The following is a 57,671-nucleotide window of genomic DNA, read 5'->3' as shown; positions in this document are numbered from 1 at the left end:
ACAGTCTTCGCGATGGGCGGCTTATCCAGCCCGGCAGGCGCGACCCAGAGCGGAACCTTCAACGACGTGAAAATCGACATTCACGGAGGCAACGCCGCCGCTTTCAGCGGCTGCGTCACGTACGCGAAGGTGAGCGCGAAAAGGAACAAGATACCTCAGTCCAACGCATGCAAGAACTTCGCGCGTGCCACCGCAGGCTCGGTCGAGCTGATGAATGTCTCATTGTTCGTCGACCAGGAGGGCCATGGACGCAGAACGCACAACAATGTCAAGATCACGATTTCCGGCGGTGACGCCACCGCTGTCGCCGGCTGTGTGAACTACCTGCAGGGCACCGCCTCGCCCGGACAAGTCAACGCCTGCAAGAACGCCGCGGACGCGCAAGGGGGAAGCGTCAAGCTGGATCACGTCGACATCGTCATCATCCAGCTTGGCGGCTAGGACAGGAGGCAGGGCCAGGCGGGGCGCATTGACTGTCTGTCCAGCCCTTGATCCGCTCTGCTCTTGTCCACTGTGGCCTGCGAGCATGCGTGGCGGGCTCGCAGGCCACACCGAACGAAAGGTGAGGCATGCCAGCACCATTGACACAACTCTTGGCCGTCGTTGTCGCCTCATCGGGCTTGTTCCCGGTGACCGCCGAGCCGTCGAACCCGCTGGAGTGCACGATTCTGGGCACACCAGGCGCCGACTACTTGCGCGGAACACCAGGCGACGACGTCATATGTGGTCTCGAGGGCAACGACGTGCAGCTCGGCCGCGACGGAAACGACGTTCTCATCGGCGGACCTGGCCGGGACATCCTGGTGGGCGGGCCGGGCAACGACGAACTTTTCGGCGACGACGGCAACGACGTGCTCCTGGACACCGAAGGCATCGGGTTCGAAAACGGAGGCGACGGAACCGACCACTGCATCGGAATAGGCGGGACAGCGTTCGTCCGTTGCGAACGCGTGATCACGCTCCCATACCAGGAGTGGGAACGAGCGGCCGGATGAATCCGCAAGCCATCTGGAACGAAGAAGGGAGGGAAAGACAGTGCCCATGACGCGGACCATGACACGGTTGCGGCGGCTGGCCGCGGTTCCGGTTGTGTTCGCCGTGGCCGTGACGACCGGCGGCCGGGCCGATGCTTCGGCAGGCTTTGTCGAAGCCGAAGCCAGCTGGCGAGACGATGTCCTCACCGTGAGCTTCCGGGAGGCTGGACTTGAGCCTGGTGCGACAACGACGATCTCGGTGATGGCGAGGGGCACGGTCAACGCGGTGTGCAAACGGGCCGGCAACGTCGTGATGTCTGTCCACGCCACTGGGACGGTGAAAGACGTTTCCGATTACACAGCGGCGGACAACGGATCGGTGGACGGTGTCCGTGCCGTCAACCTGACGGTGGATCTCCCAGCAGCACAAGGCTTGGACTGCACCCTGGCGGCCGTCCGGTCGTTCTCGGTCGCCCTGCGGGACCTCACTACCGGCGCCGCGACAGACATCCACGGCCAAGACCCGCCCGGCCGGACACCCAGCCAAGGAGCCGAACAGCCGTGAGCAATCACAGATCTCGTCCCACCCGCATGGTGCTCGTCGTGTTCGCGGTTTCCGCCATGCTCGGCGCCGGGTTATCCACGGCCGCACCCGCTGCGGCCGGCGACGCGGATATCCGGATCGTCGGCGGCACCGCCTCGAGCGCCGTGGTCTGCGGCAACGTTGCCGCGGCACAGGACCTGGCGCGTCAACGCGGCATCGCGATACAGCGCACCAGATGCACCGCCAGAGCCATCGGTGGGAACGTGGCCCTGGAGAACGTTGACATCTATGTCCGCAGGACCGCTCCGGTGAGCGGCGACGCGGTGCTCGCCGCGGTCACTACGAACCAAACTCCTGGTGTCGCACAGGCGAATTGCAACAATCATCGACCTGGTGCACCTGTCGGGGAACAACAGCTCAACAAATGCTGGGCGATCGCTCACGGTGGACGGCTGTTCCTCCAGAACGTCAAGCTTGTCAACCACCACAGCGACGGCAGCATCAGCTCGCGATCGGTGACCGGCGTGGCGGCCTTGCCTGCTGGTGACGGGAGCGCGGATGCGTTCTGTGCCAACATCGTCTCGGATCCGCTGAACCAACGGGACGACTGCGGCGGCGTAGGAGCGGGTGCGACCTGGAGCATGCGCGGCGTGGATGTCGTCATACACAACCCGGACGGCACTTCTTCGACCCGGCGCGGCATCACGGTCGAAGTCCGGGGTGGCAACGCGAACGCGACCATCCACTGTTTCAACGTCACGGATGGCAAGGGCCGGGTCATCCAAATCAACATCTGTAATGCCGACGTGCAGGGCGGCGGGGCGACACTCCGCAATGTCACGATCCACAGCACCGCCTGACCCGGGAAGCCGGGGGAGGACCCGGGCAGCTCTCGCGGGCGGTGTTCGTGGCGGCTGCCGGAGGTGGCGTTGTCCCAAGAGCACCGCCCCCTTCACGTCACCTTCGGCAGTTCGTCAGTCTCGTTTGTCCGATGACCCAGGACGCGAGTTGGGTACGGTTGGTGAAGCCGAGTTTGGCGAGGATGCGTCCGACGTGGCCTTCGGCGGTGCGCTTGGCGATGACGAGTGAGGTGGCGATCTCCTTGTCGGACAGGCCTTCGGCGACCAAATCGGCGACCTGTCGTTCCCGGCGAGTGAGCGGTGCGGGCGACGGCATGGGTGCGGGCGCGGAGGCTGAGATGCGCTCGTCGAGGGCGTAGGCGATGGCTTCGTCGAAGGTGAACGCCATGCCACGGCCGAAAGCGACATCGAACTCGACGTCACCGAGCGCTCGGCGGGTGACAGCCTCACAGTGCTGGTGTGGGGCGCCGAAGTACTTGGAACCGAACAAAGGGTAGCCGACTGATGGCCAGATCCTGGCGGCGGCGCCGAGCAGGACACCAGCGCGGTCCGGCATGCCCTGTGCGGCGGCGTTCCACGCGAGGACCTCGATGGCCAGGGTGACGCCCAGCAGATCGTTGAAGGTCCGCAAGGTTCGCAGGCAGTGGCGTCCGTGGGCCGTTGCCTGAGCGTGCTCCCCGCGGCTCAACGCGATCACGGCCTGTGTGTAGATCACGTAGGCGTGGGCCCACTGCTCACCATGTTCCTCCACGATCGCACGGGCCTCCTGGCAAATGGCGGCGGCCCGGTCGAGGTCTTCGCGGAAAACGGCGGTGACTGCCAGTTCGGCCCACGCCATCATCACGTTGCTGTTCATCTCGCCGAGACGCAGATACCGCTGCTGTGCTTCCTCGAACAGTTCCTGCGCCACGGGCAGGTCATCGCCGACCAGTGCGTTGCAGCCCAGCCGATGGGTGGCATAGGCCAACGCGACTTCATCACCCACCTGCAGTGCGTAATCGCGGCACTCCTCCAACGTTTTCACGGCGGACGTGACATCACCCTGCAATGTGGAAACGTGTCCGTTGACCCACAACGCCTTGGCCCGTTCCCGGCTCGGGCTTGTGTCCGCGCCCAGTGCCCGGTCGAGCCAATGCCGCCCCTCACCCAGCACTCCACATCCGGCCCAGTAGAACCACAACGTCCCCGCCAGGCGCAAACCGACCCGCGTCTGGCCCGGACAACTCAGACAGAACTCCAACGCGGCCCGAAGATTCGCATGCTCGATCCGAGTCCGCTCGAAAATGTCCGCCTGTCCAGGACCGAACCACTCCTGCTCGTTCCGCTCGGCCAGCCTCAAGTAATAGTCCCGATGCCGCCGGCACACCTCCGCCTCCCCCAGTTCATGTAGCTTGTGCCTGCCGTACTCGCGGAGCGTGTCCAGCATCCGGAATCGCGGTCTGGTGCCGTGCGGCTCCTGGGTCAGCACCGACTTGTCCACCAACCCGTCGACCAGGTCGATCACCTGATCCGGCCCGATACCGTCACCAGCACACACCGTGTGCGCCGCCTCGAGATCAAATCCACCTGCGAACACCGACACCCGCGCCCATAAAACCTGCTCATCCGGACTGCACAACGCGTAACTCCACTCGATCACAGCCCGCAAGGTCTGATGGCGCGGCAACACCGAACGACTACCCACCACCAAAAGCTGAAAACGATCGTCCAACCGCCGCAAGATCTGCTCCGGCGTCAACACCCGGACCCGAACCGCCGCCATCTCGATCGCCAGTGGAAGACCGTCCAGCCGATGACAAATCCGCGCGATGGCCGCACGACTGCCGGCATCGACTCGCAACGTCGGCGCCACGGCCCGCGCCCGCTGCACAAACAAACTCATCGCCTCATTGCGCTCCAACTCGCCGTCAACGAGCCCATAACGCAAATCCGGCAAAGGCAACGGAGACACCGGAAAAATATGTTCACCCTCACAACGCAACGCATGACGACTGGTGGCCAGAACCCGCACCCCAGGGGCCGCGGCCAACGACGCCGCCACCAACTCAGCACACCCTTCAAGCACATGCTCGCAGTTGTCCAGCACCAACAACAACTGCTTGCCCGACAAACTCTCTGCCAGCGCCGCCAGCGGTAACCGGGCAGAGTGATCACATATCCCCAACGCGTCGGCCACCGTGCGCGCCAGCAAGGCCGAGTCCTGCAGCGCCGCCAACTCGACAAACCACACCCCATCCACGAACGCCCGCCGGACCTGCTCAGCCACCCGTACCGCCAAGCGCGTCTTGCCGACCCCGCCCACACCCGTCAACGTGACCAATCGAGCAGCGGATAGCAGCCGTCTGACCTCGACCACCTCACGATGGCGCCCGACAAGGCTGCTCACTTCAGCTGGCAGGTTGCCCTGACGCCCCTTTGCCACCACTGCCTCCTGTCACCCCGAGCCGACTGACGATCGAGTTCCCCTCACTGCAACTGTCGGCGTCTCCGTTCGCCGTACTTGCACAGCAGCGGTACAGCCCGTTCGGCCAGACGTGGGACCAGGGCGCTGGTTCGCAGCAGCACACCCCGCCACGCGGGCAACGTGCGCACGGCACGGGGAGAATCGAGCATTCCCACAGCGGCGTCAGCCACATCCCCGGCGCGTAGCAAACGCGTACCGGTGAACAACATCGCCGACGAAGGGCTTCCGGCCACCTGCCGCACCATGGCGGTGTCAGTTGCGTCCGGACATAGTGCCCGCACCCGAACGCCCCTGCCGGCGGCCCGCATCTCTACGTTGACACTGTGGCAGAAGCTCAGCACGGCCGCCTTGGTCGCCGCGTAGACCGCGAGGCCAGGCACCGGGCCATGCGCGGCCAACGATGCCAGGCACAACAACTCTCCGTCCCGCATGACCTCCAAGGCCGTGCGGCAGCCGTAGATCACGCCGAGCAGGTTCACCTCGACCTGGCGTCGCACCTCCTCGTCGGTGATCTCGTCGACGCCGCCAGTGAACAGCACGCCGGCGTTGCAGACCCACACCCGCAAGGAGCCAATCCCCACCGCATGCCGCGCGACCACCCGATTCGCTTCAGGGTCGGTGACCTCCAGCCGGAACGCCGTGCCCTGTCCGGGCAGATTGTCCACAGTAGACCGAGCGGCCACCTCGTCCTTGTCGGTGACCACGACGTGCATTCCCCGCCGCGCCAGCCGATCGGCGATCGCGGCGCCCAAGCCCCGGCCCGCGCCGGTGACGACCGCGACATCCACCATGCCGTGTTCACCGATCCCGGTCGCGGGTGTGATCAGTCATCCGCATTGCACAAGAATGCCGCCTCATCGGCCACCCGGACCAACGCATACCCGCCAATGACCACTCTTGGCCACATGACGTTCGTCATGTCACCAGCCCGGCTTCGCGAAGCCTGGCAAGCAAGTTGTGCACGTCCCTGGTCACCGTGTCCCGATCCACCAAGTAGCGATCGAGCACCGCGGTGATCGCCTCGTCGATGTCGCCACCGTCGAACAACACACGCAATGCCAGCGCACCCGTCGAGTTGACAAGCCAGTACAGCCCACTCAGCTCATCGAACAGGGCCGTCCCGTAGTCCGTCTCGGCGAAGTCGACACGCTCGCGCAGCCTGATCATCGTGACTCCAAGTCAGGCGCGTGGCGGTGATCGGGCCGCACACCGTCACCGCCACGCGCGATTTCCCCGCCTCGGTCACGCGAATTCCGCCACCGACCTACGGGAAGCCGAACAGTTTTGCCGACCATTTCCAGTCTGCCCGATTACGGTTCATTGCCGGTGCATGGAAGGTATAGGCCTGCTCCGATGTCCTCAGCGGATCTGACGCAGGTCTCGACGGAACGGCTCGGTCACCTCATCACCGGCCAACATCTGCTGGTGCAGTTGCCGCAGTTCGGCACCCGGCTCGATGCCGAGCTCGTTGACAAGGAAGCGATATGCAGTTTGGTAGGCGGCCAGCGCCTCGGCCCGCCGCCCGGAATGACACAGGGCGACCAGCAATCTGCACCACAGGTGTTCTCGCGTGGGATACTCTATCGTCAACGCGCGGAGCGTCGGAATGACGACGTGATGCTGGCCGAGCGCGACGTGGGCGTCCAGCAGGTCCTCACGCACGGCCCAGCGCTGTTCCTCCAACTTGGAGGTCTCGGCCTGTCTGACGTCCACGGGCAGTTCCTCGAAGGGGTCGCCGCGCCACAGTTCGAGCGCCGCGTTGAGGTGTTCGACGGCCCTGCCAGGATCGCCGTCGTGCAGCGCGTCCCGCCCGCGCCGCGCCGCCTCCTCGAACAGGCACACGTCGAGTTCCCGCCGATCGGCGAACACCCGGTATCCACCGGCACGACTTTCGATCCGATTTTCCGGATCATTGGCGTCAGCCAGTTTTCGGCGGAGTTGCGACACATATGTCTTCATACTCCCGAACGCGTTCCGTGGCGAGTTACCCACCCATAGCGTCGAATGGATGAGATCAGTGCTCACCCAGTTCCCCGGGGTGAGCAGCAACAGCGAGAGCAACGCCCGTTGCTTGTGTTGAGTTATCCGCAACGGCGCGCCGTCCGGACCGTAAACCTCCAATGACCCAAGAAGGCGGAACATCATAATTTACCCCTTTAGTTCCGCGTACGCCTGCGACGACAAGCGCTGCGGCTTTCGCATATTCTCCGACGCCCAACTCCGCAGCCACAAGGCACACGACCAAGATAAGGCGTACATACTTACCGTATCAGGAGATCACAGCGAAGGCAGTGGCCATAGAAAAGGCCCACGGAGCAGGTCAGATCCGCTTCGCAGCACGAAATCCTTTGGAGAAACGGCCGCCTCCATCAAGAAGTGAGGCGCCACCGAAATCGCCGAACGTAGGACCGTCTGCCGCCGACCGGCTCGAAATGAACCGATGATGATGGCCACTGTCCATCCCGAGATAAATACCAGCGAAGTCGATCTGGCGACCTCCCTCCTGGTCGAGATCGAAGAATACGAGGTCACCAGGCTGCAGCAGGTTGTACGCTTGCGCGCGTCCGCCGCCGTCGGGGATGATCGGCACACCGGAGCCGAGTTCGTACATCGCATGGGCACTGCGTGGCAATCCCGTGCCGCGCGTGTTCGAGCCGAGCAGCGGATAGCCGAGCCGGTAGCCATACACCAGCCGCAGGAAGCCCGAGCAGTCGACCGCGCCGTAGGTTCCCTCGGCGGGTTTTCTGTGCACCCCGTCCGGAAACGTCCACCGCAGGCCGAGGTACTCGTAGAAGTCGGCGGCCGCCGACGCCGTCCGGTCGTCCGCTTCGGACGGACCGGAGGACGCGTCGCCACGGAAGCGCACGTTCTTCTCGTTCGTCCCGCTCGGCGCGCCATCGAGGTATTCCATGGTGACACCGAGAACGTCTGGGCTTCGGTCGCTCAGAGCCGAATCCAGCCACGGCCGGAACCATGCTGTGGCCTCCTCGCCCTCCCGCCACTCGTGCGGGATGAGCCGCACCCAGGCATTGGAGGTGACGGTGGCCCGAGTCGTCCGCGGCTCTTGAAATGTCCGGCTGTGCCCAGTGAGGACGACCGTGCGAGCTCCATCGGTGAAGGTGGCCACCACCGCGCCCGCCTCGTCTCGCACCACCGTCCGGGCGGGACGAGCCAGCCGCTCGTAACGGTACTCCGACGCGACCGGAACAGCGGCGTCGTGAATCTCGAAGGCATTGATCGACGCCGAGGTTCCCGCACCGGACGGATTGTGTCCGAAGTGGAGCGTCGCGGTCACGGACAAGCCGACCACGACCAGCAGCGCGGTGACGCGAGTCGCCCGGCTCCACTGTTTCCGGAGTTCAATCCTGGCCAATGACATCAGCGAATCCACCTGTTTCTTCTCTAGATCGTTGGCACGAGTCCGACCAGCACACCGCTGACGAGCACGCCACAGGTGGTCAGGCTGACCGCCGACGTCACCAGCAGCGTCGCGACAGGGGGCTGCCGCACAAGTTGATAGGCGATCAATCCCGGTACGACGAAACCCAATGTCTGATGGGCGAACAGGAGCGGATAGTCGTGCTGGATCACCAAGAACAGCGAACTTTGAAGCAACACGGCCAGCAGGACGATCGCCGCGAACAAGCGCTTGCCGTACAGGATGGCGAAGCGTCGCATCACCTTGGTGCCCCCATACGTGAGTGCGGTCATCAGCGCGATGATCGCGGCGCGGCGGTAGTCCTCGACCAAGGTCAGCGCGAGCCAGCCGGGACTGATCATCCCGCCTGGAGACAGATTCGTGATCAGTACACAGATCAGGGCCATCAACAGGCCGATGGCGAGCCCGATCGTCGCGACCTCCGCCGCGAGAAAGCGTGCGGTCACCGGCTGCTCCCGACACGTTGCAAGGTCTCGAGTTGCTCCAGCAACCGCTCACCTTGGCCGTGGATGCTGCCGACTGCGACGATAGAGCCGTAGTGATCGATACCCGCCAGGATCCCGTCGAGCAGTTCGGCCGGGTGGCGGTCGCCACCGAGGTCGACTGTCCGGTCCTGCCATCCAGCCGGGATGGCCACCCTGGCACTGCGGGTCGGCTCACCGATCAGCACCACTCGCTCGGGGTCGATCTCGCCGACCAGGGAGCCGATCTGGCCGTTGCGTTCGATTCGGTCGGGACGGCATCCGATGACCATGTGCAGCGGCCGGCAGATCAGCTGTGCGGCCAGTAGTCCTTCGATGTTCATGAGGGTCGATTCCGGGTCGTTGGCGGCGAACAAGTTGGCGAACCACAGGTGCTTTCCGGCCATCCGGTATTTCTCGACGCGAAGCGCGCCCGGATCCGGTGCGGCCGACCACATGCCGAGCAAGGCTGATCTTCGATCCACGCCGAGCTGTTCGGCGACGGTGAGCGCAATCGCCACGTTCTCCTTGAAGGTGACGCAGCGGAAGCCACTCATCTCCTCGTCCGTGATGGACATCGGATCGACGACGATGAGCTCACAGTTTCTCCGCTCGGCCTCCTTGGCGAGCACAGCGAGGCGTTCCCGCTCGGCGGTGACACAGACACCGCCCACCGGCATGGAGCGACTCAGTGAGCGGGCGATGTCGTCCGCGGTCGGCCCCATCTCGGTGATGTGGTCCATCCGGACGTTGGAGATAACGCCGATCTTGGACTGGATGAGTTTGGTCTGGCTGATCTCCTGCAAGTCGGGCATCACAGCCATGCACTCGACGACCAACGCCTCAGGCCGGTAAGCCGCGGCCCGGCGTACAACGCCCACCTGCTCGATGACGTTCGCGATGTCGAACTTCCGGTAGACCGGTTCTTCGCTGCCGTCCGGATGAATGAACCGCGCGGCGGTCCCGGTCGTCTTGGCGACGGTGACCACGCCACCGCCGCGTAGCGCCCCAGCACACAACCTGGTGATCGTGCTCTTTCCCCGCGTGCCGTTGACGAGAATCCGGACGGGGATGTCGTGCAGATTGGCGTAGTGGCGGCGTTGCTCGACCACGCCGGCTGCCATGGTCAGCAAGCAACCGATGAGGTACACGACGTAACAGAAAAACATTTCAGCTCTCTCGTCGGATGAGGGCGTGTTTCGGGGAGCCGGCCGCGGATCGCCGGGGCCGGATCTCGGCCGGCTTGCCCCGCGGGCGGCGGACATCACCCAGACGGTGCGTGCCATCGGCGAGTGCCTGCCGGCAGATCTCCAGACAGGACGTGATCGTTCCGACATGGTCCTGGCGGACCGGGTAGATCACGGACTTGATGTCTCCGTCCACCAGCCGCTCGCCAGCGGCGGCGGTCCGTCGTAGCGGCCGGACGAACATGAGCTCTTGCCATACACAGTGGAGCAACGCGATGACCGCGCCGAGCAGCGCCACCACAAGGGCTCGCCGCCGCAGTTCGTTCTCGGGCAGGTTTAGCTCAGCGACGGGCTGCTCCGCGACCACGACCCAGCCGAGCGCCGTCGCCGCGCTGGAACCGCCGATCGCCACCGAGGCGACAACGGAAGGACCCGCGGAACTGTCCATGACACTCGCGCCGGAAATTCTTGTGCGTGCCTCACCCACACTCCGTCGCAAGGAGTCATCGGACAATTCCTGGAAGGCCAGGTATCCCTGCGTGTCGGCGATCGTGCGCAGTCCTGAGTCGACGATCCGGGTCCGGCCCGCGGACTGTCTGAGCAGCCCGGAAATGTGCTCAACGTCGAACTCGGCCACGACGGCACGCTGGCCGTCCGCCAGCGAGCGGTACGCGAAGATCACGGGCAGCCGGCCACTGGTGTTGGCCTGGCGCAGGCCTTCCTCGTCAACGGGCAGCCGCTCTTCGGCACGCAATGGCTGACGTCCAAAATGGACGATAAACCGTCCCTCCTGGTCGACGAGGTAGACACTGCGGTACCTGATCTCCCGCCCGGCCAGTCGCTCCATCGATGTTCGCAACTCCGGTTCCTGGTTGCGCGCACTGAACCGGCCGAGCACCTTCAGGTCGGACATGCCCTCGTCGAGGCTGCGGCGCACCGAGTCGGCGATCCACGAGACCTCCACAGCTCGTTGCCGAACGGCCGCTTCGGGTACCGCGGGCAAGGAAAGACCCACGGTCGTGGCGAGGAGTGCCGACCACGCGAACAGCGCAACTGTGCTGAGGATGACGGCATGCCGGATGGACAATCCCAGTGCTGAGCGCCTATTCGGTCGGGCTGCCTCGCCCCGCAACCGGGCTCGGCAGTGCTCGATCGCCGCTGCGATCCGCCGGACCTCGACGACCCTCGAGGTCCGGATGGTCCGGTCGAGAACCCCGGACGCGACCGCGATGGTGTCGGCTCGTAGCCGGCGGACCGGCTTGACCAGTGCCGCTCGGACCAGGACGAATCCGAGAACGGCCACAACGATCAGCGCCCCGGACGGCACAAGCGGATACCACTGCGACTCTTCGCGATCGATCGACGCACGGCTCACCGAAACCACACTGAGCCCGAGGGTCCCGGACATCTCGGTAACCGCCAGTGGCGCATAGGCAACCACGGGCACCACAGTGGCGCCATGTGCCGCGCCGTCCGCGTACGGCGAACCCACTTCGCTGCCAGTCCTGCCCGCCGCCGCCTCAGCGGCTGCCGCACGGATGAGCGGGGAAAGCGCTTGGTCGCCGGTTTCGGGAGCAGGGCCGTAGGTGTCGACGGCCGCGCCGGTCGCCGTCACCAGCAGCACGCTCTGGCCCAGCCGTTCATCGAGGGGAATCTCCGAACTGGACAGGTCGATGCAGGCCACCAGGTGCCGTCCTTCGTGGTCAGCGCCCAGCGGGATGGTCGCCACCAGCAGCACTCCGTGTCCGGCAAGCGAAAGCGGCCGGACGGTCGCCGTGTGCGACGATGTGCGATCCAGTTCGTCCAGTGGTACAGGTTCGCCCCGTGCGGCGATTATCCGTTCGCCCGCCCCTTCGACCAGCGCCATCCCCCGCCACCGCGGGTAGATCGCGCCGAGCTCACCGAGCAGATCATCGGGGTTCTGTGCGAGACCCGCGGCGGGCGGCGTCACCGCCGCGCGCAGGTTCGTCACCTCTTTGGCCACCGACGCGGCGAGGGTGCGCGCCATCGACGCGGTGAATCGTTCCTGTGGCTCGACAACGGCTTCAGCAACAGCGGGCGTGGCCGGTTGCTGGAGGTAGAACGCACAGAAGACGGCCAGTAACAACGACAGTGCCAACCCGACACTGGAAGGCACCCCTACACCTCCGGGAAATCGTGTCTCGACAAGTTGTTTCTCCAGCCGCGTCTGGCGTCGGCCGATCCACATCGTCGTCATCGCCTGCCCACCACGAGCCTGATGTGCGTCCGCGTGGGACTCAACCACCGCAATGAATTTCGAGCCTTCGTTCGTTCGAACTGGACAAGGGCGTGCCCCGGTGGGATCTCGTACGCGATGGCCGGGTCACGCCCCAGAGCCGGATAACGGCTTGCGGGACGTGGACATCTTGGCTTCGCGTGATCTTGGCGGACCAGAGGCCACTCAACTGGCCCCTAGCCAAACCGGGCAACGCCAGGCTGATCCCACTAGAGTTGGCCGAAGTGGACGACAGATCGGCAATCCGCAGGCTCCGCGCTCTCGTGGCCGCCACCGCGCTGGCAGCCATTGTGATCATCGCGATCGGTGAGGGGCCTGAACAGAATGGCGAGCCCCCCGTTGCCGGGACGGCCGAGCGCCTTGCGGAATTCGTCGGCGGGCTTCGACCGGATGGGCCCTACCGGACTCCGACAAGCGAAGAACGTGACACGGCTGCGCGCGGCTTCGAGGCGCTGCTGACAGGTCTGCGGGTCTGGGTTGCCACCAGTCATCTGAGCCCGCTCGGATTCTCGGTCGATCAACAGGTCGACGACGCCACCGAACGCCCGTACCTGTTGATCTTGAACCAACGTGATTCGGAACGCGCATGGGGGATGTACATGATGGACCTGTCAGCCCCCGTGCGGCTGGCGATCGAGGTGCCGCACCCGAACTCGGACCTCAAGACCGAACAGATGGGACTAGACCTGTTCCGGCGTGTCCCCGGCTCGATACTGATGGTCGCCGGAGCGCACCGCGACGCCGCCGACAAGGCCGCGGATGTCGCCCATCGCAAGGATTCCATCTTCCACGTCATGGCGGCCCACTTCGCCGACCGTGGCCTGCCGCAGGTACAGCTGCACGGCTTCAGCGACGCGACCCTGCCGGCACGGGATCTGGTGCTCTCCACCGGCATCGGCCAGCCCGGTGAAGTCGCCGAACACACCGCTCTGCGACTCGAGCGAGCAGGACTCGCCATCTGCCTCGCATGGCGGGAGAAATGCGGACGGCTGGGCGCAACCCGGAACGCTCAGGGCCGGGCGGCCGCAGCATTCGACAGCCCGTACCTCCATGTCGAGGCCAGCCGATCCGTCCGCGAGGACACCGAACGACGAAGGGCCGTGATCGATGCGATCACCGCTGCGCTTTCACGTCGATAGCTCGTCATGTACCCGTCCCTGACGGAACGGGCTTGTTGCCCGAGCCTCCGGTTGCGGGGTGCCGATAGGCTTGCTGCTGCCGCCTGTGCGGGCGTCGGCAGCAACCGCACCTGTACCACCTGCTTCACGATGATCACCATGGCGGTGGTTTGTGCCACCCCGGTGACACCCCGTCGTTAGGTCTCCGGCCAGCATTGCTGACACCGTCGGAGCTCGCCGGATCGTGCGGCGGCGTACCCCTGTTGGTCATCACGGACTACGTCGAGCAGCAGACGCGCCTCACCTACCAGCCCGCATGTGGGCCGGACCTGACGGATCGGCTCTTCCTGGCCGTGAACGACCAGGCCTCCACCGATCAGAATCCCGGTGACCCACGGCCATCGAGCATGCGAACGCGCACGCTCGATGGCCGTCGAACACGCGATAGTGTCTACTTTGGACAAGCCGTGGTCACTGGCGCGTCAGGCGACCCGGCCAGCAGCGGCGCTTGGCCTCGTTGAGCAGTTTCAGGTGGCGCATGACGACCGGAACGGCCGCGGTCGCCAGCGCCTTTACCTCCGGCGAGCGACCGTGCCGCAGTTGCTGCTTGCCCAGTTTGATCGCTTCGCGAAGTCCGGCAGCCCGCATTCGCAGCCAGACGATATCGAACTCGCGTCCGGACAGTGCCGCCAGTTCGGCAAGTAGCTTTTGCGCTTCGGCATCTGGGGCATTCGGCAGTCCTACATCGAACTTGTCCGCCAGCGACTGGACATCGTTGTCTATCCGGGAGTGGTCGTTGATGAACACCCGGGCGATCCGCTTTACCGCCTCGCAGCGGCCATTCTGCACTGCCAGCCGTCCCGCCTCGATCTCTGCGAGGTTGTCCTGATGCACCGTGATGAGGAACATCCGATCCTGTTTCGATATGGCAGCCACCGCGTCGGTGTCGGAGCCTGCGTATGACAGTGCGAACGACGAATGGGCTGGTATCGCCCGCGTCGGAGAGGCTGCGTGGGCGGTGGCGGATGTCGGCACCATGATCGCACCGACCAAGCCGACGATAGCCAGACGAGGCGTAAGTTTCATCGTCCTGCTTCCTACTTGTTGATCAGTGTTGATCGTTCGGATGTTTCGCTCTCCGCCCACAAGGTGGGCTGGAGTCCGGGATCGGCAGTCTGATCCGGTTGGCGATCGGCCCGTTCCCGCACGATGCGTTTCACCCGCTGGTAGGGGGTATGCGGGGTGATGTCGGGGTCACCCACTCGGTGCAGGGCGTTGATCGCTGCCGCGTGGTCTGCCTGCCACACCACCCTGCACCGTGTGCGGTGAAGCCGGTCCCCGCTGCGTTGCCCGAGGGCTTGGCAGCATGGAAAGACTTGTGAGGTGTAGGCCGCGTTGACCAGCGTGAGCACAGAACCTCTGCGCTCCGACACGCTCGCGAGCGCCTCGGCGGTGATTCCTTTGGTCCACGCTGCGAGACGCCGGTTGACGTTGCGGCCACGCCGAGCAAGGCCGGTGAACGTCTTGGTGAGATCTTCGGCCGCGATCAGCGCGGCTTTGTCGACGACAGCGTGGACCGCACGGAACGTGGTCGTCCGCACTGTCTGCTGCCAGCGGGATGAACGCCGGTCCCGTTTCCTGGTGCCGAGGTTGTTGCGGGTGATCCGGTCGGCTTTGGCGTGCTGGCCCGCATCACGGGCTTTCTCCGCAACCGAGCGGATCTTCACCCGGCGGGCGTTCTTGATCTTGCGGTGGTCCGACTCCGAGGTGAGCAGCTCGCTCAGCTCGGTACCGTGACGCTGCCCGTCGGAGTCGGTGAGGACTTCGGTGTATCCCTTGTCGACCCCGATCTCGCGGTCACCAGCGGGGCGCGCGGAAGAGGTCATGGAGCGCGCGTCGATCTGGTAGTGCACCTCAACCCGCTGGTCACGCAGGACGAGCCGCAGCGTCCCCGAAGGAGCCACGGTCGTGTTCAGAGGAATCCGCATCAACTGGCGCCGTTCCAGGCCGGGAACGGCGAGCCAGATGTTTTGCCACCGTCGGTGAGAGTGAACGTGCGGTACTGGTCCGAGCGGACCACGATCTGGTTGTGGGTCCGGTTCCGGCCGCGTTTCCAGTGCTTGCGCATCCGCCGGGACAGCAACGGGTCCTCGGCCCAGGTGTCGGTCTTCAGCGCGGCGAACAGGCGCTTGCGCTCGGCCGTGTCCGCGACGCGCCGGTTCACCGCTTTGCGGGCCTGTGTCTTGGCCGCGGCGCGGTTCGCGGTGATGTCCGCGACCGCGTCCCGCACCGTCTCCTTCCACGCGTTGGCCAATACCCCGAACTGGGTGGCAATGCCCACGGCCATCCACCGGTCGCGAATCTGCCGGTCCGAGAGCCGGGCACCGGACACAGACCCGTATCGCTGCCACACCTCGCTGCGAACACGACCAAGCCTGCGAGCCTGCTCGAGGAGCCGCGCGTACTTTCCCGTGTTGAGGTTCCTGCTGTAGGCGACCCTGGTGACCTTCACTCGGTCGCCTCGCCGGACAGCTCTTCCTTCAACGTCTTCTCGTAGCGCCGCAACCCATCCAGCCGGCACGAGAAGGTATGGACGATCGCCAGTAGGTCCTCGACCATCTCCTGCTGCGGAGACAGGGACTCCTGGTTGACGACGAGGATTTCGCAGCCGTTCTTGGTCGCGACGTGGTTGAGGTAGTCGAACCCGAACCGGGCAAGCCGGTCTTTGTGCGCGATCACCAGGATGGCGACGTCGCCGCGTTCGACCGCGTCCATCAGGTTCAGGAACTTGCCTCGGACGAGGTTCATGCCGCCACCGACCTCGGTGACCCACTCGTCCACGGCGAGTCCACGAGCAAGACAGAACTGCTCCATCGCCGCGACTTGCGAAGCAAGGTCGTCCCTCTGGCCAGGGGATGACACCCGGCAGTAGACGACGGTCTTGCGTTTCGCCTCGTCGAAGCCTGGTTGCAGAACTTTCCGCACGTCCACAAACGCGCACTAGATCACATCTCCTTGTTCGTAACGCCGGGTGCCCAGACTGGCGAGCGGCCGCCCAGCGGCAAAAGGGGCCGTTTACCTGGCCTTCGAAAGGTGGGACGAGACCTTGAAATCAGATGGTTTCTTGGTGCCTCACCTGACGGACGGCCAGAGCGAGGTCGACGGCCTGCCGAGGGCTACTGGCGACCGTCACGGATTCCGGCAGCGGGTTGCCGTCGCGGTCGAGAATGATCCAGCTGCCAAGGGTGATGACTGGGACGTCGCCGCGTCGTTTCGCCAAGGCGATCTCCGACAGGGTGCCCCAGGAACCACCGATCGCGATCACGGCGTCGGCGGACCACACGATGATGGCGTTGCGAGCCTCGCCGAGGTTGGTGACGATCACCGCCGAGAGATCGGGACTGGCATCCGCGGCGGTGTTGCCAGGGCGGACACCGATGACGAGGCCATTGCCCGCACGCACTCCAGCGGCGACAGCGGCCATGACGCCGGTGCCGCCACCGCAGATCACGATCGCTCCCGCCTGCGCGAGCAGAATGCCGACCTCGTAGGCATGGCTCTTGTCGTCCTCGGTGCAGTGGCGGGGCCCGCAGACAGCAACCTGTAAAGGCACTCCAGGTCCCCCTTCCGTGTGTTGATCAGCCGGCCTGGCCGGCCTCGAGTTCGACCGGACCGACAGCTGGATGGGCGCAGAAGTCAGCGAGATCATCCCTCAGGGAGACCACTGTGTGGGAGTCCTGATCGGATCGTTTCTCGAGCAGCGTGCTCAGCGAGCGGGCGCGGCTCATCACGGGCACGGTGCGGTGTTCGGCGACAGTGGAACGCAACACCGGACTGAGGTGTTCCCCGACGGCGTCGAGGTCGCCACGAGCCAGGTGAGCGCGAGCGAGGTCGATGCGCGCGGCCGCGACGAACTGGGCGTTCGGTTGGGACTCGGCCGTGAACTGATCCACAGCACTGGCAGCCCAGGCGACTGCGGCGCCCATATGCTCGGTGCCGCCGAGTTCGCGGTGGGCCTCGCTGGCGTAGTAGGCGGCCTTGCCGGGAGCGAAGGCCAGAACTCCGGGCTCGTCGACACCCGCGTCGGAGGGTGCGGACTCGGCGATCCTCAGCGCTCGTTTGACGTCGCCAGGCCGACGGCGGGCGGCGTTGACGCGGGCCTGTTGGCTGGCCAGCCGCAGCCGCGCGGTGCCGCTGGAGGCGTCCGGCAGTGCGGCCTCGACCAACTGGGCGGCCTCGTGGAAGCGACCGTCCCAGTACGCCACGTTGGACTGCACCCAGCGGATGTAGACCCGCAGCTGGGTGTAGCCGGACTGCTCGGCACAATGCAGCGCGGTGCGGGCATGGGTGTGCGCGGCGTGGCCGTGCCCCAGATCGGCTGTGGCATGGGCGAGCAACGCACATATCTGCCCGGCGACTTTGTACAGCTCCATCGTGTGCTTGGGCTGCTGCCGCCCGGCGATCAGCGCGAACACGTCGTCACGGGCACACAGCAACCTGGTGAACAGGGCGGCCGGCGGGTCGATCAGGTAGCGCCTCGCGATATCGGCGACGTCAGCGCCCATCTGTTCCAGCACGTCGTCGTCGACGTTGGTGGTGGCGCTCCAGCGTCGGAACTGGGCGGACTCATCGGCTGCCATGACAACCTCCTCACGGTTGGGCAGACCACGCGCGTCGCAGCGCACAACGCGACGGGGCCCCCGAAGGGGAAAAGGGGCGACATCCAGGTGCGTCGGCGCAAGATCGAAGTGGACGCTGTTACTTCGCATGCCGTACAGGGAGGAGGTGGGAGTTACGGCTGTGGCCGGCGACGCACGCAGGTTTCCGTTCAGGGATGAGGTGAACAGGATGCGATCGGCGGGGTCGAAGTGTGCCAGGTCGTCGGCGTCGACGAGCTGGGACGGCGTGCATCCGCAGCCGAACAGGGCGGCGAGGTTGGCCAGGTAGCGCACGCTCGGCTGAGCACCGCCATGCGGCCAGCTCTCATACTCACTGACACGATTGTCCGACAGCTTCGCGCCTGAGTGTGCAGTGTTGTACTCCTGTGCCAGCTTCCACTGCGTCCATCCCAGGGCATGCCGCCAAGCTACGCGGGGCCGCAGGTTGAATCGGCGAGCCATCTCGGCGGTGATCTGAGCGACCGAACACCCCAGGCCGCGCATGCGGTCGCGGAGTTGATCACGCTCGGCCTTGTGGGAGACCCCGGACTTCCTTGGCATGTCCTATCCCTCGGATGCGAGTGGAGTACTGAACCTGCGCGGGTGGAGTAACGGACTTGCTACGGATGGTAGCTCGGAGATTGATCGCACTGCGAGTTCGACGGGACGCACACGCCGGAAGTTCTCACCCCGGCGTCCACGTGTTCGCCCAGCTCAGAAAAGCGCGGACCGGCGAGGAAAAGTTCCCGCTCGCACCGGAACCGAAACGCCCGTGACAGGCACCAGGCTGATGGGCGGACGCAGGCACCACGCCCAGGACCCACTTTGTGTGGGTCGTCCCGACGAGGAGGTCGGCTTAGTGACCACCGCGATCAAACGCGAGAGTCATTCATCCCCACCCAACGACACGGCTTGCAGGCACCCGCATGCGGTGCTACGCGGGGCCGGCGCGCCGCATGCAACGGGGCGGGCGGCGCCGAGATGACCGCACCGGACGACACACAAGGCATCATTGCTGTCGTCGTCGCCGTGGACAGCCCATTGGGGCGCGCTGTCGAGGCGGTCGACAAACTGACCGCACACTTACCATCACCGCGAGAGCCACAAGAGTGTCCGCTGTGCCTGGAACAGTCCTGGCCGTGCCACGGGTTCTACGCGGCAGCCCTTCACATCCACGCGGCCCGGCTGTGGATCGCGGAGCTGGTACCGCCCCACCTGCATCCCCGGTTATGGCCTGTGTCGCCTCGACTGCCGACTCAGACCAGCCCCGCTGGAAACGACCACACTCAACCCCTCTGGCCACAGGAGGAAAAACCTGATGAACGAGGTCCTGGCCTCGACCCTGCGTAAGGCGGTCTACGAGCGACTGGACTATTTGGACAGACTGGTCAACGAGGCTGACGTGCCTTCCCGTGCCTCGCTGGCCGATTCCGAGATCGCCCGCATGACGGCCGCATGGCGGAGCCTGCTGGCCGACCACGAACCCGACGAGCGCGGCCGCTGCCGGGCATGTGGCGGATGGCGCCGTCGCCGGCCGCACCCGTGCTCGGTATGGACAACCGCGCACAAGAACCTGATCGTCGTCGACACTCGCAGCACGCCCACGACCGGCCGGCACACCGCTGCCTCCTACCTGCCTACGGCGGGGTGACCGGCCAGGGGAGCGCGCAGCTCTCCCTCCACCCTGTGCGCTCCCCGTAACGTCCTACCCAAGTGCCGCCCGGCTCCCGCCTGGGCGGCACGGACATCAGTGAAACGTAGCGAGAGGACTATCGGCTTTAGCCGGTGAGGGAATCGGATCATGTCCGGGCTATGCTCAGCAGGCGACGTTGCGTCGTCTGGACAAGGCGATGCAGGGGTTCTTCCGCCGGGTGAAGGCCGGACAGAAGACTGGATATCCCCGGTTTCGTGGCGTGGCCTGGTTCGACACCGTGGAGTTTCCGAAGGACGGGGACGGCTGCCGGTGGGATTCCACCCCGCACGACCCGGTGAGGCGGGTCCGCCTGCAGGGCACCGGGCACGTCCGGGTGCATCAGCACCGGTCCGTGAAGGGCCGGGTCAAGACCGTCAGGGTCAAGCGCGAGGGCAGACGGTGGTACGTCATCCTCGCCTGTGACGTGCCCGCCGAACCACTGCCCGCTACTGGGGCGGTGACCAGCATCGACGTGGGCGTCACCCACTTCCTCACCACCTCCGAGGGCGTCCACATGGCCAATCCGAGGCACGGCAGGCGCAACACCGACGCGCTGGCCGACGCGCAGCGCGCACTCAAGGCGTTCCCGCGCAACCAGCGCAGCGCCAAGTACCGCCGGGCGGTGGAGAAGGTCGCGACGCTGCGCCGCAAGGTGCGCGGCCAGCGCACCGACCACGCACACAAGACCGCCCTGGCGACGGTCCGCGCCTACGACGTGATCGCGCACGAGCGCCTGTCGATCGCGAACATGGTCCGCGCCCCCAAACCGAAGCCCGACGCCGCCACGCCCGGCGGTTTCCTGCCCAACGGCGCCGCCGCCAAGGCCGGGCTGAACCGAAGCATTCTCGACGCAGGTTGGGGGTGTTCCTGGGCATCCTCGCGCACAAGGCTGAAAGCGCCGGTCGTCTGCTGATACCTGTGGACCCCCGCGACACCTCCCGCACCTGCCCCGAATGCGGGTACGTGGACGGCGGGAACCGCGACGGCGAAAAGTTCCAGTGCCTCGGGTGCGGGCACACCGACCACGCCGACCGCGTTGGCGCCTGGAACGTCGCACTCAGGGCCGGGCTGGTCCTTCCCAACGTGGCCTAGCCACCGACAGGAGAAGCCCCGGAATCATCCGAGGGAAGAGTCGCCGCTTGCGGTTGCGCTGCGCTTGCGGCTGCCGCAAGTACACCGCAATCGGCAGACGCTCCAGTGGTCGCCGGAACAAGTCCTGTACGCCAAGGCCGCCAGTGGCTCCTCCCTCAGCGCGCTGCCGCTCGTAATGTGGGGATCATCCGCCCGCTGAGAAGGGCCGCCTGGCGCGGGGTGCTGGCGCGTCCCGCTGTGGCCGCGCACGGCCACTCCCGGCGAACCGCTCAAAGGAGGCGCGAGATGTTGGTGGACCGCGGAACCCTCGACGGCGCCGACGCGACGGGCATCGAGCGGGCCCTCGCCGAGACGCTGACGGACGTCCTGCGCGTTGAACAGGTCTCGGCCGACAGCCACTTCTTCGATGACCTCGGCGCCGACTCGATGGTGATGGCCCAATTCTGCGCCAGGATAAGGAAACGACCGAACCTGCCATCAGTGTCCATAAAGGACACATATGAGCACCCCACGGTCAGAAGCCTCGCCACCGCACTCACGCCGCGGAGCAATGCCCCAGCAAAGCAGGCCCCAGCGCCGGTTGAGGTGGCCGCGCCGACCGGCATGCGGCAGTACGTCCTCTGTGGAACGCTGCAGGTCCTTATCCTCCTCGGGTACGCCAGCCTCGCGGCGCTCGCCTTCGAACAAGGCATCGAGTGGATCTCCGCCGGGGAGACGCTGCTCGACGCCTACCTGCGAGCAGCACTGGCCGGCGGCGCGGGCTTCCTCGGCGTGTGCACCCTCCCGATCCTGGCGAAGTGGGTGCTCATCGGCCGGTGGCGGCCCCAGCGGATCCGCATCTGGAGTCTGGCCTATGTCCGCTTCTGGACAGTCAAGACGCTCGTCACGCTGAGCCCGCTGGTCCTGTTCGCCGGTTCGCCGCTCTACGTGCTCTATCTCAGGGCACTGGGGGCGAGAATCGGGCGCGGCGTCGTGGTCTTCTCCCGGCACGCACCCGTGTGCACAGATCTGCTCACCATCGGCGATGGCACGGTTATCCGCAAGGACACGTACCTCACCTGCTATCGAGCCTCCGGCGGCTGGATCCAGACCGGCGCGGTCACCCTCGGCCGGGACGTGTTCGTCGGCGAGAAGGCGGTGCTTGACATCGAGACCTCGCTCGGCGACGGGGCCCAGCTCGGCCATGCCTCCTCGCTGCACGCGGGTCAGACCGTGCCCGGCCGCGAGCGCTGGCACGGGTCCCCGGCGCAGCCGACCGCGGCGGACTACCGAGGGGTCGAGGCCGGTTGCGGCACTGTGACAACCCTGAGAAGGGCCACCTACACCGTCCTGCAACTGGCGAGCCTGCTGCTCTTCTACGTTCCGCTGGCATACGGCGGCGTGGACTGGTTGTTCGCCGAGGTCCCGCAGTTCACCGCGCTGCTCGGCCCGGAGACCCTCGCCTTCACGAGTTGGACGTTCTACGGCGTCGCACTGGTGACCTCCCTCGTGCTCTTCTTCGGCTCCGTGCTCGTCGGCATGCTCGTCGTGGTCACCGTCCCGCGCGTGCTCAACCGCGCCATCAAGCCGGACAAGGTTTATCCCCTATACGGGATCCACTACGCCGTCCATCGGGCGATCGCGCGGCTGACCAACAGGAAGTTCCTCGTCGAATTCCTCGGTGACAGCTCCTACATCGTCGGCTACCTGCGCGGCATCGGGTATCGCCTGGCCCCAGTCGTGCAGACCGGGGCGAACTTCGGCAAACAGGTGAAGCACGAGACCCCGTATCTGGTCTCCGTGGGCAGCGGCACGGTGATCGCCGACGGGCTGTCGATCGTCAACGCCGACTTCTCCAGCACGTCCTTCCGGGTGGCGCGGACCTCGATCGGGCCACGCAGTTTCCTCGGCAACGACGTCGTCTACCCCTCGCAGGGCAGGACCGGCGACAACTGCCTGCTCGCGACGAAGGTCCTTGTCCCGATCGACGGAGAGGTCCGGGAGGGTGTCGGACTGCTGGGCTCGCCCAGCTTCGAGATCCCGCGCACGGTCGAGCGGGACAGCAAGTTCCACCACATGGCGACCGGGGACGAGCAACCTCGCCGTCTGGCGGCCAAGAACAAGCACAATGCCCTCACCATCGGGTGGTTCCTGCTGTCACGGTGGTGCTACGCCTTCGTGCTCACCATGCTCGGTTTCTGGGCGGCGAACCTCTACGACTCGTGGGGGGCGATGGCGATCACGTTGTTCGCCGCCCTGTCCTTGTTGTTCGGAGTGGTCTACTTCGCGCTCGTCGAACGTGCTTCCACGGGATTCCGGGGCACTCGGCCGACGTCCTGCTCGATCTACCAGCTCGACTGCTGGCGGCGGGAACGTTTCCTCAAGATGACCGGGCACATGCACCTGGCACTCAACGGCACCCCGCTCAAGAGCGTGGCCTGGCGGCTGCTGGGTGTCCGGCTCGGCCGGAGGCTCTTCGACGACGGCTGCAACATGGCGGAGAAGGACATGGTGACGATCGGCGACGACTGCACGCTCAACGCGGGGAGTTCGATCCAGTGCCACTCCCTGGAGGACTTCGCCCTCAAGTCCGACCGGATCACGATCGGTTCCGGCTGCACCATCGGCATCGGGGCCCTCGTCCACTACGGCGTGACGATGGGCGACGGCGCGGAGCTGGCGCCCGACTCCTTCCTGATGAAGGGCGAGGAAATGCCGCCGCACGCACGATGGGGCGGAAACCCGGCCCGAGAGATGCGACACGACAAGGTCGGCGCCGCTGTGCTCACGTCCAGGAACTCGTTGAGTGACAGCACCTTGGCGAGGTGGGCTGGAGGAGAGACTCGATGAGAACACCATCTGAAGCGGACCGGGAATTCTGGCGCGGAAGGCTCCTCGCCGGCGGGTTCACCGCAATCCCACGGTGGACTCTCGACCGGGTGCCTGGCGTCGCCGAGCACGAGGCGCCGATCCCCGGCGAGGATGTGGCGACATTGCGGCGGCTGGCGGATGAGCTCGCGGTGCCACTCAGCTCGGTGCTGCTGGCGGCGCACGCCAAAGTGCTGGCCGCGCTGTCCGGTGAGCGCGAAGTCTCGACCGGTTACGTGGCCGTGGCGGGCCGGCGGCCGTTGCCCTGCCGGCTGACAACTGAACCCGGTTCGTGGCGAGCGTTGCTGCTGGACACTCATCGAGCCGAGTCAGAACTGTTGTCGCACAAAGACTTCCCGGTCGACGACCTGAGGCGCGAGCTTGGTCTGGCCGAACCGTCGTTCGAGACCGTTGTCGATCTGACCGGCGGCCTGGGCGTCGGCGGCGATCCAGTGCTAGCCGAGAACACCGTGCTGTCAATGGGAACCTCATGGCACAGCGGCCGACTCGTACTACGGCTGCGGTACCGGACCGACGCGATCGACGCGGGCTACGCCGGCAGAATCGCCGACTATCACCTCACCGCGCTCGCACTGACCGCGGCCGATCCGGATGCCGAGCACGGACGGCAAAGCCTGCTATCCAACGAAGAACTCCTCTTCCAACTCGACCGGCTCGCCGGCCCTCGCCGGGAGTTGCCGGACCACCGGATGCACGAACTGTTCGAACAGCGGGTGGAGGCACACCCGGACGCCGTCGCAGCCGTGCACCGTGACCGGCAATGGACCTACCGGGAACTCAACGCGCGCGCCAACCGGTTGGGACGAGCTCTGTTGGCGCGAGGCTTGCGCCGCGAAGGGGTTGTCGCGGTGGTGATGGAGCGCAACCTGGACTGGATGGCCGCAGTCCTCGCGATCTTCAAAGCCGGTGGCGTGTACCTGCCCCTCGAACCGCATTTCCCGGCGGGTCGCATCGCGACAGCATTGTCCCGTGCCGAGTGCACACTCGTGCTGACCGAACACGGCAGTACCACCACGCTCGATCAGGCCCTCGACTCACTACCCGGAGTCCGGAAACTCTCCGTGGACGCTGCCTACTCCGAAGACCACGCCGACGGGAACCTTGGCGTCGGCGTCGCGCCGGACCAACTCGCCTATGTCCTGTTCACCTCCGGCTCCACGGGCGAGCCCAAGGGTGCGATGTGCGAGCACGCGGGCATGCTCAACCACATCTACGCCAAGATCGCTGACCTGGAGGTCCGTGCGGGCGAGGTGATCCCCCAGACCGGACCCCAGTGCTTCGACATCTCGGTGTGGCAGTTGGTTGCCGCGCTCCTGGTCGGCGGGCGGACTCTGCTGGTCGACCAGGAGGTGATCCTGAACGTCGAGAGGTTCGTCGACACCGTCGTCGACTGCCGGGCCGGCGTGCTCCAACTCGTGCCGTCGTACCTCGACGTGGTACTGTCCTATTTGGAGCAACACCCCCGCGACCTGCCGCACCTGCACACCGTGTCGCCCACTGGCGATTTCCTGAAGAAGGAGCTCGTGCAGCGCTGGTTCGCGGCCCAGCCCAAGATCAAGCTGGTCAACACGTATGGGCTTACCGAGACGTCGGACGACGCCGTCCACGAGGTCATGGACCGGGTCCCGGACGCCGAACGGGTCCCGCTCGGCCGCCCCATCAACAACGTGAATGTCTACATCGTCGACGAGAACATGTCACCGGTGCCGCTGGGTGCCCCCGGCGTGATCGTCTTCTCCGGGGTCTGCGTCGGTCGCGGGTACATCAACGACCCCAAGCGCACCCGCCTGGTCTTCATGACCGATCCGCACTGTCCGGGCCACCGGCTCTGCCGGACCGGGGACTACGGCCGCTGGCGGCCGGACGGCAAGCTGGAGTTCCTCGGCCGACGGGACAACCAGGTCAAGATCCGGGGCTTCCGGGTCGAGATCGGCGAGATCGAGAACGCCCTGCTGCGGGTGCCTGGCGTCCGCGACGGGGCCGTGGTGGTCACCGGCGACGCCGACCGGGGCAAGCGCCTCGTGGCCTTCTACTCGGGCCGGCGGCCGCTCGATTCCGCCGTCGTGCGGGACCGGCTGGGCGAGTTGCTGCCCGAGTACATGGTCCCGTCGGCCTTCCACTGGCGGGAAGGGCTGCCGCTGACCGCCAACGGCAAGATCGACAGGAGGACGCTGACGGCGCTCGCCGGGGAACTCGGCATCGTCGGGGACGGCTTCCAGCCACCGAGCACGCCGACCGAGCGGCGACTGGCGGCCGTATGGGCAGCGGTGCTCGGTATTCCGCAGGACCAGATCGACAGGCGGGACCACTTCTTCGACCGGGGAGGCACCTCGCTGTCGGCCGTGACGCTGGCGATCACCCTGGATCACGCGGTGTCCCTCACCGACGTCACCCGCCACCCGATCCTCGCCGACCTGGCCGGTGCACTCGATGGCAGCTCCGGGCAGGGCGCCGCCGAGTCACTGGGTCGCACCTCCAGCAGCAACTGAAAGGACACCAAGATGTCGTCCTCATCCCGGGCGTCGCTGCCCGGCGTGGACCTATGCCCCGGTAAACCTCCGATACTTCAGGCCGAGGCCACTGGCGACGCGCCAGGCTGGGCGGCCGAGCACTCCGACGCGCTACGAGCTGTCGTCGCCGAGCACGGTTCGGTCCTGGTCCGCGGCCTCGAGCTGCGCGACGCGGCCGAAATCGGTGCGGTCTTCCAGCGGCTGGCCACCGGGCTGATGGCCGAAAAGGAGGCCTTCGCATCCCGGCGGACCTACGCCGGCAACGTGTACTCGTCATCGAAGTGGCCTGCCAGCCAGCAGATGTGTATGCACCACGAACTGAGTTACCGGCTTGAGTTCCCCGGCCTGATGCTGTTCGCGTGCCTCAGCGCACCCACCAGGGGCGGGGCGACCGCGGTGGCCGACTCGCAGGCTGTGTTGGACGCGCTGCCAGGCGAGTTGACCGAGCGGTTCGAGCGGGAGGGCTGGCTGCTCACTCGCAACTACAACGACGAGGTCGGGGCGTCCCTGGCCGAGGCGTTCGGCACTGCGGACCGTGGTGCCATCGAGAGCTACTGCCGTGCCAACGCAATCGAGTTCGAGTGGGACCCCGGTGGTGGACTGCGCACCAGGCAGCGCCGCAGCGCCGTGGTCCGCCATCCGGTCACCGGCCGGCGCTGCTGGTTCAACCAGATCGCGTTCCTCAACGAGTGGACGATAGCCCCCGAGGTACGCGAGTACCTGGTGGACCTTTACGGCGCCGACGCGCTGCCGTTCAACACCAGTTTCGGCAACGGCGACCCCATCCGCGCGGACGTCGTGCAGTTGCTGAACAACGTCTACGAGGCCAACACCGCACGCGAACCGTGGCAGACCGGCGACCTGATGCTTGTCGACAATGTCCGCACCGCGCACGGCAGGGACCCCTTCGAAGGGCCACGCGAAGTGCTCGTCGCGATGGCCGACACCGTGTGCCTGTTCGACTGTTCACCGACCGTCGAGGTGATCGCCCGATGACCACGATCCGTTCCACCGCAACGAAGTCCGCGACCTCCGAGCCGATAGGCGTGCCACCGTTCGCGGTGATCTCCGGTGCGCAGGTACAGCGCGCGCTGCAGGGGCGCGAGAAGCTGATCGTGGAGTTGGTCGAGGCCACCTACCGGCTGCACAGCACCGGTCATTCGGTGAACCCACCGTCCTATTTCCTGCGTTTTCCAGACCGCCCGTCCGCCAGGATCATCGCGCTGCCGGCCGCGATCGGCGGGCAGGTGCGGGTGGCCGGTCTGAAGTGGATCTCCAGCTTCCCGGAGAACGTGGCGACCGGCATCCCGAGGGCCTCGGCCGTGCTGATCCTCAACGACCACGACACCGGCTACCCGTTCGCCTGCCTGGAAAGCTCGATCATCAGCGCCACCAGGACGGCCGCGCTGGCCGCCTCAGCGACCGACTGGCTGTCCCGCGGCAGGCCACGCCCGAAGCGCGCCGGGTTCGTCGGAGTGGGCCTGATCGCCCGCTATATCCACACCTTCCTCGCAGGCACCGGCTGGTCGTTCGACGGGATCGGTGTGCACGACCTGTGCGCCGATAGCGCCGCCGGCTTCCGTGGTTACCTGGAGCAGTCAGGCACTGCCGGCCGGATCACCGTGCACGACAGCGCCGAGCAGTTGATCCGCTCCAGCGACCTGGTGGTCTTCGCGACCGTCGCCGGTCAGCCGCATGTCGGCGATCTGTCGTGGTTCGAACACAATCCATTGGTGCTGCACGTGTCGCTGCGTGACCTCGCGCCGGAGATCGTGCTCGCCTCAACCAACATCGTCGACGACATCGAGCACTGCCTGAAGGCTGACACCTCGCCGCATCTGGCTGAGCAGCTCACCGGCAACCGGGACTTCCTGCACGGCACGCTGGACGACGTGGTGGCCGGGCGAGTGAGTGTGCCGACGAACCAGCCGGTGGTGTTCTCACCGTTCGGCCTCGGAGTGCTCGACCTCGCGGTGGGCAAGTACGTCTACGACGAGGTGGTTCGCTCTGGCGAATTGCACGTCATCGACGACTTCTTCCACGAGCTGCGCCGGTACGGATAAGCGGCCGAGTCGCTGCCGCACAAGTGAAGGGGGCAAGGGTGCCAGTCATCTCCGTTCCACAGGACTTCAACTCCGAGGAGCTCTACGTCGACCTCCGGTCGATCTTCGGGCACCCGCTCTTCCTGAAGTGCGAGGGCTTCAACTTCGCCGGCTCGATCAAGCTGAAGGCCGCGGCGGAGATGGTGGCAGCCGCCGAACGGGACGGAGTCCTGATGCCGAAGTCAATCCTGGTCGAATCATCGTCCGGGAACCTCGGGGTGGCACTGAGCATGATCGCGGCGAGCAAAGGCTACCGGTTCCTGTGCGTGACCGACTCCCGCTGCAACTTGTCGACCAGGCGGCTGATGGAGGCGTTCGGGAGCCAGGTGCACATCATCGCCGAGCCGGATGCCAACGGTGGTTTCCTCGGCGCGCGGATCGCACACGTCCGTGCGCTGTGCGCTTCCGACGACCGGTATGTGTGGCTCAACCAGTACGCCAATCCAGGCAACTGGAAGGCGCACTACAACAGGACGGCGCCAGCGATCGCGGCTGCGTTTCCAGGGCTGGACGTGCTGTTTGTCGGGGCGGGCACCACCGGGACCCTGATGGGCTGTGCACGCTACTTCTGGGAGCGGCACCGGCGGGTGCGTGTCGTCGCGGTGGACAGCGTCGGCTCGGTGACCTTCGGTGGCGCGCCGGGCCGCCGGATGATTCCTGGCCTGGGCACGAGCGTCCGCCCACCGCTGCTCGATGAGTCCTATGTGGACGAGGTGGTGCTCGTCGACGAGGCGGACACCATCCGCGCCTGTCATCGTCTGGCCAGAAGCGGATTCCTGTTCGGCGGGTCGACTGGCACAGTGGTCAGTGGCGCGATGGGCTGGCTGGCCCGGCATGACGCGCATGAACTCACCGCGGTCGCCATCGCCCCGGACCTCGGCGAGCGTTATCTCGACACCATCTACCAGACCAACTGGCTGCAAGGCGTCTACGGCGAGGACGTGCTCAGCTCCGGCGAACTGACCGCCGGTTCCCCGGTCAGCCTGAGATAGGGAGGGGACCACAACGTGGGCAGTGTGACCGGGTCGGTCGACCTGGCGGGGTGTGAATGGCTGCAGTACGACTACGGCGCCGCGCGGATGGCGCGGGGCCGGCCAGGCCTGTTCACCATGTGGCGATACCGGGAGTTGCTGCCGATTCCCGACGGCCCGGTGCGGTACCCGGTGCCGATCGGCGGCACACCGCTGCTGCACGCGCCAGCCTTGAGACAGACGTTGGGCACGCCGTACCTATGGATCAAAGACGAGACGCGTAACCCGAGTGCGTCCAATAAGGACCGTGCCACCGCACTGGTGATCGAAGACGGGTTACGGCGCGGAGTGGAGACGATCACGACCGCGTCCACCGGCAATGCGGCTGTGGCCACCGCCTTCGGTGCCGCGGCAGCCGGCATGCGGGCCGTCATCTTCGTATCCACCGACTGCTTGCCGGAGAAGCTCGCGCTCATGACGCAGGCAGGTGCGTGGGTCTTCCAGGTGCGCGAGGGCTACGCGGCCGCTGTCGACCTTTCCCGGGCCGCCGCTCGCACGTTCGGCTGGCTCGACCGCAACACCGGCGCCAACCCTTTCACCATCGAGGCGAAGAAGACAGTGGCATTCGAGGTGTGGGAACAACTCGGCCGCCGACTCCCGGACGTGATGATCGTCCCAGTCGGCGACGGCCCCACATTGGTGGCGCTCGACAAGGGCTTCACCGAACTCGTCAGCTGCGGCCTCACCACGCGGCAACCACGCTTGATCGGCGTGCAGGCCGAGCGCTGCCAACCGTTGGTCCGAGCATGGCTCGATGAACCCACCCGGCCGGCAGAGCTGGATCCCACCGCCACGATCGCCGATGGCATCGCAGTGCTACGCCCGGCCATCGGCGACGCCGTGCTGGAGGTCGTGCGCAGGGACGGCGGAGCAATGGTGTCAGTCACCGATGACGCGCTGCTGAGCGCGGTCGCCACATTGGCAGGGCGAGCAGGCGTGGGCGCCGAGCCCGCCGGGGCAGCAGCCCTTGCCGGGCTGGAAAAAGCGATCGAACACGACCTGATCAACCGGACGGAAACCATCGTTCTCCTAGTCACTGGCCGCGAGGTGAAAGCAGGCCAAGCCACATACGACCCGAGCCGGGTGACAGTCGTCGAAACGCTTGACGAAGTCGAACGGGCTCTGACCTTCTGATAGTTACTTCGGCCTGAAATGTGAGTTGCGGTGTCGGGCACCGTCGCAGACATCAAACTCGTGGTTCCTTGCAACAGGGCGTGCTCTGCCAGCCCAAGCCCGCCGTATGGTCTGGCGTCACTTCGGCAGCTCCGAACCGTTCGACGGCATCTGGCTGCGCATGACCGGCGCCGAACCAGGCACCTGCCGCATCGCCGCGTAGGCCGACCAGTTCAGCGACGGCGTCACCTCGGCATCGGGAAAGAGCTCGGGAACCGGCTCGACACTGCGAGAATTCGGGCTATATCCCATTTGGTGCAGAATATATCGACACGGCCCGCCAATCGGCGCCGCCGGTATTAGTCCGTTTGGGCTTTTAAGCCCATCGTGCGACTTGCGCAACCAAAAAGAATTGTGCTGCGATCCCATTGTGACCGGCTCGGCAAGATCTCTACAGTGTCGCGGGTGCATCGGGGGAGCGATCTTGTAATCCATTCACGCCGTCACTGAGGAGAAGCCATGCCTGGACGCGGCGACATCACACCGATGTCCCGGTCGCGTACGCGTCTCTCGATCATCGCCGCCACCGCTCTCGCGCTGATCCTTGCGGTCTCCGGCTGCAGCGCACTCGGCGGCTCCGATTCGTCGAGCTCGAGCACGTCCGGCGGGCCTGTGGAAAAGCCCAAGATCAAGGTCGGCGTGCTGCCTGTGGTCGATATGGCGCCGTTCTACCGCGCGGTCGACAGCGGCTACTTCAAACAAGAAGGCCTCGATGTCGAGGTGGTGACCGCGGCGAGCGGTCCGAAGGCGACCGAGTCTCTGATCGGCGGGGACCTCGACATCGCCGTCACCAGTTATCCAGGTGCCTTTGCCGCACAGGCGAAGAAAGTCGCCGACGTCAAGATCGTGGCCGACCTTTATGCCGCCCGCCCAGGTCACGGTGTCCTGGTCGCGGCCCCGAACGGCAACATCAAGAGTCCTGAGGAGGCTGCCGGCAAGAAGATCGCCGTCACCAGCACGGGCTCGATCTCCGACCTGGCCCTGATGTCGGTGCTCCAGTCCAAGGGCGTGGACGTCTCCACGATCAAATGGGTGCCGATGCCGCTGCCGGACATGGGGCCGGCCCTGCAGCGTGGCAACGTCGACGGCGCGGTGGCCATCGAGCCGTTCGTGACCATGACGCAGAAGTCGATCGGCGCCATGCCGATCACCGACATCGCCACCGGCCCCACCGCCGAGTTGGCGATGTCCGGCTTCGCGGCGCTGAGCGAGTGGGTTAATGCCAACCCGAACACCCTGACCGCGTTCCAGCGCGGCCTGGCCAAAGGCATCACGGACGTGAAGACCGACCGCGGTGGAAAGCTGGAGCCGATCCTGATCAAGTACGTCAAGATCGATCCCGCGACCGCGCCGCAGGTGCGCATCTCCGACTACCCGGAGTCGCTCGACCCGGTCCGCCTTCAGCGGGTGGCCGACCTGATGAAGCAGTTCGGCGTCATCAAAGACAAGTTGGACGTTTCGCAGATGATCGTCGCGCCACCGAGCAAGAAGTAACGCTCCACCCCGGACAAGCCTGGGGCTACGCCTCCCCCAGACTTGTCGGTTTCTCACCCGTGTCAGTACAGCGTGCGGGCCTCTTCGACCACGGGCACGTGCAGCAGCGTCGGACCATTGTCTACAAGGGACTGTTTCAGCGCTTCCCGCAGTCCGGTCAGGCTTTCCACCAGCACGCCCGAGCAGCCCATTCCTGTTGCCAGCGCGACGAAATCGATGCCGCCGAGGTCGACGCCGGGGACCATGACACCGTCCGCGTCGGCCAGGGTTTTCAACGCTGCGTACTGCGAATTGTCCACGATGACGAACGTCACCGGCAGGTGCTCCCGGGCGGCCGTCCACAGCGCCTGGATTCCGTACATGCTCGAGCCGTCACCGATCACCGCGACGATCCGGCGATCCGGGCGGGCCAGCGCGGCACCGACCGCGGCGGGCAGGCCGTAGCCGAGGGTGCCGCTTGCCACTGTGAGAAAACCCGTGTGGCGTGAGCGAATGGGCAGGTGGTCGTGCATGGCCTGCCGGTGGCTCGGCGCCTCTTCGACCACGATCGCGTTGTTCGGCAACATCTCCGAGAGTACGGCGAACAGCTTGCTGGCCGAGACCATCGGGCCGTCGAGGGTGATTTCTGGGCGCGCCAACGGTTCCGGTGCCGGTCGGTCGATCTTGGCGACCAGTTCTGACAGTTGCCGCAGCGCCGGACGGAGCATCGTGCGGATCCCGGTTCCGTGTCTGGCCCGCGCCAGCAGGTCATCGTCGTCGCTGAGCACGAACAGTTCCGGCAACGACTGCTCGGCCTCACCACGGAAGACGTGATGGGTGAAGACTGGCGCACCGAAGACAAGCACCAGGTCGTACTGCCCGAGAGCGGTGGCGATGAAGCGTTGTTCCGGGTTCAGAAATCCTTGGAACAGCGGATGCTCCTCGGGGAAGGAGCACCGGGAGGACATCGGGCTGACCCACACCCCGGCTTGGATCTGTTCAGCCAGGGTGACCATGTCCGGAACGGCGCCCTCGATGTCCACCGCGGGCCCGACCACGATTCCGGGGCGTTTGCTCCCGTCCACAACCGACACGAGCGCCCGCAGAGCGTCGGGGTCCGCGACCGGGCCAGCGATCCTGCGTCGTGGGGTGACAGCGCTCGTGGTCTCGACATCCCAGTCGTCAGCGGGAACCGAAACGAAAGTCGGACCGTAGGGTGGCTGGGTTGACAGGTGATAGGCGCGAGCTATCGCCGCTGGCACATCCTCGGCCCTCGCCGGCTCGCAGCTCCATTTCACGTAGGGCTTGGGAAAGCTCGCCGCGTCTGTCGCACCGAGGAACGGCTCTCCAGGGAGCAGCGAGCGAACCTGTTGCCCGGCAAGGACAACCATCGGAGTGCGATTACGGTAGGCGGTGAAGATGTGACCGAGGCCATGGCCTAAGCCGCCGGCCGAGTGCAGGTTCACCAGAACCGGTCGCCCGCCCGCTTGGGCGTAACCGTCCGCCATCGCGACCACAGCAGCCTCCTGCAGGCCGAGCACGTACCTGAAGTCGTTCGGCCAGTCTCGGAGGAACGGCACCTCAGTGGTGCCAGGGTTGCCGAACACTGTAGTCAGTCCGAAGGAGCGCATCAGATCTCTGGTGATCTCGCGTACAGTGTCCCCGCTCATCGGTCATCGGCCCTTTCGTAGGTGTGGCCACACTCGCTACTCACTCGTCAGACGGTGTACACCGCTCGTGGTGACCGATCGTGTCATTCGTGTCAGCAGATCGGTAGTTGTCAAGTCCAATTGAGACGGTTTGCCTATGGGGCTGGTTGTGGCTGTTCGATGGGCTGGTTGATCCAGGCCACCTCGGGCAGTGCGGGTGGCCGGGGCCGGCGGGTGAAGCGTTCTGGGTGCGCGGCGTAGGCCCGGTTGAGGTGACCTGCCGCTGGGTATGGATCTGCTCGGCCGTGCCGAAGTGGACCGAGGCCGGGGTGTGCATCCCGATCCCGGAATGCCGGTGTTCATGGTTGTAGGCCAGGAAGAAACTCTCACAGAACGCGCGGGCGTCGGCCAGCGACCCGAACCGGTCGGGAAAGTCCGGCATGTACTTCATCGTCTTGAACTGCGCCTCGGAATACGGATTGTCGTTCGAGGTCCGGGGGCGGGAATGAGACCACAGCACACCGAGGTCGGTCAGGAGTTCGGAGACCGGTTTGGAGACCATCGCCCCGCCCCGGTCGGCGTGGATGGTGTGCGGCTCGCATCCGTTGCGCACGACCGCGTCGGTCAGGAAGTCCTTGGCCAGGATCGCGTCCTCGGCCGCGGCCACCAGCCAGCCGGTGACATAGCGGGAGAAAATATCCGGGACGACGTAGCACTTGTACCAAATCCCTTTCGCCGGTCCTTTCAACGCGGTGATGTCCCAGGACCACACCTCGCTGGGGCCACGGGCGACCAACTCCGGGCGGACCCGGGGCGGATGGGTCGCGTGGTGGCGACGTTCAGAGACCTGGCCGGCGGCGCGGGCGATGCGGTACATCGTGGAGATCGAGCAGTGATACCGGCCCTCGTCCAGTTCGCGGGCCCAGACCTGCGGGATCGCCAGGTCGGCGTAGCGACGGCTGGCGAGCAGGGCGAGCACGGCCGCTCGTTCTCTGTCGGTCAGTGCCGATGGCGGTGGTGTGCGGGGGCAGCCACGGACCATGCTTGGCCGCCCGGGGGTTGGCGTGCCGATAGTAGGTGGCTCGGGAAATCCCGGTCAGCGCACAGGATTTCTGCACGGACATCTGGGCATCGCGCAGTTCGGTGAACGCGGTCGTCATGATGTCTTCGGCGGCTCGTCGTTGTCCGCACTCTCGGAGAGTTCTTCCAAGAGTGCGTGTGCTTTTCCCATGATGTCCAGCGCCAGCCTGGTTTTGGTGAGGTCAGCTTCCAGCTTTGCGTTGCGGCGTCGGAGTTCCTCCAACTCGAGCTGCTCAGCTGATTTCCTGGGGCGCTTCGACGGCGCCGCCGGATCCGTCGGTCAGCGTGCCCGCGTCCCGGGCTCGTGTCCATTCGATGACGTGGGAGGAGTACAGGCCTTCCCGGCGCAGGATCGCGCCTTTCTCGCCGTTGGGGGCGTTCTCGTACTCGGTGACGATCGCCAGCTTGTACTCCGGGCCGAACACCCGCCGAGACGGTCGTGGCGCGGGATCGGCCGCCGGAGTCGACGGGCCGGGCTGGTCATCAGAGTCAGAGGGGGTGGACACGTACACAAGGATCTCCGATCCCGCCCTTGGTCAGGAACCCCGGTACTCACACCGGGTGTCTCACACGATCCTGGCAAGGAGGGGATCGACAGTCGGGCATCCAGCCTGAACCGCACCTTGACAACAACATCGACAATCAAACCGAAGATCCATCCGGGGACCGGGAACCAACCTGTCACCCAGGCGAACGATCAAGGCCAGTGCCATGGAACACAACATCTCGATTTGTCTAATTTGAGACAATGACACTACTTAGCCATGCTCAGCCCCTTTCTCGCCCTAGAGAGGGGATACCATCGGTTATTCTCAGATCCGTGTCGGGCCTGCGGATTGGGAAGCAGCTGGGGGTGGGATGCCGGAAAACGTGAAGATCTGTCTGTTGGGGCCGACAGAGGTAGCCGGACCCAGCGGAATGGCGGAGTTGCACGGGAGCGGCCAACGCACTCTGATCGCCCGCATGGCATTAACGCCGGACAAGACGGTGACTCGTACGGCGCTCATCGATGCGTTGTGGGATGACGCGGGACCGCCAGCTGCCTCGAAAACCCTGCATAGCCACCTGGCTCACCTGCGCCGTCGGCTTCGCGAGGTCGGTCTGACGGATCTGATCGCCACCCGGGATTCCGGCTATGTACTGTGCGTCCCCGAGGACGCGGTCGACGCCATCCGCTTCGAGACCTTCTCCGCTCGAGGGCGGAACGCATTGGCGGCAGGAGACCCGAAGACAGCAACCGAGTTGCTGCAGAGTGCGTTGACGATGTGGCGTGGCGAGGCATTGACCGACTGCCGTTCCAGCGAATGGCGGCGGGCCGAGACAACCAGGCTCAATGAGGCCAGAGTCGCCACTACCGAGAACCTGATCAGCGCCCGCCTCTCCCTTGGCGAACACGTCACCGCCATCGGCGAACTGGAGTTCCTCATCATCCAGCACCCATTCCGGGAACAGCTGTGGGAACTGCTGATCCTTGCCCTGTACCGCTCGGGCCGGCAAGCCGATGCCTTGGCCGCCTTCCAGCGCGCCCGCGCCACACTGATCGAAGAACTGGGAATCGAACCAGGCCCTAAGTTACGCCAGCTCGAAACAGCCATACTCACCGCCGATCCCTCGCTCGATCAGTGGGTCGCTCCGGAAGCCACCGTGACCGGTCAAGGCTTCAGAGGCCGCCTGCCGGTGCCGCTCACCCGCCTTGTCGACCGGCATGCGGACATGGCAACGGTGCGGGAGTCGCTGGCCCAGCGACGTCTGGTGACGTTTACCGGCCCCGGAGGCTGTGGCAAGACGCGGCTGGCCGTGGCCATAGCGGCGCAGTACGCCAAACCCGTCTGTTTCGTGGATCTGGCCCCACTGACCGAAACCCACCTCGTATCGCGGGCGGTCGCCGACGCTCTTGGCGTGAGCGAGCAGGGCGGCCGCAGTGTCATCGACAGCCTGGCCGACCACTTGGCGGATCAAGCGCTGCTTTTGGTCCTCGACAACTGCGAGCATCTCATCGGCACCTGCGCACAGCTGGCCTGTGCGCTGCTCCCCAGTTGCCCCGAGCTACAGATCCTGGCAACGAGCCGAGAGCCACTGCATGTGCCCGGTGAAACGGTCCACGCTCTGCAGCCCTTGGCCACCCCGGACCCCGGCGCCGCACATCCCTACCGGGATCTTCTCCGCTACGACGCGGTCCGGCTCTTCCTCGACCGGGCACAGGACGCTGGTGCCGAGATCGGCACAGACGAGGCTACCGCACACGATGTAGCCCTGATCTGCGCGCGCTTGGACGGACTACCACTCGCTCTCGAACTGGCGGCGGCTCGCGCGGCAGCGCTTCCAGTTCGCCAGATCGCCGCACACCTGCACGACCGCTTTCACACGCTCTTCTCCGGCAGTCATGTCGCACGTCCCCAGCATCGAGCACTGCACACGACCATCAAGTGGAGCTACGACCTGCTCAATCCCGACGAACGCGCACTGTTCCGGCGGCTCGCCGTGTTCGCCGGGAGTTTTGGGCTGGCGGGCGTCACGGCACTGTGGCCGCACGACGACGCGGCCGACCTGTTGGGCCGATTGGTCGAGAAGTCATTGGTGACCAAGGAAACCGCTGTCGCGCGTTACCGTTTGCTTGACACGATCCACAAGTTCGCCGCTGCTCAGCTCGTGGGAGACGAACTGGCCGACGCGCGGCGACGACACGCCGAATTCTACCTGGCGCTGGCCGAGCAGGCGGAAGAACGCCTCGACGGCACGAACGCCGTGGAGTGGCTGGACCGGCTGGCCGCTGAGCATGAGAACTTTCGAGCCGCCGTCGCTTGGGCGGTCACTGCTGCTGATCCCACGCTCGCCTTGCGACTGGCCGGCTCCCTCTCCCGGTACTGCAGGCTGCGCGGATACTACGGGGACGGCCGAAAATGGCTGGCGGACGCGCTGGATCATGGTGCGCAAGCCCCCAACGACCTGCGGGCCAAGGCATTTTCCGGAGCTGTCACCCTCACCTTCCTCCAATGCGAGTACGACAAGGCCGTACGGCTGGCCGAGCAGTCTCTGGACTTGTACCAGTCGGTGGGAGACGCGCATGGCATCGCCAGCACCCGCTTGCTGCTCGGCTCGATCTGCCGGGAGCATGCCAGCTACCAGCAGGCCCTGGGCTACTACCGGTCCGCTCTGGAGACCTTCCAAGCCACGGACGACGCTCCAGGCATCGCGCGAGCCCTGCAGCTGTGTGCCTTCACCGCATGGCTGCGCGGCGATTTCGACTCAGCCGCCGAGTGGGCGCGCGAAAGCCTGCGCCGCTTCGAGGAACTAGGCGACGGCGAGTCGACCGCCAGTGCCCTCATGCACCTAGGCGCGGTAGCGCATTACCGAGGCGACAACACACAGGCGCTCCGGCTGCTCACCAAGACCCTCGCGATTTCCGAGCACAACGGATGCCTGGAAGGAATCGCCTGGACGCTCAACCTGCTCGGCCTGGTACGCCACGCAACCGGCTCGGACGAAGCCCGCACGCTGCTTGAACGAAGCCTTACCCTGCACCGCAAACTCGGCGACCGGTGGCGGATGGCCAGCGTGCTCGAGGCTTTGGCGGCGATCGCGTCCGACCAGCGCCGCTGGGAGGACACGGCCCGCCTGCTGAGCGAAGCCAGGACCTTGCGCGCGGCGATCAACAGCCCTGTCCCCACCTGCGAACTCCCCCGCTATCTACGCACACGAGCCGCACTCAAGGCCGCAGGCGAACGCCCGATCGCCATCCTTCAGGCGACCCGCCGAGCAAGGTAGCCCTGATCGTCCACACGGGACAGGCCGTCCGGCGCGAGGCGTCACAGGCCCCTGCTTTCCCGGTGGGATGGTCGAACACCCGAATACTGATCCTTTGTGGACAGTAACTTCGCGTTCCGGTGCGGCGCCGGCGCCGGTGCCGATCGTTTACTTGTTCTGGGAGTGCCAGGGGTGGCTGAGGAGTGCTTGCCAGGCGAGGTGCCACGGGAAGAGGTGGATGTAGTTCTCTCCGGTGCCAGGTTCGTGTTGCTTGTAGACGTCGTCGCCGACAAGCACGGTGACACCCCAGTCAGTGAGCTTGCGCATGGCGTCGTGGACGGCCGGGAAGCTGATCTGTGCCCAGTTGGAGAACGGCATCGCCACCACGGGCTCGCGTTTGCCGACGGCTTCGACGAGCAGGCCGAGGGGCAGCGTGTCGGAGATCCCAGCTGCCCACTTGGCGAGTGAGTTGCAGGTGATCGGGGCGACGATCATCGCGTCGGCGGGCGGGAGGATGTCAGGTGCGTCGGGCTCTTTGTACTGACTGCGCACGGTGTGCCCGGTCTTGGCAGACAGCGCGTCGACGTCGATGAACCGGCGTCCGTTGGGCGAGGCGATGACACAGACGTCCCAGCCGCCGGCTTGGGCGAGGTTGATCCGGCGGGCGTTGGTAGCGTGACAGAGGTTTCGCCGGACAAGCGGCGGAACACCAGAGGGCTGGTCTCGGGAGCGTGGGTGGTCCGGACGACGGCGAAGCCCGGCTCGCGTTAGCGACCCGGGCTTCGCCGTTCCTAAATTCGCCGTTCCTAAAGCAGCCTAGTGGTACGTATGAAACGGCAGCGAAAATATCGGTTATGTGGTTAACCGGCGTCACCGGGCGGAGGGAGCGGTCGTGTCGAAGACACACGGAGTCCGCGGACCCGGAGCAAAGTCGGCAGGGCTTCCGGTAAACGCGACCCGGTGAAGCGACAACCTGGCCAACCTGCCGGGTGTGGGGGAACCGTCGCGACATCCACACGAGCGCCCCCTGGCGTGCCCAGCAGCAGCTGGAGGGACCTGGTACTAGGGAGGTTCTCGGTGAAGACCTGGTCGGGTACGCAACCGGTGAACTGGGCGTGGGCGATCGTGTACATCTGCCTCGGCCCCAAGACGACGCCCATCGGGATCGGGATCGTGACGAGCTGCTGCCCGGCCATCGCCTGCAGCTGCAGACCTCCGATGGGCACCTGGCTGAAGCTGGGATTCGTGATCTCGATGTAGTCCTGGAATGCCCCGGCGGGGCCGGTACCGCGGGTGGCGACCTCGCTGATGTAGACCGGGGGCGCCTGCTGGGCCACTGTCTCTCTTCCGCGGTCGCGGTGCTGGCGGTCCCCAGCACCAGCGCGGCGATACTGGCCGCCGCGGCAAGAGCAGAAAGAATACGTTTCACGCGATTCTCCTTCTGTAAGGTTGAGACAGATCCGATGCATGGAAAAATCAGAGCGGAAGTGGGGATCCCCTCGGCGACCTGAACGCGGTGCTTCGAAATTCTTGCCGTCTAGGTATCCCGTACTCGGCCATGCCTTGAGGGCGCCCGCCAGAAAAGAGGCCGTTGACGCGGCCCCGAGGGGCAAGGTGAACAGGCAGGTGACTCGGAGGGAAGCCCCTGACCGCGCAGGGACGAGCCAAACGTGAAGCGGTGCGGTTGCAGGCGGCCGAACTGTTCGCCAGTGGCGTCAGTCCGGTGGAGGTGGCCGACTGGCTACGGGTGTCGGCGAAGTCGGCGTATGCATGGCGGCGGGACTGGGTGCACGGGAACCGCGGCGCTGGTCTCGCGCGGTGCGGCGGGTGGGCCGGGCAAGCTGACCGCCCAGCAGTTGGTGCGGTTGCGGTCCGCATTGGACGCTGGGCCTGCGGTGCATGGCTGGAGCGATGATCAGCACTGGACGCTGGCGCAGGTGGCACAGTTGATCCGGACGCTGTTTCGGGTCTCCTATACCCCACGGGGTGTGTCCCATCTGTTGCACCGGCTGGGTTGGAGTCCGCCGGGCCCCTGTGCATGTTTCTTAGCGGTCCGGTACTGAGTGCAGTCGTGGCCGGCGAGGCAGACGCATGGCCAACGCCATGCCGATGAGCGCCAACACGCCCATGGCAAGGACCGCGGCCCGCAATCCATCCACTCGCGCCGCGGCATTGATCCGGACGAGTTCGTCGGCCGCAGGACCGGTAATCCCCTTGTCCGCCAACACGGCCACGGCTTGGGCGTCACTCACCGCAGCGGCCTGCAGTCCGGACTCGACAGTCTGTGTCACCACAGACTTCTGCTGGCCGGTCAGGACCTGGCTGTCGCGCACACCCGCCGCGAACGAACTGAGCAGCACCCCGAGCAACACCACACCACCGAGCGCGACTCCCACCGACTGGCCGAGATAGGACACGCTGCGAGACAGCCCGGCGACATCGCTGACGTTGTCCGGCCGAGCGGAGGACTGCACCAGGTCCGGCAACATGGCACACGCACCAAGGCCAAGCCCGGCAAGCACAAGGCCCGGCGCGAGATCCAACCCCGAGATGCCCGGTCCCAGCATGAGCGCGACCTGAACAGCACCACCCGCGATCGCGAGAAAACCGACGACGATGATCGACTTGTGTGTCGCCCGGCGCGCGCCGACCAGAGCGGAAAACGCTGCCGCCGCAACGATGAGCGTGGCCGTGGCCGGCAGGAGTGTGAGGCCACTCCGCAACGCGTCATAGTCCAGAGTGGTCTGAACGAACACCGGAACAAGGAACAGAACTCCCGCCGTCACCAAGAACTGCACAGCCAGGCACCACGAGCCCACCCGCGTCGTACGGTCACGCAGCACGTCGATCCGGACGAGCGGTTCCTGCCCCGCACGACGCGGCGATGTTCCCACCACCCGAACGCGACCAGCGTGCACAGGCCCGCCACGCCAAGCCACACCGTCGGCGCCACACCACCCTTCACGATGACTGTCCGTCCAAAAAGGATGAGATCGTCACGAGCGGCGAACACGCCGTACCGGCCGGCAGCCAGGGTAGCCGCCACGACCAACCCAAACCCAAGCGCCGACAACACCGCGCCCAGAACGTCGAAAGCACGCCCGGGTCGCGGACCACGCTGCTCGACAACCCGGCGCATGAGCAGAACCACCAGCAGCGTGACGACTGTCTCCATCAGAAACGACACCCGCCAGGTCAGGAACCTCGTGATCACCCCACCGACGATCGGGCCAAGCGCCGCGCCGACCCCGGCCATCACCCCGATCAGAGCCAACGCCTTCGTACGCGTGGCAGCATCGAACCTCGCAGTCGCGATCGACAGAATTGCGGGAAAGACCAATGCCGCGCCCACTCCTTCGAGCAGGGACCAGCCCAAGAGCATCACGGGCAGGTTCGGGCTCAGCGCGGTGACGACGGCACCGGTGCCGTATATCACCGCACCGGCCATGAACACCCGGACATACCCGTGCCGACTGCCGAGTTTGCTGCCGCTGATCATCAGGGCGGCCATCACCAGTGCGTAGAGCGAGATGGCCGACTGGACACCGGTGAGCGTGGTCCCGAGATCCTTGACGATGTCGGACAACGCGACATTCATCGCGGTCGAGTCGTAGGCCATCAGCAGTTGCTGGGTGGCCAGCGCGAACAGCATCGCCGCGGATCACTTCAACGGCGGATCTGGTTCCTCGGCAAACGCCGCGCGCAAGGCTTCCTCCTGCTCGTTGGACAGGTTGGTGAACAGCAACTCCGGCCTGCCCTGACCGGCCATCGCCTCCTTGATCTTGTCCAGTACGGCATCCGAGCTGTACAGGAACAACGCCGACGTGCCCGGGGTGACCTCCTCACGAACCCGGGCGATCAGCCGGTCGTCGATACCGACATCGGAGAACACACCCACCAGCGCGCCGGTCGCCGCCCCGATCGCCGCTCCGAGCAGAGGCACGAAGAAGATCACCCCGAACAGCATCCCCCAGAACATCCCGCCGAGGGCACCTCGGCCGGCGAGGTTGCGCAACTGCTTCGTCTTCGGCTTCTTCGCGCCTTCCGCCCACGACACGATCGCCGCGTCGTGGAGCGTGATCAGACTCGACGCGGCCAAGGACTCGAGGGTACGCACCGCCTGGTTCGCGCCGCCGGGAGTGTCGAACCGCCAGATGGTCAACGTGGCCATTGTCGTCTCCTCTTGCCGCCACATTCCTTGGGGCACCTGAGTGTGCGCGGACCCGCCGGGCCGGACATCACCTCACGAAGGTGGGATGACTGGCTTGTCTGGCCGCGCAAAGCAGACGGATTCCAGTGCCTCAACCCGGCCGGCACCACCCCACTCCGGCGATCTCATCCTCAGCGGGTGAGGCTCGTGCCCAGTCACGAGGCACGTTGGGGCCGAGGAACCTACAGCGAACCTGGACCCTCGCCAAGCCCAGTTTCCCTTACGGGACAAACACTCTCCCCACAGCCAGCCCGGTGTCACCAAAAGATCGTGCAACAGCCGGGCGAGAGGCCGAGAGCATGGCTTCTTGTAGCGCTCGTGATGCCAGTCACAGACTGGAGAAGCAGCACTCTCTTTCCATACGACAATCGAGAAATTCCGACCATGAAAAGTTTGATGACGCGGTCGAAGGTTATGGCCGGTCTGACCGTGTTGATGTGCGTTTCTTCAGCTGGGTTCCGTCACTACTGCGGCGGGCGGCGGGCGAGTGCGGTGGCGAGGCTGAGCGATGAGCGCTGTGTTGAGCACTGGGTTCATCGGGTCCTGGGCACGCAGCTGGGTCTTCTGGTCTGTCGACATGTCCGGCTTGTGTGCGCACGCCCCTGAGGTGAAGGGGAGTAGCCGATATGAGTATGCACATTGTTCGTGACCCGTCGGGGTTGCGCGCCCGGTGGATGGTGGACCCCGACGACCCGGCGGGGCGGCGGATGATCGCCGTGTGGACGCGCCCGGTGTCCGAGCCTGAAGTACGTCAAGATCACCACGAGCTTGAACCTCGGCAACGGGCTCAGCGTCCTGGTGGCCGGCGGCATGCTGCCGTTCCTGCCGATGTTGCCCATCCAGCTGATGATCCAGAACCTGCTTTACGACACCGCGCAGCTCGCGCTGCCGTGGGATCGGGTCGACTCCGATTACGCGCGCCGGTGGGATGCTGGGGGACCTGACCCGGTTCATGCTCACCTTCAGCCCGCTGTCCTCGCTGTTCGACCTGGCCACCTTCGCCGCACTGTGGTGGGCCTCGGGCACCGACAGCCCAGGCGAGCGAGCCGCGTTCCAGGAGGGTTGGTTCACCGAAGGCCTGCTCTCCCTGGTGTTGATCGTCTTGGTACTGCGCACCCGCCAGATGAAGATGCCCCCGGTTTGCGGTGTCCCGGCCAGTCGTGGCCGCCGCTGTAACTTCGCCGGGGGCGGTCGTGGTTGTGCGCTCCTTCCTGTGGCGGGGTTTCGGGCCAGCCAGGGTCGTGATCGTGACAGTCCACACAGGAGGATGACGCGGGCATGACGACCGTCGAGATGGCGCTGCGCGTCGGTGCCGGTGTCGGGCTCGGCGCGGTGATCGGTATCGAACGCCAGTTCCGGACCTGGGTGGCCGGGCTGCGCACCAACGCCCTCGTTGCGGTGGGCTCCACCCTGTTCGCGCTGCTGTCTGCCTATGGCTTCGGGGACGTCGGTTCCGGCTCGGCGGACCCTACGCGGATCGCGGCGCAGATCGTGTCCGGGATCGGGTTCCTCGGCGCGGGGGTGATCCTGCGCGACGGGCTGAGCGTGCGCGGCGTGAACACCGCCGCCACCCTGTGGTGCTCCGCCGCGGTCGGTGCCCTGGCCGGCGCCGGGTTGTATCAGGTCGCCACGATCGGCACTGTGGTGGTGATCGCGGTCAACGTCGCGCTGCGCGCGGCCGGGCGCGCGCTGGATCGGAGACCGAACACCGGGGACGACCAACCCACCTCGTACGCCTTCCTCGCCGTAACCAAGGACTACGCCGAAGCCCACGTCCGCGCCCTGCTGGTGCAAGCCTTGACCCGCACCGACTTCCGGCTGCTGTCCGTGTCCAGCACGAACAGCACCATCGACGGCTACGCCGAGGTCCGCGCCGAACTGGCCGGAGACCAACGCGACGACAAACAGATGGAATCCGTCGTCAGCCGCCTGTCGCTCGAACCGTCCGTGATCAGAATCCGCTGGCAGGTCCACACCCCCAGCGAGGCAGACGAATGACCCTGCTGCGTTCTTCCCGTGACCGGTTAGATCAAGCCGAGTTCGCGGGCCGCGACCACAGCCGCGCGGCGGTTGCTCACGCCGAGTTTCATGTAAACCGAGCGCACATGCGTCTTCACCGTGTTCACGGACAAGGTGAGATCCGACGCGATCTCGTCGAGCGAGCACTGTGACGGCAGTTGGGTCAGTACGGCCTGCTCACGCCGGGTCAGGACACCACGTGCGCACACGACACCCAAACCGGTGACCGCTTCGCAGACCCGGCTGGCGAAGTCGTCCAGCGGCCCGAAGCCGCCCTGTTGATCAGCCAGCAGCCGCCGCACCATCGGCCCGGCTTCGCCGAACGGCCGGATCAACCGCACCGGCTCGGCAAGCGCCAGTGCGGTCTGGAGCGCACATCGCGCCTGGGTCCGCCGCCCCGCGCGAAGCGCGATCGCCGTCTCCAACAGCAGAGCCGCGACGCGAGTGATAGGACACAACTCGGGCCGGGCACCGTCCAAGGCACTGCACAGCGCCCCGGACGCACCAGCCCGCCCGGTCGCGACCAGCCACCACGCTTCCAGCAGGGACAACTCGGCCGTGTCGCCGATCCGGCCCCGCGTCCAATCGAAGATCTCCCGTGCGTGGGCATACTGCCCGAGCATGAGCGCGCAACGATGCTCCAGGACCGCGACTGTGGCGGCTAGTTCCGGCAGCAGGACAACGTTACCGAGCTGCCGGCGCGCCTGCCTCATCCGGTGCAACCCGGTCGAGCGGTCGCCCGCGTCGAATCGGGCGACCCCTTCGACGAAGCCGATCATGAACCGCAGTCTCGGCTCGGACGCCACACGGTTCACCCGCTCGGCTTGCGCCGCGTAGCGCCTCGATGCAGCCGGATCGAGTTGCAGCAGGCGTGCGAAGGCGAGTATCAGGTAGTCGGTCGCCAGCCAGGGCGACCGGCACCAGCCTCGCCCGCTCGCGAGGCTGATCGCCGCCGCCGACGCCTCAGCCATCGCGACATAGTCACCGTCCAGAGCGCAAGCCACGCCGAGGACTGTCTGGCATTGCACGACAAGGTGATCGAAGCCATTCCCGCTGGCGAGCCGGAGAGCTTCCCGCAGTTCTCGCCGGGCGGTCCCCAGGTCTGCGAAATACAGTGAAGTCCAGCCGACAGCCATTCGCGCCCAAGCCTCGAGCCCAGCGCCCATGGACGGCAACCCACCTGGATACTCCGCCGTCATCAACGCGGCCGGGGGTTTGCCCCGGACGAGCGCGAGATGGGCTCCCACGAGCCAGCGGAGCAACGCCATGTCGGTGCTGCATCTGGATGGCCAGATGGCGTGGCTGCGAGCGAAATCCGTCTCCGCCGCGGTCAGCTCTCCGCCTGCGAGGTGCGCGAACGCGGATATCAGGGCAAGCGAAGGATCCTCCGCGATCATGTCGGGGCCGGCCAGCGCCAACGCCTGGGTGACGTCATGGTGCTCGCCGGTGACCAGCAACATGACGGCATGCCGGCGCAGGAGGGCCACGACCATGGCCCGATCCCCGGCCTGTCCGGCGTGGTCGAGCGCTTCCAGCACCCGTTGTTCGGAAGCGAACCATGTCGCGGCGATACGGTGCAGCTCGGCGGTCCGCTCCGGATGCTGCCGGTCGAAGTCGGCGCGCAGGTAAGAGCGCAGCAATGTGTGGATCCGATACCGCTGCCCGCGCACGTCGACACTCGTCACCAGCGAACTCTCACGCTCCAGCACATCCAGGAGCACGCCGGCGTCGTCCAGCCCGGACAGCGTCGCCGCCAGGGGTGGCGACACCTCGTCGCAGATACTGATCACCCGCAGGAACTGCCTGGTCCGCCTCGGCAGACGAGTCAACACCTCGCCGAGGAGGTAGTCGGCCACGGATCGGTCGTCGGCAGCGAAGTCCGCGAGGAACTCGTCGCGGTCGGCCGCGTCTCGCAGCGAAAGGGCGGCCAGCCGCAGCCCAGCCGCCCATCCCTCGGTCTGGTCGACGAGCAGCCGCAACTGCTCGTCCTCGAGTTCGACCCCCACGGCACGGAGCATTGCCGCGGCGTCGTCGCGACAGAACCGCAACCGGTTCGCCCGGATCTCGGCCAGATTGCCCTGCGCGCGCAATCGGGCCAACGGGAGCGGAGGGTCGAGCCGGGTGGACAGCACCAGCCGAAGTCCCTTGGGCACATATCGAATGAGCGTCTCGAGGCCGCGCAGCGTCCGCGGCGTCACGATCTCGTGCACGTCGTCCAGCACCAGTCGCAGCGGACTGTCCAGCGCATCGAGGGCGTCGACGATTTCGGCGAGAAAACCCGGTTCGTCGGCCACTGCCGGTGGGGCGAGGTCCCGTAGCGGGTTGTCGTCGGGCACACATTCGGCCATGGCGCTGAGCACAGCCGACCAGAACCGGCTGGCATCGTTGTCGTCGCGATCGAGGGATACCCAAGCCGCGGGGCCGGCCGTGACCCAATCCGCGAGTGCGAGCGTCTTTCCATAACCGGCCGGCGCACATACGACAATGACCGGGACTTCCCCTGCCTGGTCGAGCAAGTGCCGCAACGGCTCTCGCCGGACGAAGCTGACCGGCACCCGCGGTATCGCGATCTTGGTGCGTGGGACACACCCCGGCGTACACCCGGGCAGCTCACCATCTCGAGCGGTCTGCCTCATCCACTCGAAAGTAATTCGCCGAATCCGTGGACATACCGCCATTGGTTCCCAATCCCCGGACATGCGCTAGTGGGAGGCTCTCGGACCGGGGATCCACCGCGTTGCTTCGAGAAGTCCCTGGTCGACGGCGACCGCGAGGGCGTCGCGGCGGGTACCCACGCCGAGTTTCGTGTAGATCGCCCGCACATGTGTCTTGACTGTGTTCGGCGATACCGTCAGATCCTGCGCGATCTCCGCGAACGAACGCTGTGTCGGCAGCAGGCGCAACACGCCGCGTTCTCGCTCGGTCAGCGATACCGGCGGCGCCGACGTGGTGTCGATCGAACTCCGGACGACGAGTACACGACTCGCGAACTCATCGACCGCACCGAGCCTGCCCACCTGTCGGGCGAGCAGCGCCATCACCTCGGGCGCGGCATACACGACCGGATACAGCGCCTCCATCGGCGCGGCGATCGACAATGCTGTCCGCAGTGCGCGGCGCGCTTGAGAGGCCTGTGCGGTGCGGAGCGCGATCTCCGCCTTGAGCAACCACGCCTCGACGGTCGACCACGGGAGCGCCGGGCGGACAGAGCCGTCCAGCAACGGCTTGAGAACAGTCCGGGCAGAACCGTGCCGATGCAGCGCCAACTGACCGCGGGCACGGACCAGCAGCACTTCGCCCGAAGCCGGAATCAGCTCTTTCGCCCAGCGCACCACGGCATTGGCGACGCCGCTCCACCCGAGCAGCGTCGCAGCCCTGTGTTCCAAGACGACGGCGAGCGCGACGTCGTCCGGTGCGAAGTGGCCACCTACCGCGTTCAGCCTGGCTTCGCGCATCTGCCGCAGTCCTGCCGCACGATCACCGGTGTCGAACTGGGCGGCGCCTCGCAGGGTGCGCATGAGGAAGCTCAGGCTTTGGCTCGGCATTGGAACCCCGGTGTCGAACAGCCCAGCTGCCCGAGCCGTCTGGCGCAGGCATTCAGCGGGTTCCGCCCTCAGGAATGCGCCGTACGCGAGCAGCAGACGCGCCCACATGCCTGCCGTCCTCGCGGGCAATCCGCCCGCGATCCGTGCGTCGACCGACGTTGCCAGGTCGCTCATCAGCCGGAAGTCGCCTTCGGCTGCGGCGATGCGACCGAGGATCGTCAGACATTGCGCTGATAGGTACTCGTAGCCGTTGTCCCGTGCGATCGCGAGTGCGGCGTGCATCCGTTCACACGCCCGGGCCCGATTCGCAGCGGCCAGCAACGCCGTGCCCTGGTGCAGCTTTGCCAGCGCGTCGACGGCCGGCACGTTCCCGGCGGTCGAACCGGGACTCTCCGTGATCCGCGCCATGTCGGCGAACTGGGCGAGGCACGAACGGACGAACTGCCGCAAGGATTTGAGCTCGGGTGTCTCGTCTGCCGGCGGAAGTGCTTCGGCGCGCGCCAGATCAGCCGACGCCGCAGCCGGCTCGCCGGACTCCAGGTGCAACAACGCAGAGATCAGTGCCGCCCACGGCTCGTCGACGGTCGATTCGTCGCCCAGCACAGCGAGAGCACGGCGCAACACCACGTGCTCGCCAGACAAGATCAGCGGCAGTGCGTTGCGCCGGAGCAGGGCGCCGACGCGCTCGCAGTCCCCTGCAAGACAGGCGTGCGCGATCGCCTGCGCCGGGCAATGGTGCGCCGCGAGCCAGTCGGCTGCGTTACCGTGCAATGTCGCGGCACGATTGGGAGCTTGCCGCTGGAGTTCGGTGTACAGGTGCGAGCGGAGCAACGCATGTACGCGGTACCAACGTCGTCCGGTCCCAGTGCTGACGACCAATGTGGTCTCGCGCTCGAGACGGCAGAGCATCTCACCGGCGTCGGCCCGGCCGGACACCGCCGCGGCCAGCGAGGCCGACACCTCCTCGCATCCGCTGATCGCACACAGGAAATCCCGCGTCGCATCCGGGAAACAAGACAGGACCTCGTCGACCAGGTAGCCTGCCACGACCCGGTCGACCGCGGCAGGATCGGCCAGGAACCGCTCCTGGGCATCGGTTTCGTTCAGTGCCTGGGCGACCAGCCGCAAAGCGGCCGCCCATCCCTCGGTGTGCCGCACGAGTTGCTGTATCTGTACCGTGGACAGCCGAACGCCGGCTGTCCCGAGCAGGGCATCGGATTCGTCCATTGTGAACTTCAGCTTGTCGGCGCATACTTCCCGCAGTTGGCCCGACAATCGCAACCGCGTCAGCGGAAGCCGGGGACCGAACCTGGTCAGCAACACCAGCCTGAGCCCGGCCGGCTGGAAGCGAATGAGCGTTTCCAAGCCTTGCAACGGTTCCGCGGCCGTGAGCTCGTGCATGTCATCGAGTACCAGTCGCACAGGTGACGGCAGGTCGTCCAGCACGTCGACGATCTCGGCGAGAAAACCAGGATCGCTGCTCGGCCGGGCAGGCAATGTCAACTCCTGCAACGGGTTGCCGGCACGAACACCAGGGCAGGCATCCAGCGCGGCCAGCACAGCCGACCAGAAACGCCGGTCGTCGTTGTCATCGGAGTCCAACGACACCCACGCCGTCGCCGACGAGTGTCCTCGCTGGATCCATTCCGCCAGCAGCAGCGTCTTGCCGAAACCCGCGGGAGCCTGGACCAGAGTGACCGCGCAGTCCTCCGCTCGATCCAGCTCTGTCCACAACCGAGAACGGGAGACCAACCGCGCCGGCAGTTCCGGCACGACGATCTTGGTCCGCGGCATCCTCGGCCGTACCCCACCTGATCGTGCCTCCGGCATCCCCGCTGCCTTCCAGCGTAGGAATGTGCGTGCCATCAGTCTCTCACCACACTGCCGCGAACGGGACGGGGCCACTCGGCGATCCATCTCACCTCGTGCGGGCGAAGCGGACCCCGTCCGCACCGGCGAAGGTGATCCCGGTGCCGGTGACATCTCCGGCGGTGGCGCAAGGAGGAAAGATGGGTGTGCACAGTCGCTCGACATGGTCGGGCTGGATCGGTTTCGCCGCGATCATCTTGATCATTACCGGGTTCTTCACCGCGATCGAGGGCATCGTCGCCCTGTTCCGGAACCAGTACTACATCCTCAGCAGCAGCGGCCTCCTGGTGTTCGACATGACCACGTGGGGCTGGATCCACCTCATTGTCGGCGTGTGCGCGGTCCTCGCCGGACTCTCGTTGTTCACTGGTGCCGCGTGGGCTCGCGTCGTCGCGGTCCTCCTGGTCAGCTTCAACGCCGTCAGTCAACTGGCCTTCATGGCCGCCCATCCCATCTGGACGACGATTGTCATCGCTCTGGACATACTGGTCATCTGGGCCGTCGCCGTCCATGGCGGAGTCGTCCGGGACGAGGGAACAGGCATCATCGGCGAACGGAACTGACCGCCCGCCGCACATCAATCATCCCTCCCTGAGGAGATGGCACCCATGTCACAGACACGCTACGAGTTCCGCGTGGCTGGGCACGTGTCGGAACGAGCCAGACACGCCTTCGACGAGTTTGGTGAAATGCACATCGTTCCCGCCGCACCCGAAACAATCATCTACGGTGATGTGGTCGACGACTCGCACTTGCACGGGATTCTGGCGATGTTCCAGAACCTCGGACTCCACGTCGTCTCGATGCACACCGTACCCGACCCACCACAGAACACGCCATGACTTCCGCCTGAAGCCCCATGAGGACTGAGGTGGCGAGTTTCGTTGATTGGCCGATTGTGGACAAGCCTTGACGTCAGCGGAAGCCGCGGCACCGCTGCACTGACTGCGGGGTCGCGGCCTTCCCGATGAATCTGCTGAATCTGCGAGAAGAGGGTCAGCGGCAGTTGATACTGACCGGCCAGCTCTCTTTACGATCCATGTGGGAATCCTCGCCACGGCGTGCGTAGTACATGGCTACTGTCCGGTACCGGCCTGACTCGCACCGAACTTCGGCCTCGGCCTCCTCCTCGGTAACGTCCATCTTCAGGTCGAAATCAATCGCGATGTTCATCCATTCGTTGTCGTATTTCTGCAGCCACATCTGCACCCCGAACACGTCCGCCCGGTCGGAGCAGTTGGCTTCGGCTTCCGCGCGCACACTTTCCACAGCACCTATGCCCTCTAGCTCCGGGGGATCCGCCCGGAGCTCGCACTGAAACCGCGACAGCGCCTCAGCGGTCCCGGCGACCGCCTCCGTGGCGGAGGCAGCCCCGGACAGGAATCCGGACATGAAGAGCGTCACACCTGCCACGGCCACCGAGCGCCGAACAATTGAATTCGCCATAACAGCCCTTCCCAACGTATCAAGAAATGGAAAACGAAACCCATGTGCTGGCGCCACGGTGGTTACTGGACGTCCCAAGCAGGACGTACCGAACCTTGCCGTTCACGGTCGTCTCGGTGAAGGCCGGGCCACCGCTGGCCTCGGGGCGGATGCCAGCGTCCTGGTAGGGCGAGTGTCGCCCGAGGCGACCAGACTGATGGGCCTGATGAACACCGGGTGTTCGAGCGTGAGCAGGGCGATGTCCGCGTTGCGGGCATCGCTGATGCCCCTGGGATGACGCTCGGTCCGAATCACCTTGACGCTGAAGTCGGTGAAGGGTGAGGGCAGTCCAAGGAATTGCCGGGTCGTACCTCGGCGCCTCCCGCGATCGACGAGGCGCTGCCTGCTGGAAACACGACAACGGCGAGCACACAGCTCAGCACAACACCAAAACTCCATACATCGGGTGAACAAGTGCCTTCTCGCCTTCAGCGGGACCGAAATGGTATTCCTGACCGATTGCCGACATGCCACGGCTTTCTCGTCACCACCCAAGCGTCCGTTGTGGACAGCGAGCGGCGGGGTCAGCGGCAGAAGATCTGGACGGCTTCGCTCTCGTGACGTTCGCTGTCGGTGTCCGTGCCTTCGCTTGCGAAGTGCACGGATACCGCCCGGTATCGGCCTCGCTGGCACTGGACTTCGGCGATGGCCACCGCCTGGTAAGCGTCCTGATTCCGGTCGCGGCCTTCCGCGACATTCCTCCATTCGCCGTCCTCGAATTTCTCCAGGTGTACCCGCACCCTGACCACGTCCACCCGACGACCACAGGTGGTGGACGCGCGCGCTCCTACAGTGTCGTCGTCCCGCGACGGGGTTTCCACGTAGGTGCTACACCGCAACTGTTGCACCGCTGCATCCGTCCCAGTGACCGTTTCCCCGGCAGAGGCGGACCCGGACAGAAGCCCAGACGCAAAGAGTGCCGCGCCTGCCACAGCCAGCGAGCGACGGGCAATTGAATTCGTCATGACAGTTCTCCCGGGTATCACGAAAGAGAAGAATGATCACACTGGGCACCCAGTGTGATATCAAGACACAAGCGACCGCAAGTAGCCTCCTTTCCGGCCCCGCAACCGATAGCGAGACGAGGCCAAGCGAATGGCCACCTGTTCTTTTCAATCCTCGACCAGCAGACTGTCTCCGAGTCAAGCACTGAAGGGAAAGCAAAGACGAGTTCCGCAACCGTAAAGAAAGGTCGGATGGAAATCTCGACCAAGCTCGTAACAGCGGGACAGTCCGACTGCTTGCGCTTCGCCTTTCCCTCGTCGAGCTGGTTGCCGGTCCGCGCGAGGGGGCGAAAGGGATGCCGTGCAGAACAACACGAAAAATATAAGCAAGGTCGATCCGGGCATTAAGCCACTCGATATCAGACCGGCATGGAAAAGCCAGCCGCCCGAGATCAGCGTCATCATTCCGGCCCGCACCAAAACCGACAATCTCGCCACCGTGTTTCGGCAACTTTCCGAAGAGCATTCCGGACCGTCGATGGAAATCCTTCTCGTCGATGACAGCGACGACGGCGCCGGAGATGTCGTGCTTTCCCTGGCCGCGCTGTCCCCCGTCCCGATGCGGCTGATCCATCGCGGGCCGGGCGAGCGGCACGGTGGGTTCGGTGGCGCGGTGCTCGCCGGTCTGGCGCAGGCGCGCGGCATGTGGGCCGTGGTGATGGATGGCGACCTGCGGCACCCGCCGGTACTCGCGCCCCGGCTGGCCGAGATCGGCCGATCACGGGACGTGGACGTGGTGATAGCCACGTCGCGGCACCTGGTGTCCGTTCTGTCCACCGCTGTCGCCAAGGCCGCCTTCCCGCGTCGGCTCGGCCAGCCGAGCGACCCGCTGAGCGGCTTCTTCGCCGTCCGCCGTGCCGCGCTCGACCTCGACCGGTTGCGGTCGGCCGGGTTCAAGATCCTGATGGAGATCCTGGTCCGGCACCCGGGTCTCCGCACAGTAGAGGTCCCATTCCCCACGCAGCCGCGGCAGGCCGGGCGCCGCAAGGCCTCGCTGCGCGAAGGCATGACGTTCGTGCGGCACCTGGTCCGACTGCGAACGTCGCTGTCGAACCGCCGCGCGATCTCATCCCCGAAGAAATGGCTGGTGCATGCGGGGGCATTCGGACTGGTCGGACTGTCCGGGCTACTGGTCAACACGGCCGTGCTGTGGTTGCTGCACGACCACCTGCTGGACCTGCCCTACCTGCTGGCCGCCGCACTGGCCACCGAGGCGTCCACAACCTGGCTGTTCGTGCTCACCGAGACGCTCGTCTACCGACGCGTGAAACCAGGCACGACGGCCTCCCGGGCAGTCCGGTTCTTCCTGCTCAACCATGCGTTGCTGGCATTGCGGCTGCCGATACTCGCACTGCTCGTGGACGGCCTCGGGCTGGGCGTGCTGCTGTCCAACGCGATCACCCTCGGCCTGCTGTTCTCGGTGCGGCTTGTGGCGACCGACTCGGCGATCTACCGCAGAGCCCAACCGGTGGCCGGAGAATCCGCGCGCGAAGCCATTCGGGTCGTCGTCGATGTCGCGTCCTCCGCCAGTGCCTCAACGGGTGTCACCCTGAAGCGCTCCTCCGACCTGGCACGGTACCTGCCATACCGCTACTGCGTTCCGAACGTGGCGACAATCGGCTCGCAAGTGCGGCTCGCGGAACTCGACTACTTCCGCGCGCAGTGGCTCGACAACAACACCGAGATCCAGATCAGAGTCGGCCCGGTCGGCAGCAGGCGCCCATTGCCGCGCGCTGTCATCACCCAGTTCACCTGCCCACCCGCGATCGAGTACGCCGAGCACCTCGGCCGGTTCGGCGCCAACTTCCAGATCTCGCTCGGCGAGAAGATCGAGGTGGTCGTTTCCCCCAGCCTCGGCCGGTCGCCGCACGTGGTCTACACGAACATCCTCGAGGCGCTGCTGCGGTTCGTCACGGTGTCGCGCGGCGCGATGCTGCTGCACTCGGCATGCCTGGAACTCGACGGTGTCGGCGTGCTGATCTCCGCCAGAACCGACACCGGCAAGACCGGCACCGTGCTCCGGCTGGTCCGGGAGCACAGCGCGAAGTTCCTCTCCGACGACATGATCGTGCTGCACGGTGACGGCCGGGTCGACTGCTTCCCCAAGCCACTGACGATCAGCCACCACACCCTGCGCGCGGTGCGGTCCGACGAACTGACCCGCCGAGAGTGGCGGCGGTTGTGGCTGCAGAGCCTGCTGCACTCACGGCAAGGCCGCCAGCTCGGGCTGAGCCTCAGCCACCTCAACGTGCCGATCATGGGCACGAACGCGCTCACCCAGCGGATCGTTCCGCCGCCGAAGTACGCGCTGGACCGGCTGATGCCCTGCCAGATCGTGCCGGAGACCAAGCTGGCCGAGCTGTTCGTGATCGAGCGGGGAGCGCACGCCGTCGGTGACATGTCACCGCGCGACGCGATGAGCGCGCTGCTCACCAACACCGAGGACGCCTACCAGTTCCCGCCGTTCCACCAGCTGGCACCGTCCATTGTGATCGGTGAGGACGACCACTTGGCGCTGCGGGAGAAGGAACGCGAGATCCTGGCCGCCGCTCTGCGCCGGATCAGGGCACGGTCGCTGGCCACACCCGACTTCAGCTGGGCGGACGAGATCCCCAGGCTGCTGGTCCCGCGCCCGACCGACGACTGGTTCTCGCCCCGCCGGTATGCGTGATGGGTGTACCGGCGACGCCGGACACGGCGGCCAGTGCCGCCGTGGGTCCGCGGTATCAATGGCCGACGCGAGCGCACTCGCGCGGTGGCACGGTGCCGGCAATGGTGCTCATCATGGGAGCCGGTGGCTTCCTACGCGTGTGGGCACTGGGCGAAGTCGGCTTCAACAGCGACGAGGCCGTCTACGCCGGGCAGGCCGCCGCGCTGGCCGGTGATCCCACGCTGACCGGGCTGTTCCCGGTCTTCCGAGCGCATCCGTTGCTGTTCCAGGCAATGCTGTCGCTCGGGTTCTCCGTCTGGGTGAGCGACACCGGTGCCCGGCTGCTGTCCGCCACCTTCGGACTGTCCACAGTGGTCGCTGTGTACCTGCTCGGCAAGCTGCTGTACGGCCGGAAAACCGGTCTGGCAGCGGCGTTCTTCCTGGCAGTCATGCCCTACCACGTGGTGGTCACCCGCCAGGTACTGCTCGACGGGCCCGAGACATTCTTCGCGGTGGTCGTCTTGTACTGCACAGCACGGTTCTGCGCCGAGCGGACCCCGCGATGGCTCTATTCCGCTGCCGCCGTCATGGGGCTCACCCTGCTGACCAAGGAGAGCGCCGCCATCCTGGTGCTCGCGCTGCTCGTGTTCTTCGTGCTCCACCAGGAGTTGCGCATCCGGCCACGCGACCTGCTGGTCGCGCTCGTCATCCTGACCGCGGTTGTCGTCGCGTACCCGCTGTCGCTCAGCTTGTCCGGCCGGACCAGTACCGGGCAGAACTACTTGGTGTGGCAGCTGTTCCGGCCCGCCAACCATGGGATCTCGTTCTACGGCGAGACCATGTCCCCGGCGGTCGGACCAGCCGTGATCGTGCTCGCGGCCGGCGGCCTCTGGCTGCTGCGCAGGCAAAGCACCTGGCGTGAATGGCTGTTGGTCTGCTGGATGGTCGTACCACTCGTGTTCTTCCATCTGTGGCCGGTAAAGGGATACCAGTACCTCTTGCCAATCGTTCCCGTCTTGGCAGTGCTGGCGGCGCGAACAGTGGTCCATGTGGCTGTGCCCAGGCTGTCGGACCGCCGTCCAGCCGCGGCCCGCTGGGCCCGGGCTACCGTCGTCCTCGCTGTCGGCGCAAGCCTGGCGGTGCCGGCTTGGCTGGCCGTGAACCCGGCACCGAGCACCACGTTCCTGGCCGGTTCCGGCGGTGTGCCAGCAGGCAGGGAGGCGGGCAGGTGGATCGAGGCCAACCTGCCCCAGGGAAGCCGGTTGATGACGGTCGGCCCGTCGATGGCGAACCTGGTGCGATTCTACGGGCATCGTACGGCCTTCGCGTTGTCTGTGAGCCCTAACCCGTTGTCCCGCAATCCGTCCTACGAGCCGATCGACAACCCGGACCGGGAACTGCGCAATGGCGACCTGCAGTACGTGGTGTGGGACGCGTTCTCGGCCAGCCGGGCGCCGTTCTTCGGCGATCGGTTGATGCGCTATGTGCACAAGTACAACGGTGTGGCCGTCCACACCGAAACGGTCGAAGTGGCCGGGGCCGACGGCCGGACCACACCGAAACCCGTGATCATCATCTATGAGGTGCGACCATGATCAGGCGCTTGGCAAACGTACTGACGGTGCTCGTCATCCTGGCCACGGTGGCCGGGCCGGCCACTGCCGAGCCGGCGCGCGCCACCAGCACGCCGATCAAGCACTTCGTCGTGCTCATGCAGTCCGGCCACTCCTTCGACAACTACTTCGGCACCTACCCCGGCGCGGACGGCATTCCCGCCGGCACGTGTATGCGATTGAGCAAGGACAAACCCAGCACGGACGGCTGCGTCCGTCCGTTCCGGCTGGGCGCCGAGTCGCCGGACCACCTTGATCACGGCCCGACCACTCAGCGCGCTCAGTACGCGGAGGGCAGGATGGACGGTTTCGTCTCGGCATATCGGGAAAGGGGCCTCGACGGCGCCAATGCGATGGGCTACTACGACGCGAATGACCTGCCCTACTACTGGAACGTCGCCCAGAAGTACACGCTCTTCGACCGGTTCTTCAGCTCCGCGAGCACCGGCAGCCGCCGCAACCGTTTCTACTGGGTCGCCGGCGTGCCTACACCGGGCAGCAGCGAACGCGTACCGCCAGGCGGCTACGGCGACATCCCGACGATCTTCGACCGGCTCGAACAGGCCGGTGTGCCGTGGAAGTTCTACGTGGAGAACTACGACCCGAAGATCACCTTCCGCGCCCCCGGCAGCGGGCCGAAGGCGGGACAGCCGACCAGGGTGCCACTGCTGAACTACGCCCGATTCCTCGACGATCCTAAGCTGTCCGGCAAGATCGTCGACCTGACCCAGTACTACACGGACCTGCGTGACGGCACGCTGCCCGCGGTGGCCTACGTCGCGTCGTCGGGGTCGAGTGAGAACCCGCCGAGCCGAGTGCGGGCCGGACAGGCCCTCGTCCGCAAGATGACCGCGAGACTGGCGAAGAGCCGCTACTGGTCGAGTTCGGCGTTCATGTGG

At 65.9% G+C, this 57,671-nt stretch carries 51 protein-coding genes and 1 pseudogene (2 of these 52 running past the window's edge); 25 read left to right on the top strand and 27 right to left on the bottom strand.

The features are described 5' to 3' along the window. The 4 genes from B9C43_RS32065 to B9C43_RS32050 form a co-directional block, all read left to right on the top strand. A protein-coding gene (locus B9C43_RS32065; RefSeq protein WP_033380482.1) for a hypothetical protein crosses the window boundary here: on the top strand, positions 1 to 441 show its 3' portion. Its footprint begins 39 nt before the window's first position; only the last 441 of its 480 coding nucleotides appear in the window; its start codon lies beyond the left edge, outside the window; the stop codon is at positions 439 to 441. A 128-nt stretch (positions 442 to 569) separates the two neighbouring features. Further along, positions 570 to 995, top strand: coding sequence for a calcium-binding protein (locus B9C43_RS32060; RefSeq protein ID WP_051894826.1), 426 nt, complete (start codon positions 570 to 572; stop codon positions 993 to 995). Positions 996 to 1,053: 58 nt separating this feature from the next. Beyond that, positions 1,054 to 1,539, top strand: coding sequence for a hypothetical protein (locus tag B9C43_RS32055; protein WP_143446746.1), 486 nt, complete (start codon positions 1,054 to 1,056; stop codon positions 1,537 to 1,539). Beyond that, positions 1,536 to 2,378: a hypothetical protein gene (locus tag B9C43_RS32050; protein WP_143446745.1), complete on the top strand. Its 843-nt coding sequence runs from the start codon at positions 1,536 to 1,538 to the stop codon at positions 2,376 to 2,378. The genes B9C43_RS32055 and B9C43_RS32050 overlap by 4 nt, the downstream gene beginning before the upstream one ends. Positions 2,379 to 2,475: 97 nt before the next feature. On the opposite strand, the gene B9C43_RS32045 is transcribed toward B9C43_RS32050, so the two are convergent. From B9C43_RS32045 to B9C43_RS32010, 8 genes are all read right to left on the bottom strand, one after another. After that, complete coding sequence (locus B9C43_RS32045; RefSeq protein ID WP_200825790.1) at positions 2,476 to 4,800, bottom strand: ATP-binding protein; 2,325 nt, start codon at positions 4,798 to 4,800, stop codon at positions 2,476 to 2,478. A 44-nt stretch (positions 4,801 to 4,844) separates the two neighbouring features. Further along, complete coding sequence (locus tag B9C43_RS32040) at positions 4,845 to 5,633, bottom strand: SDR family oxidoreductase (RefSeq protein ID WP_033380489.1); 789 nt, start codon at positions 5,631 to 5,633, stop codon at positions 4,845 to 4,847. 124 nt (positions 5,634 to 5,757) lie between these two features. After that, entirely contained in the window at positions 5,758 to 6,009 is a 252-nt protein-coding gene (locus B9C43_RS32035) for a lasso peptide biosynthesis PqqD family chaperone (RefSeq protein ID WP_033380490.1), read from the bottom strand. A gap of 192 nt (positions 6,010 to 6,201) precedes the next feature. After that, on the bottom strand, positions 6,202 to 6,987 hold the full coding sequence (locus B9C43_RS32030) for an AfsR/SARP family transcriptional regulator (protein WP_084430584.1): 786 nt from the start codon (positions 6,985 to 6,987) through the stop codon (positions 6,202 to 6,204). Positions 6,988 to 7,162: 175 nt separating this feature from the next. Beyond that, positions 7,163 to 8,233, bottom strand: coding sequence for an NlpC/P60 family protein (locus B9C43_RS32025; RefSeq protein WP_051894827.1), 1,071 nt, complete (start codon positions 8,231 to 8,233; stop codon positions 7,163 to 7,165). 11 nt (positions 8,234 to 8,244) lie between these two features. Continuing rightward, entirely contained in the window at positions 8,245 to 8,727 is a 483-nt protein-coding gene (locus tag B9C43_RS32020; RefSeq protein WP_235038971.1) for a poly-gamma-glutamate biosynthesis protein PgsC/CapC, read from the bottom strand. Continuing rightward, positions 8,724 to 9,893, bottom strand: a complete 1,170-nt coding sequence (gene pgsB, locus B9C43_RS32015; RefSeq protein WP_235038970.1) for a poly-gamma-glutamate synthase PgsB — start codon at positions 9,891 to 9,893, stop codon at positions 8,724 to 8,726. The genes B9C43_RS32020 and pgsB overlap by 4 nt, the downstream gene beginning before the upstream one ends. 19 nt (positions 9,894 to 9,912) lie before the next feature. Continuing rightward, entirely contained in the window at positions 9,913 to 12,066 is a 2,154-nt protein-coding gene (locus B9C43_RS32010) for a HAMP domain-containing protein (RefSeq protein ID WP_160096834.1), read from the bottom strand. A gap of 383 nt (positions 12,067 to 12,449) precedes the next feature. Here B9C43_RS32010 and B9C43_RS32005 point away from each other — a divergent pair, with 383 nt between their 5' ends. Beyond that, positions 12,450 to 13,325: a hypothetical protein gene (locus B9C43_RS32005; RefSeq protein ID WP_084430796.1), complete on the top strand. Its 876-nt coding sequence runs from the start codon at positions 12,450 to 12,452 to the stop codon at positions 13,323 to 13,325. Positions 13,326 to 13,775: 450 nt separating this feature from the next. On the opposite strand, the gene B9C43_RS32000 is transcribed toward B9C43_RS32005, so the two are convergent. The 6 genes and pseudogenes from B9C43_RS32000 to B9C43_RS31980 all read right to left on the bottom strand — a co-directional run bounded on the left by B9C43_RS32000 (position 13,776) and on the right by B9C43_RS31980 (position 18,523). Further along, entirely contained in the window at positions 13,776 to 14,390 is a 615-nt protein-coding gene (locus B9C43_RS32000; RefSeq protein ID WP_084430582.1) for a DUF4142 domain-containing protein, read from the bottom strand. 11 nt (positions 14,391 to 14,401) lie between these two features. Continuing rightward, the gene (locus tag B9C43_RS57720) at positions 14,402 to 15,292 is read right to left on the bottom strand and encodes a zinc ribbon domain-containing protein (RefSeq protein WP_200825789.1); all 891 of its coding nucleotides are present in this window, start codon (positions 15,290 to 15,292) and stop codon (positions 14,402 to 14,404) included. Further along, a complete protein-coding gene (locus tag B9C43_RS57715) occupies positions 15,292 to 15,816 on the bottom strand; it encodes a hypothetical protein (protein WP_200825788.1) in 525 nt (174 codons plus the stop codon). The genes B9C43_RS57720 and B9C43_RS57715 overlap by 1 nt, the downstream gene beginning before the upstream one ends. After that, positions 15,813 to 16,292, bottom strand: a pseudogene (locus B9C43_RS31990) (IS607 family transposase); the annotation flags it as partial. The gene B9C43_RS57715 and the pseudogene B9C43_RS31990, both read right to left, overlap by 4 nt. 124 nt (positions 16,293 to 16,416) lie before the next feature. Then, entirely contained in the window at positions 16,417 to 16,917 is a 501-nt protein-coding gene (locus tag B9C43_RS31985; RefSeq protein ID WP_033380497.1) for an SLOG cluster 4 domain-containing protein, read from the bottom strand. Positions 16,918 to 16,942: 25 nt separating this feature from the next. Next, entirely contained in the window at positions 16,943 to 18,523 is a 1,581-nt protein-coding gene (locus B9C43_RS31980; protein ID WP_084430581.1) for a helix-turn-helix domain-containing protein, read from the bottom strand. A 757-nt stretch (positions 18,524 to 19,280) separates the two neighbouring features. On the opposite strand from B9C43_RS31980, the gene B9C43_RS31975 reads away from it, so the two are divergent. From B9C43_RS31975 to thrC, 9 genes are all read left to right on the top strand, one after another. Continuing rightward, complete coding sequence (locus B9C43_RS31975; RefSeq protein WP_051894834.1) at positions 19,281 to 19,613, top strand: hypothetical protein; 333 nt, start codon at positions 19,281 to 19,283, stop codon at positions 19,611 to 19,613. 178 nt (positions 19,614 to 19,791) lie between these two features. Next, on the top strand, positions 19,792 to 20,568 hold the full coding sequence (locus tag B9C43_RS31970; RefSeq protein ID WP_200825785.1) for an RNA-guided endonuclease InsQ/TnpB family protein: 777 nt from the start codon (positions 19,792 to 19,794) through the stop codon (positions 20,566 to 20,568). Next, the gene (locus B9C43_RS60225; protein WP_200825784.1) at positions 20,517 to 20,747 is read left to right on the top strand and encodes a zinc ribbon domain-containing protein; all 231 of its coding nucleotides are present in this window, start codon (positions 20,517 to 20,519) and stop codon (positions 20,745 to 20,747) included. The genes B9C43_RS31970 and B9C43_RS60225 overlap by 52 nt, the downstream gene beginning before the upstream one ends. A 285-nt stretch (positions 20,748 to 21,032) precedes the next feature. After that, positions 21,033 to 23,576: a Pls/PosA family non-ribosomal peptide synthetase gene (locus B9C43_RS31965; RefSeq protein ID WP_235038969.1), complete on the top strand. Its 2,544-nt coding sequence runs from the start codon at positions 21,033 to 21,035 to the stop codon at positions 23,574 to 23,576. Beyond that, positions 23,573 to 26,104: a non-ribosomal peptide synthetase gene (locus B9C43_RS31960; RefSeq protein ID WP_084430580.1), complete on the top strand. Its 2,532-nt coding sequence runs from the start codon at positions 23,573 to 23,575 to the stop codon at positions 26,102 to 26,104. The genes B9C43_RS31965 and B9C43_RS31960 overlap by 4 nt, the downstream gene beginning before the upstream one ends. Positions 26,105 to 26,116: 12 nt before the next feature. After that, the gene (locus tag B9C43_RS31955) at positions 26,117 to 27,121 is read left to right on the top strand and encodes a TauD/TfdA family dioxygenase (RefSeq protein WP_084430579.1); all 1,005 of its coding nucleotides are present in this window, start codon (positions 26,117 to 26,119) and stop codon (positions 27,119 to 27,121) included. Beyond that, positions 27,118 to 28,188, top strand: coding sequence for a 2,3-diaminopropionate biosynthesis protein SbnB (gene sbnB, locus B9C43_RS31950; protein ID WP_033380508.1), 1,071 nt, complete (start codon positions 27,118 to 27,120; stop codon positions 28,186 to 28,188). Before B9C43_RS31955 ends, sbnB begins: the two co-directional genes overlap by 4 nt. Before the next feature lie 38 nt (positions 28,189 to 28,226). Then, positions 28,227 to 29,219: a 2,3-diaminopropionate biosynthesis protein SbnA gene (gene sbnA / locus B9C43_RS31945; RefSeq protein ID WP_033380509.1), complete on the top strand. Its 993-nt coding sequence runs from the start codon at positions 28,227 to 28,229 to the stop codon at positions 29,217 to 29,219. Between the two features lie 15 nt (positions 29,220 to 29,234). Further along, positions 29,235 to 30,392, top strand: a complete 1,158-nt coding sequence (gene thrC / locus B9C43_RS31940; RefSeq protein ID WP_235038968.1) for a threonine synthase — start codon at positions 29,235 to 29,237, stop codon at positions 30,390 to 30,392. 117 nt (positions 30,393 to 30,509) lie between these two features. Here the strand turns inward: thrC and B9C43_RS56940 are convergent, their stop codons facing one another. Then, positions 30,510 to 30,683 carry a hypothetical protein gene (locus B9C43_RS56940; protein WP_160096832.1) on the bottom strand — a complete coding sequence of 58 codons (174 nt, stop codon included), beginning with the start codon at positions 30,681 to 30,683 and terminating at the stop codon, positions 30,510 to 30,512. Positions 30,684 to 30,890: 207 nt separating this feature from the next. Between B9C43_RS56940 and B9C43_RS31935 the strand changes: the two genes are divergently transcribed. Beyond that, positions 30,891 to 31,925: an ABC transporter substrate-binding protein gene (locus B9C43_RS31935; protein WP_084430578.1), complete on the top strand. Its 1,035-nt coding sequence runs from the start codon at positions 30,891 to 30,893 to the stop codon at positions 31,923 to 31,925. Positions 31,926 to 31,987: 62 nt separating this feature from the next. Here B9C43_RS31935 and mdlC read toward each other — a convergent pair whose 3' ends face one another. The 3 genes from mdlC to B9C43_RS55870 form a co-directional block, all read right to left on the bottom strand. Next, complete coding sequence (mdlC, locus tag B9C43_RS31930; RefSeq protein WP_084430577.1) at positions 31,988 to 33,574, bottom strand: benzoylformate decarboxylase; 1,587 nt, start codon at positions 33,572 to 33,574, stop codon at positions 31,988 to 31,990. Positions 33,575 to 33,614: 40 nt separating this feature from the next. After that, a complete protein-coding gene (locus B9C43_RS31925; RefSeq protein ID WP_235038967.1) occupies positions 33,615 to 34,532 on the bottom strand; it encodes a DDE-type integrase/transposase/recombinase in 918 nt (305 codons plus the stop codon). Positions 34,533 to 34,866: 334 nt separating this feature from the next. Further along, complete coding sequence (locus B9C43_RS55870; RefSeq protein WP_143446743.1) at positions 34,867 to 35,139, bottom strand: hypothetical protein; 273 nt, start codon at positions 35,137 to 35,139, stop codon at positions 34,867 to 34,869. A 352-nt stretch (positions 35,140 to 35,491) separates the two neighbouring features. Between B9C43_RS55870 and B9C43_RS31915 the strand changes: the two genes are divergently transcribed. Beyond that, positions 35,492 to 38,398 carry an AfsR/SARP family transcriptional regulator gene (locus B9C43_RS31915; RefSeq protein ID WP_084430575.1) on the top strand — a complete coding sequence of 969 codons (2,907 nt, stop codon included), beginning with the start codon at positions 35,492 to 35,494 and terminating at the stop codon, positions 38,396 to 38,398. Between the two features lie 147 nt (positions 38,399 to 38,545). Here B9C43_RS31915 and B9C43_RS31910 read toward each other — a convergent pair whose 3' ends face one another. Further along, positions 38,546 to 39,034 (bottom strand): flavoprotein, encoded by a 489-nt coding sequence (locus B9C43_RS31910; protein WP_084430574.1) that lies wholly within the window; start codon positions 39,032 to 39,034, stop codon positions 38,546 to 38,548. A gap of 203 nt (positions 39,035 to 39,237) precedes the next feature. Next, positions 39,238 to 39,714 (bottom strand): lamin tail domain-containing protein, encoded by a 477-nt coding sequence (locus B9C43_RS31905; RefSeq protein WP_084430573.1) that lies wholly within the window; start codon positions 39,712 to 39,714, stop codon positions 39,238 to 39,240. Positions 39,715 to 40,055: 341 nt separating this feature from the next. Between B9C43_RS31905 and B9C43_RS60220 the strand changes: the two genes are divergently transcribed. Both B9C43_RS60220 and B9C43_RS60215 read left to right on the top strand, forming a co-directional pair. Then, positions 40,056 to 40,292: a helix-turn-helix domain-containing protein gene (locus tag B9C43_RS60220; RefSeq protein WP_200825783.1), complete on the top strand. Its 237-nt coding sequence runs from the start codon at positions 40,056 to 40,058 to the stop codon at positions 40,290 to 40,292. After that, positions 40,237 to 40,440 carry a helix-turn-helix domain-containing protein gene (locus B9C43_RS60215; protein ID WP_407657137.1) on the top strand — a complete coding sequence of 68 codons (204 nt, stop codon included), beginning with the start codon at positions 40,237 to 40,239 and terminating at the stop codon, positions 40,438 to 40,440. Before B9C43_RS60220 ends, B9C43_RS60215 begins: the two co-directional genes overlap by 56 nt. On the opposite strand, the gene B9C43_RS31895 is transcribed toward B9C43_RS60215, so the two are convergent. From B9C43_RS31895 to B9C43_RS31885, 3 genes are read right to left on the bottom strand one after another with little or no spacing between them, the layout of a single operon-like run. Next, positions 40,423 to 41,196, bottom strand: a complete 774-nt coding sequence (locus tag B9C43_RS31895) for an MFS transporter (protein WP_235038966.1) — start codon at positions 41,194 to 41,196, stop codon at positions 40,423 to 40,425. The two genes, B9C43_RS60215 and B9C43_RS31895, sit on opposite strands and share 18 nt — an antisense overlap. Continuing rightward, positions 41,160 to 42,029, bottom strand: a complete 870-nt coding sequence (locus tag B9C43_RS31890) for an MFS transporter (protein ID WP_084430793.1) — start codon at positions 42,027 to 42,029, stop codon at positions 41,160 to 41,162. Before B9C43_RS31890 ends, B9C43_RS31895 begins: the two co-directional genes overlap by 37 nt. 9 nt (positions 42,030 to 42,038) lie before the next feature. Further along, entirely contained in the window at positions 42,039 to 42,548 is a 510-nt protein-coding gene (locus tag B9C43_RS31885) for a DUF1269 domain-containing protein (protein WP_033380515.1), read from the bottom strand. A gap of 967 nt (positions 42,549 to 43,515) precedes the next feature. On the opposite strand from B9C43_RS31885, the gene B9C43_RS31880 reads away from it, so the two are divergent. Then, the gene (locus tag B9C43_RS31880; protein ID WP_084430571.1) at positions 43,516 to 43,869 is read left to right on the top strand and encodes a hypothetical protein; all 354 of its coding nucleotides are present in this window, start codon (positions 43,516 to 43,518) and stop codon (positions 43,867 to 43,869) included. Continuing rightward, positions 43,866 to 44,585, top strand: coding sequence for an MgtC/SapB family protein (locus tag B9C43_RS31875; protein ID WP_033380517.1), 720 nt, complete (start codon positions 43,866 to 43,868; stop codon positions 44,583 to 44,585). Before B9C43_RS31880 ends, B9C43_RS31875 begins: the two co-directional genes overlap by 4 nt. Before the next feature lie 26 nt (positions 44,586 to 44,611). Here B9C43_RS31875 and B9C43_RS31870 read toward each other — a convergent pair whose 3' ends face one another. Continuing rightward, complete coding sequence (locus tag B9C43_RS31870; protein WP_160096826.1) at positions 44,612 to 47,242, bottom strand: winged helix-turn-helix domain-containing protein; 2,631 nt, start codon at positions 47,240 to 47,242, stop codon at positions 44,612 to 44,614. Between the two features lie 66 nt (positions 47,243 to 47,308). Continuing rightward, positions 47,309 to 50,017 carry a winged helix-turn-helix domain-containing protein gene (locus B9C43_RS31865; protein WP_160096824.1) on the bottom strand — a complete coding sequence of 903 codons (2,709 nt, stop codon included), beginning with the start codon at positions 50,015 to 50,017 and terminating at the stop codon, positions 47,309 to 47,311. 143 nt (positions 50,018 to 50,160) lie between these two features. Between B9C43_RS31865 and B9C43_RS31860 the strand changes: the two genes are divergently transcribed. Both B9C43_RS31860 and B9C43_RS31855 read left to right on the top strand, forming a co-directional pair. Beyond that, on the top strand, positions 50,161 to 50,583 hold the full coding sequence (locus tag B9C43_RS31860; RefSeq protein WP_051894842.1) for a DUF7144 family membrane protein: 423 nt from the start codon (positions 50,161 to 50,163) through the stop codon (positions 50,581 to 50,583). A gap of 45 nt (positions 50,584 to 50,628) precedes the next feature. Further along, positions 50,629 to 50,862, top strand: coding sequence for a hypothetical protein (locus tag B9C43_RS31855; RefSeq protein ID WP_033380518.1), 234 nt, complete (start codon positions 50,629 to 50,631; stop codon positions 50,860 to 50,862). A 154-nt stretch (positions 50,863 to 51,016) separates the two neighbouring features. Here the strand turns inward: B9C43_RS31855 and B9C43_RS31850 are convergent, their stop codons facing one another. Further along, positions 51,017 to 51,466, bottom strand: a complete 450-nt coding sequence (locus tag B9C43_RS31850) for a hypothetical protein (RefSeq protein ID WP_084430568.1) — start codon at positions 51,464 to 51,466, stop codon at positions 51,017 to 51,019. A 563-nt stretch (positions 51,467 to 52,029) separates the two neighbouring features. After that, entirely contained in the window at positions 52,030 to 52,260 is a 231-nt protein-coding gene (locus B9C43_RS31845; RefSeq protein WP_084430567.1) for a hypothetical protein, read from the bottom strand. Between the two features lie 550 nt (positions 52,261 to 52,810). Here B9C43_RS31845 and B9C43_RS31840 point away from each other — a divergent pair. From B9C43_RS31840 to B9C43_RS31830, 3 genes are all read left to right on the top strand, one after another. Beyond that, entirely contained in the window at positions 52,811 to 55,180 is a 2,370-nt protein-coding gene (locus B9C43_RS31840; protein ID WP_084430566.1) for a GtrA family protein, read from the top strand. Positions 55,181 to 55,281: 101 nt separating this feature from the next. After that, positions 55,282 to 56,754 (top strand): ArnT family glycosyltransferase, encoded by a 1,473-nt coding sequence (locus tag B9C43_RS31835; RefSeq protein ID WP_160096822.1) that lies wholly within the window; start codon positions 55,282 to 55,284, stop codon positions 56,752 to 56,754. Next, on the top strand, positions 56,751 to 57,671 hold the 5' portion of the coding sequence (locus tag B9C43_RS31830; protein ID WP_084430564.1) for an alkaline phosphatase family protein. Its footprint extends 444 nt past the window's final position; 921 of the gene's 1,365 nt are visible here — the first part of the coding sequence; it begins with the start codon at positions 56,751 to 56,753; its stop codon lies beyond the right edge, outside the window. The genes B9C43_RS31835 and B9C43_RS31830 overlap by 4 nt, the downstream gene beginning before the upstream one ends.

The organism is Kibdelosporangium aridum (assembly GCF_900176515.1).
In the GTDB taxonomy this organism is placed as follows: domain Bacteria; phylum Actinomycetota; class Actinomycetes; order Mycobacteriales; family Pseudonocardiaceae; genus Kibdelosporangium; species Kibdelosporangium aridum.
This window is presented reverse-complemented; position numbering and strand designations above follow the sequence as displayed.

Excerpts from the sequence above, each read along its gene's own strand:
- B9C43_RS32060 (WP_051894826.1), top strand. The coding sequence starts at position 570 with ATGCCAGCACCATTGACACAACTCTTGGCCGTCGTTGTCGCCTCATCG.
- B9C43_RS32055 (WP_143446746.1), top strand. The coding sequence starts at position 1,054 with ATGACACGGTTGCGGCGGCTGGCCGCGGTTCCGGTTGTGTTCGCCGTG.
- B9C43_RS32040 (WP_033380489.1), bottom strand. The coding sequence starts at position 5,633 with ATGGTGGATGTCGCGGTCGTCACCGGCGCGGGCCGGGGCTTGGGCGCC.
- B9C43_RS32035 (WP_033380490.1), bottom strand. The coding sequence starts at position 6,009 with ATGATCAGGCTGCGCGAGCGTGTCGACTTCGCCGAGACGGACTACGGG.
- B9C43_RS32030 (WP_084430584.1), bottom strand. The coding sequence starts at position 6,987 with ATGATGTTCCGCCTTCTTGGGTCATTGGAGGTTTACGGTCCGGACGGC.
- B9C43_RS32000 (WP_084430582.1), bottom strand. The coding sequence starts at position 14,390 with ATGAAACTTACGCCTCGTCTGGCTATCGTCGGCTTGGTCGGTGCGATC.
- B9C43_RS57720 (WP_200825789.1), bottom strand. The coding sequence starts at position 15,292 with ATGCGGATTCCTCTGAACACGACCGTGGCTCCTTCGGGGACGCTGCGG.
- B9C43_RS31980 (WP_084430581.1), bottom strand. The coding sequence starts at position 18,523 with ATGCCAAGGAAGTCCGGGGTCTCCCACAAGGCCGAGCGTGATCAACTC.
- B9C43_RS31975 (WP_051894834.1), top strand. The coding sequence starts at position 19,281 with ATGAACGAGGTCCTGGCCTCGACCCTGCGTAAGGCGGTCTACGAGCGA.
- B9C43_RS31965 (WP_235038969.1), top strand. The coding sequence starts at position 21,033 with ATGTTGGTGGACCGCGGAACCCTCGACGGCGCCGACGCGACGGGCATC.
- B9C43_RS31960 (WP_084430580.1), top strand. The coding sequence starts at position 23,573 with ATGAGAACACCATCTGAAGCGGACCGGGAATTCTGGCGCGGAAGGCTC.
- B9C43_RS31955 (WP_084430579.1), top strand. The coding sequence starts at position 26,117 with ATGTCGTCCTCATCCCGGGCGTCGCTGCCCGGCGTGGACCTATGCCCC.
- sbnB (WP_033380508.1), top strand. The coding sequence starts at position 27,118 with ATGACCACGATCCGTTCCACCGCAACGAAGTCCGCGACCTCCGAGCCG.
- B9C43_RS56940 (WP_160096832.1), bottom strand. The coding sequence starts at position 30,683 with ATGGGATATAGCCCGAATTCTCGCAGTGTCGAGCCGGTTCCCGAGCTC.
- B9C43_RS31935 (WP_084430578.1), top strand. The coding sequence starts at position 30,891 with ATGCCTGGACGCGGCGACATCACACCGATGTCCCGGTCGCGTACGCGT.
- mdlC (WP_084430577.1), bottom strand. The coding sequence starts at position 33,574 with ATGAGCGGGGACACTGTACGCGAGATCACCAGAGATCTGATGCGCTCC.
- B9C43_RS31915 (WP_084430575.1), top strand. The coding sequence starts at position 35,492 with ATGCCGGAAAACGTGAAGATCTGTCTGTTGGGGCCGACAGAGGTAGCC.
- B9C43_RS31890 (WP_084430793.1), bottom strand. The coding sequence starts at position 42,029 with ATGCTGTTCGCGCTGGCCACCCAGCAACTGCTGATGGCCTACGACTCG.
- B9C43_RS31885 (WP_033380515.1), bottom strand. The coding sequence starts at position 42,548 with ATGGCCACGTTGACCATCTGGCGGTTCGACACTCCCGGCGGCGCGAAC.
- B9C43_RS31880 (WP_084430571.1), top strand. The coding sequence starts at position 43,516 with ATGCTGGGGGACCTGACCCGGTTCATGCTCACCTTCAGCCCGCTGTCC.
- B9C43_RS31875 (WP_033380517.1), top strand. The coding sequence starts at position 43,866 with ATGACGACCGTCGAGATGGCGCTGCGCGTCGGTGCCGGTGTCGGGCTC.
- B9C43_RS31870 (WP_160096826.1), bottom strand. The coding sequence starts at position 47,242 with ATGAGGCAGACCGCTCGAGATGGTGAGCTGCCCGGGTGTACGCCGGGG.
- B9C43_RS31865 (WP_160096824.1), bottom strand. The coding sequence starts at position 50,017 with ATGGCACGCACATTCCTACGCTGGAAGGCAGCGGGGATGCCGGAGGCA.
- B9C43_RS31860 (WP_051894842.1), top strand. The coding sequence starts at position 50,161 with ATGGGTGTGCACAGTCGCTCGACATGGTCGGGCTGGATCGGTTTCGCC.
- B9C43_RS31855 (WP_033380518.1), top strand. The coding sequence starts at position 50,629 with ATGTCACAGACACGCTACGAGTTCCGCGTGGCTGGGCACGTGTCGGAA.
- B9C43_RS31850 (WP_084430568.1), bottom strand. The coding sequence starts at position 51,466 with ATGGCGAATTCAATTGTTCGGCGCTCGGTGGCCGTGGCAGGTGTGACG.
- B9C43_RS31835 (WP_160096822.1), top strand. The coding sequence starts at position 55,282 with ATGGTGCTCATCATGGGAGCCGGTGGCTTCCTACGCGTGTGGGCACTG.